The sequence below is a fragment of the Agrobacterium rosae genome, assembly GCF_002915175.1.
Lineage (GTDB): Bacteria > Pseudomonadota > Alphaproteobacteria > Rhizobiales > Rhizobiaceae > Agrobacterium > Agrobacterium rosae.
In genome coordinates this window covers 185,944-235,142 of record NZ_NXEJ01000013.1, presented here as the reverse complement: position 1 = coordinate 235,142, position 49,199 = coordinate 185,944, and the positions used below count along the sequence as shown (strand labels likewise).

Below are 49,199 nucleotides of genomic sequence, written 5' to 3'. Positions count from 1 at the left end.
CGCCGTACCCGCATCTGCGCGGGGGCTTGGACCAGAGACGACACCCTCGCGTGACGACATGCCGCCTGCGCCGAGGAAGCCGAGGGCGGAAGAAGCGAGCGTCGTTGCGAAGGCGGCCACACCCGGTCCACCACCACCCGCGATTTGGGCTGCCTGCGATAACAGTCCGGCGGTGTGACCAGATAGCGCCTGTACACCCGCCATCGCCATCATCGCCATTGGACCGGTGCCACCGACGACCGTGTTTACCGATCCGCCGATCTCATGCTTCTGGTTGCCTGAGACTTCGACGGCACGATTGCCACCGACAGAGGCCACCTCATGGCGGTCGATGCGCTTGGTACGGTCGTTGAGAACGCGTGTCGTCTGGTCCTTCTGCGCGTGGAAGAACTGGTTCTCCTTGCCTGCTTCGTCCTCGAAGGTGATTTCGTTGAAGCCGTCGCCCTTATGCGTATTGGAACGCAGCACCATGCGGGTCTTGTTGGCCGGCAGATCGTAAGGCACCGAATTTTTCGGGTTGTTGACAACGCCTGTCACCAATGGCTTGTCCGGATCACCATCCACAAAAGCGACCATCACCTCCATGCCGATACGAGGAATGACCTGCGCGCCCCACGTGCCTCCACCCCATGCCTGACTGACCCGCACCCAGCACGTATCCGTCCCGTCCTTCTTTGCCTTGCGGTCCCATGGGAACCACAGTTTGATGCGGCCATATTGATCTGGGTGGATTTCTTCACCCTCTGGGCCCGCGACGATGGCGACCTGTGTGCCTTCGATCTTGGGGCGTTTGGTTGTGCGATGTGGGGTGAGGGGTACGCGAGCTGGGATGGCCTCGAAGGCGTTGCGGTATTCCGGCTCGTTGCTGTTGGTCTCATAGGATCGATCCACGATGGTGTGGCTGGCCTTGATGATCACATGCTCTTCATATTCATGTTCGGGATGGGCGACCTCGTATGGTGTAAAGCGACGACCGGCTTCGAGAATGCGGGACGTCGATCCTCCGAAAACACGGTCATGGTCGGCTTCGATGGATTGTGCCCGCAGCTTCTGGGCTCGCTCTGCCTCTTCCACGGTCTTGATGCGTGCAGGGTATTCGTAAAGCTCACGCTTGGTCGCATCCGGCATCTGCACCAGCGACGGCGTCATATTGCTGGGCACCATGCCGGGTGTTTCGAAATTCCAGTCGGCCCCGGCACGCTGGCCGGGCACGTAGGAAAAGCGTCGGGCCCAGTCGTTGATATGGTTGCGGTCCGATGAGCCCTGTGCCAGTCTCACTTTGCCTTCACCCTGCGCTGAGGGTGATGGTCCAAGCCATCCATTGGCGGTATCGGCCACATGCAGCTTGTGAGAGCCGTCTTCGTGGCTGAACCAGTAAAATAGTCCATCCTCCTCGAAACGGCGCAGAAGATAATCAAGGTCCCGTTCGTTAAACTGCACGCTGTAATGCTGCGCAGGCGGGGTTTTGATGATGCCCGACGTATCCGGGGCTGGAATGCCGTGTTCTGAAAACAGGGTTTCAGCAATTTCTACCGAGGTCTTATCCATCCAGATGCGGCAATCGGAACGGCGGGATAGCAGCCACATTTGCGGGCGGATGGTCATTGCGTAGGAGCGCAGGCCACGGGTGATCGGCGGTCCCTCGTGTAGGTCTGTCACGAGACCGTTGAACGGGCGACGAATACCGCCACCTTCTCCATCTCCTTGGCTCACCTCAATCGAGACATCGACCAGCCTGCCGATCAGCTCCTCTGGCTTGACCGATTCCTTTTTGGCGCGGACATTCAACTGTATCTCGAACAGTTGCGACACGCCTTCGTTGATAACCATCCGTTCCGGCAGCAATTGATCCTCGCCCAGCGGCGACCTGACCTTGAGAACACGGCTGGCCTGGATGAACTCGGACGACGATGGCTGGTCGGTCATGGGGAACCCCGGTGATCGGATTGGATAAAATATCAATCAGCTGTCAAAATCTACCGGGAATGCAATCAATCATTGTGGCAAAAGCAAGGATTCGCGACCTTATTTGCAACCGTGACACCATAATATTCGCGTGGCATCCCAAACTCGCCGTAATCTACCGACTAATCTGAGCGAAAGACAGGTGAGGTCACATTCATGGCGCTAGTGAATATGGACGGTGGGGTAGCGAAGAAACGTAGGAAGGCTCAAGCTTACAGACGAAGCAATACGGTTCGAGGGGCGGACCTTGTAAGCTTCAGCTCCTTCGCGCACAGCCGCGCCGTTGCTCAGGGATGCACGGCGTTCTGTTTATGCAGACTGTCTGGTCGAAAAGGCACAGCTTAAGTTCGGTCCCCCCGGCGCTGAGCGCCGGAACCTATTCCTATTTTAGAACCCAAACTCATCACGCTGCACTGAACGGCAAGAACAAAAGTAGTGCTACGGTCGCACCCACGAGCGACAAAACTGAAGCGTCTGAAAATTCAGCATTGTCGTCCTGATATGGTCAAGTTGACTTCTTTGATTTGAGGAATTTTGGCCATTGCCGGATAACTCAACCTCAACCAGATCAGTCAGTATTTTCCTCAATTCAGGCCGAGGGGCATCCTGCCCCTTGGTACCGGGATCTTGTGGTCTCATGAAAAAGTGCAGTTTTGCAGTCGTTTCCACCATCGTTCTTGGTTGTGACTAGGATATATGCTTGACAGAGCTCCCTCCTGATCCGCCAGATCGTGCTCGAAAGGCGAGAGCAGGGCTGTATCCAAGCTTTCTATCTGCGCCATTCCAGTTCTCGCGACACTTTCGCAACAGAGACACAGGCTCAGGGACCGTCAGAATTAAAGCGAAAGCTGGTAACTTCTTCGAAGAACCTGTTGCTGAGAGGGTGGAAACCAGACGTGGTTCTGCGACGATAGCTCTCGATATCGAACCTCATTTTGATCGCCTGATTTTCATGGATCAAAAACAAGCACATTGCGCTGCGCTTGAAACGCGTAAGGAGTTTCATTCTGGTCGAGCTATCCATTGAATGGCAATGCCAAGATAATTCAGCAAAACATCGGCCGCGTTGATTGGTCATCACGACGAGCAATTCTGTTTTTCGGTCCCTACGGCATGGACGTGTCTAGTGAGACGTAGGCGCTCAAGCAAGCTTGACCTGCGGCACTCACAGTATCGCCCGCATTGGGCGTGAGCTGACACGGAAACGTCCCGGCTACGCCATTTAGGTCGACCGGTACGTGCGGCACACTGAATTTTCGATGGGTGATTTGGAGAGCTAGATCCTCCCTATGCCCGCAAGGGTATTCTCTCGATTGTTATCCAGTCGGCTGAATACCCTTGAGGGCAGAGGTCCTGAGTGGCGCTCGACGTAACCTTACATCCCCAGCGCCCCGCATTCCTATCCGTAAGGGGCCAGCAGAAATCATTTTCTCGGCCGCCTTTATTTGACAAGTCTAACAACACCCTTTGCGCTTGTTCCTCCGCCGTCGTACGGCTCCAGCGCCCAGTTTGCCGAGTTGATGATCATGGTGTTGACGACAAGCGAGATTTTGTTCGCCTGATTGGTCGTCGAATTGTACGTGACGTCCCGGTTCGGAAGGTAGATGACGCCGTCGAGCGTTTCGCCCTTCGAACCGTTGAAAATATACTGGCGGGTGTTCGTACCAGGAGAGGCACCACTGGTCTTCTCAAACATCAAGATACCTTTGTAAGTGCCAGACGCAGGTGCGGAAGCGGTGAAGGACAAGCCTCCATTCGCGCGTATCTCACTGTCTACGTCAGGAAAATAGAATGTCACGCCTTCCGCCTTCACCTTGGCATCGCTGTTTATGATCATACGTCCTTTAACGACGTGTAGCCCCGGTTCGAATGTGATGGTCGGACTACCGTTGAAGGTCACATCGCAATGCAGGCCTGGCTTTAAAGATACAGTTGCTCCGTCTTTGGTGCCGCTTGTGGTGCAACTTGATGGAACTTTTGGCTCGATCATCTTCCCAATGTACGGATCAGAAGCTGCATCGCATCCAACCTGGAGATTGGAGAGCGTGCCGCCGTTCTTGATGTACTGCCTTCCCTTAACGCAGAACCGGGCGGTTTCGATAGTGGAGCCACTGTTCATGATAAATGCAGGATTGCTGACCGAACTAACGTCAACGCCGCAGCTCGGTGCTTTGACGGCCGCTCCAGAATTGACCAAGACCGCTTGGTTTGTATTTCCAAGAACGTAAATGCAGGTGCTCGGGGCTTTGGATTTCGGGGCTATGGCTGTTGAGGATACGGAGATCGGTAAAAGATCAATGCCGACGAGGGACAGGAAGGAAGGCACAAACTGCGCGTTAAAAGTTCCCGTTACGCTGCCATCTGTATTGCTGATGACGGAGAGTGTCTTTTGAAAATCAACCGCTTCGCCATCATTGCCCGCTAAGTCGGCTAAAAAGTTCTCTATTTGTAATCTCTGACCAGAAGGGGTCGATTCAACGGCTGCCGCTAAAACACCGGAATCCAGCTTTTCCTGGAGATGGGCCTTCTCGGTGAATGCGCCGTAGATGTCGACAGCGCCCCCTGCTGTCGCAATGAGAATGGGAAACACGAGAGCAGACAGTACGCCGAAATTACCGCTAGAACATTGCATGTTGCGGAAAAAGGAGTTTGATAACTGTTTTGCTATGGGACGCTTAGGACTTGCTGGCACTTTAACCCTCTTTCATTACGAGAATACTTCTATCTCATAATATTTCTGGGCTATTATTAAACGAATCTGAATTTCTAGAAGGATTTTATCTAGTGGTAAATTCCTTGTAACCAAAATCTGGAGAATTTAATGGCAATTCTGCAGTTTAATAGATGTCGAAAGGCCAGAAATTACANTTCTGCAGTTTAATAGCTGTCGAAAGGCCAGAAATTACATCTGAATCAGATAAATTTTGATTTCTATTGAGATATGCCGAGTTTTGACTTCATTAACGGCTTTCCACCCAACGTTGGCGTTCTTGCCAAATGGCATCGGCGACTATTTTTGTAATATCCTTCTCGCCGCGCGTCAGATGCTTTGCAACAATGACCCAAGCCATGAGTTTCAGTTCTTCGGGATATTCGAGTTGATCTTTTGTCACAGCAACCTCAAGCTTCAAAATTATGCTAAATTAGTGGGATTGCGCGAACCTGACCCTCGCGCGGACGGTTGCGGGTAGCTTGCGCATCGCAACAAGTATGTCGGTCGGCTCGTAGTCCAACTCGTCGCCGAACTGGAGAAACGCGGGCTCGGCGCTCGCCGGACTGATCTCATCGTGCATCGCGTCGACAGCACCCTCCAGGCGATCCGTGCAGGGACGGCAAAGCCGGCACGCGACGTCACGTGGCTTACGAAACTATTCAAGGATCGCACCGAGCAGATCGATCCCGGTTTTGGGATCGAGAAACTCGTTCTCGTTGCCGTGTCGGCGGAACCGCTGCAGGAGGAGCAGAAGTCGTCGTCTCTCGTAGAAGAGGAGATAACCGACCTGACACCTTTGATCGACATCTTCAGTAATCGCGGCGGCCAGCGCGTCTACCGCGTGGCACCCGTGGCACCGGATGTGCCCGAGCGCAGCGTGCAGCAGGTCTCAGCAGTTGCCGAAAACGTTGCCGAGAGCTGGGTGGGGCATTGGCGCAGACCCGTGCGGCTGTTCGAACGATCGGAGCAGATCCAAGCAATCGCAATGATGCCAGACTATCCACCAGCGACAATTACGTGGCGTGGAAAGCGCCACCGCGTGAAGCGAGCCGACGGCCCGGAGCGCATCTTCGGTGAGCTACGTCGCCGAGGTTATGCGTCAATCGGTGACGATCACCCGGTCGACGGGCAAGCAAATACTTTTTTACCGGAGACCTTGGCGGGGCGCTGATCCATGCCAACCCTCAGTTCTCCTTTATCCTCTGGACGCGCCAGGCGGGACTGAGGCAGCCGGATGTGGGCTACGATCAATCATGCCGTCGGCTTTCGACCCCTCGTTGACGATTTGACCGGAACAGTCGAGCCATACTCACTCCACCATGCCGCCAACGCCTCCATCGTGGGGCCAAGCCCGCGCGCCTTCTGTGTCATCTCGTACTCGACCCGCGGCGGCACCTCAGCAAATATGGTTCGCGATATTAACCCGTCCGCTTCCAGTTCTCTCAGCTGGGCGGTCAGCATGTGCTGTGTGATGCCAGGTATGGCTTTCCGAAGCTCTCCGAAGCGGTAGACCCGCTCGTTGAGCAGCCACATGATTTCAAGCTTCCATTTCCCAGAAAGCATGCTGAAGGCACGGCGCATCTCGTCTTGCATCGTTGGCGTTTCGTCGGTCACGGTATGTATTTCCATACTAGGGTGTCTTAATTCATCCTACTTGCACAAAACGATCATAGACGACAACTTGCAGTAATGCATCAGAAGAGCGCGAAAAAAGCTCTTTATTCGTCGTTTCAAGAAAGGCGCTGCCTGGCAGCGGCACGGTTTCTGCATGACTGCAACATATACCTATTGGATCAGCACGGCACTGTTGTCGTTACTCTATCTTGGCTCGGCCTTCATGTATCTGACGAAGCGGGATTTCGTCACGAAGGCACTCGTCGATCTTGGATATTCCGCGGGTAATCTTGTGCCGTTCATGATCGTGGTCAAAATCCTCGGCCCACTCACGATTCTGACGCGATTCAATGTGGCACTGAGCGATCTGGCCTATGCCGGCATCTTTTACCACCTCCTGTTGTCTGGGATGGCGCATCTGGGCGCTCGCAAACCTGCAGGTGCAATGCCTGCCGCCATCGGGTTTGTCTTGCTCTTGGCCTCTTTCCTCACCCAGAACGCCGCCCGCGGCGTCCCGTCTGCCTATCTGCAGGCTCTGGGTTTTTGACAAACACATCAACAATCAAACTGAGAAATGGAGAAAATCATGGGTCGTCTTGATGGAAAAGTTGCTTTTGTCACAGGTGCTGGCCGCGGCATAGGCCGGGCCACCGCCAAGCTGTTCGCAGCAGAGGGCGCGAAGGTCGCGGTTGTCTCGATCACGCCAGCCAATATCGAGGCAGTCGTTGCCGACATCGAAGCCGCAGGCGGGACAGCGATCGGCGTGCCGTGTGATCTCGGCGACGCGAACCAGATTACTGCTGCAGTCGATAAGGTCGTAGACACGTGGGGCCGTATCGACATCCTGGTCAACAACGCTTTTGACCCGTCCGCAGTCATGTCTTCCATCATCGATCTGTCCGTCGAACAGTTGCAGCGCAATTTCGACATGGGTCCCATCGCCTATCTGCGAACGATGCAGGCGTGCTACCCGCATCTGAAGGCCAGCGGCCACGGTCGTGTCATCAATTTCGGCTCGGCTGCGGGCGTCGTCACGATTCTGCCCTATGGTCCCTACGGCATGGCCAAGGAAGCGGTGAGGGCACTGACGCGAACCGCCGCGAAGGAATGGGGCCCGGACAACATCACTGTCAACAATGTGCTGCCGGTGGCCGATACCTGGGGCGCGGCAGAGGCCAAGGCACCGCCACCGCCCAATGCACTTTCCCGTTTCGGTTCACCTGAAGACGACATCGCGCCTGCCGTCCTTTTTCTTGCCAGCAGTGATGCGAAGTTCATCACCGGTTACAGCCTCGCTCCCGATGGCGGCATGATCATCGACAGCGCACGATAGGGCCTTGGTTCTCACACAGCAGAAATACGATACGCCACGGCGTGCCGAGCATCACGCCGTGGCGACGGAAATCAATCAACAATCCGGAAGGACACACTCATGAAACTCCACGCCATCACATTCGACTGCGAAAATCCAAAAACACTGGCCACCTGGTGGTCACAGGTTCTGAACATTCCGATCGGCGGCGACTACGGCGACAATGTCGTGCTGTTACGCACGGATTCAACACCGCTTGTCTTGTTCCAGAAGATCGCGGAGCTGCCCACGCAGCGCAACCGCGTCCATGCCGATTTTTCGACCAGAGATCTCGATGATGAGACGGATCGACTGGTTGCCCTCGGGGCAAAGATCGTTGAAAAGTTCGAGCTTCCTCAGGTTCGCTACACCACCATGACGGATCCGGTTGGCAACAGGTTCGATCTTGTTCAGCAATTCGAGCTTCCCAAGCAACAGCCCGACATATTCCCCGCATCCGCATTGACCCGAATTTCGGTTGCAACTATATGATTGAGTAACTACTCACTCAATAAAGTTAGATGTAAAAATGGCGCGTCCCCTCAGTGAAGAAAAACGACAGGCACTGCTCGATGCCGCCGCCGAGTTCGTTGCCAACATGGGCACGGGCGCGCCGACATCCAAGATCGCGAAGGCTGCTGGCGTCTCTGAAGGAACGCTTTTCACCTATTTCCCGACCAAGGACGATCTTCTCAACGAACTTTTTCTGGATATCGAGGCCAGCTTCATCAAGACGATGCTGGCACCCTATCCGATAGATGTCTCTGCCAGGGACCGGCTCTGTATCGTCTGGAACCGACTGATCGACTGGGGTCTTGCTCACGAGGCTTCCCGCAAGGCTCTTCGCCAGTTGAAGGTTTCGGATCGCATCACCGCAGACAGCCGCAACCGCTGCCATGCCATGCTACGGGATGCGCGGACGATGGTAGAGGGATGCCTCTCTGATCATGCTGCGCCAGACAGGATCAACTTCTATATCGATACCATTCTCATCGATCTGGCCGACAGCACCATCAATGCTGTCACAGCCAAGCCGAAAGACAGCGACGCCATCCGCCAGGCGGGGTTCGACCTGTTCTGGAAGGGTTCAGCCGCCTAAACCTTTAACTCATAAATGAGTATGTAATTACTCAATAAAGGATCGCAAATGTCTCACAGTAAAGGTTTTACCGAAGCCGACGTAGCCAACCAGGCAGACAAGAGCTTCATCGTCACGGGTGCCAATGCGGGTGTCGGCTTCGAAATCGCTCGTGTGCTCGCAAGCAGGGGAGCGCGCGTCCTTCTCGGCTGCCGTGAGCAGGGCAGGGCGCAGGATGCCATCGACCGGATCAAGCGGATTACGCCGACCGCCGACCTTGTCTGGCTGCCCCTTGATCTCGGTGATCTCGACAGTGTCCGCGGTGCAGCCGAAATTGCTGCGAAAGAGCAGCGGATCGATGCGCTGATCAACAATGCAGGGATCATGAATCCTCCGCTGACCCGTACGAAGCAAGGCTTTGAGTCTCAGTTCGGCGTCAATCATCTCGGTGTGTTCGCACTCACATCTCTGCTCTTGCCAAAGCTTGCGGAAACGACTGGGTCAAGAGTTGTGGTGACATCGAGCATCGCGCACCTCAAGGGCAAGATCGATTGGGATGACCTCAATGCCGACAGGAGCTACGGCAAGTACGATCGCTACGCCGCGAGTAAGCTGGCGAATGCACTGTTCTTCTTCGAACTGGATCGCCGCCTGCGCGCGGCAGGATCACCTGTCACCGCCATCGGCGTTCATCCTGGCGTCGCCAATACGAGCCTTGGTCGCCATATGGGGATTGTGCAGTATGCAGGCCCGATCGTCGGTTTGCTGCTCAACAGTGCCGACAAGGGTGCGTGGCCAGCGCTCTTGGCCGCAACTGGCAAGGTCAAGCCCGGCGGCTATTACGGTCCAACAGGCTTTGGTGAAATGCGGGGAGCCGTAGGCGAGGCGAAGAGGGCTGCAGACGCAGAAAGCGCTGCGCTCGCAACGCGGCTCTGGGACGTATCGGTGTCAATGACGGGTGTCGAACCCGGCTTGCCGGCCGCCTAACCTTTCCTAGGTCAATGGGATCAATTCAGCTTGAGGGGATAGCCCGCTGCTTCAAAGGCTCGGGCTTCTTTCCGTTTGGTAGCAAATCCTGAAGATGATCGTATACGACATCCGCGCTGAATGGCTTTTTCACAAATCTGGCCTCTTTTGGCATGTCGCCCTCGCTTGGTTCGATCATACCTGAGGCGACGATTATCCCTATGTGCGGCCAGGATGCATAGCATTGCCGGGCTAGGTGGAAGCCGTTCAGCTCGCCGGGCGGCATCTGCACGTCCGTAAACAGAAGCTGGATGTCCTCGCCGTGTTTATGGAGGACCAACAATGCCTCCTCAGCGTTCGCCGCTTCCAGCACCCTGAAGCCAGCGTCTTCTAAGATATCCACCCCGTCCATTCTGATGAGGCCATCATCATCGACCACGAGAGCGTAGGGTGTGTTTTCGTCGGACATGCGGTGGATCCTTTCGACCTCTTCGCAGACACAACGCGACGTCATCAAGTTCGATCCATTCTCGACAGCCGATTGATAAAACACCGAGTCTGTGGAGCACGAGACAGTTGAATTCCGTCTCTTATACCGAAGCAGATTATCCGGTGATTTTAACAGGTCTCACTTGTTTTGCTCAGTCCAGTGGCACTTTCGCTACGAACGACAAGCCGGAAGGATCATATGATACGGTCGCCACACCGCCTGCCTCGCTCGCTAGGAGGCGCTGAATCAGCTGCGTCCCGAAGCTTGTCCGAGCTGGTGCAACGACGGGCGGCCCACCACGTTCTCGCCAACTCAGCGCTAGCTCACGGCCTGTGGCGTTCGTGTCGATCGACCATTCAATTTCGACGACACCACTCTCGTTCGACAGGGCACCGTACTTGGTGGCATTTGTCGCCAGTTCGTGCATCACGAGCGCATAGGCTGCCGTGAGATTGGATGGCAACTCGACCTCTGCTCCAATGATAGAAAACCGCGCCTTGTCCTCAACGCCAAACGGGGCGAGCGTGCGCCTGACGAGCGTCCGCAGTGATGCTTTGCCGAAATCCTCATTGACGAGAAGATCGTTTGCAGTGGCCATCGCATGTATTCTCGCCGCCAAGGTCGCTCCGGCGTCGTCCAGGGAGGCGGCTCGCCTGATCGTCTGCGAAACGATCGCCTGCAGCGACGCGAGCGTGTTCTTCAGACGGTGGCTGAGCTCTCGAGCCAAAAGGGCGCGGTGACCCTGCGCCTGCCGTCTCAAGGTGATATCCTGTGTGATGCCTGTGATGGATAACGGCGTGCCGTCTGGTGCGTAACTCGCCTGGCCCCTGATCTGAACCCATTTGAGCTCCCCGGCAGGCGTGACCAGTCGATACTCGGCTTCAAGGAGGCATCTGTCTTTCACAGCTTGATCGATCGCCTCGATCTGTAGAAGGCGATCCTCGGGATGGATCGTTTCCCGCAGGTCGTCCAGTGTAAGGGATTCGTTGGGTGTTCGACCACATATGGATTTGCATTCTGCCGAGGCGGTCAGTTCTCCTGTATGGAGGTCAATGGTCCAGATGCCGAGTTTTCCCGCCTCAAGTGCCAGGCGTAGACTTTGTTCGCTCGCGTCAAGTTCGGCCGTGCGCTCCGCGACTTCTCGCTCGAGGTCGGCTTTGCGCCGCTCGATCGCTGCCAGTTCCTCAAGCTCGAGTGTCACATCCTGTTGAGAGGCAACGAAGTAAGTGACGCACCCGTCTTCGAAGACAGGAGAGACAAGCAACCTGTTCCAGAAGCTGCTTCCGTCTTTGCGATAGTTGAGAAGATCGACTTCGATTTCTTCGTTTGCGGCGATGGCAGTCCTCAGGCGGTCAACGGATGCCGGGTCTGTCGCCTCACCCTGCAGAAAGCGACAATTCTGGCCAACAATCTCGTTTTCGGCGTATCCGCTCATCGCGATGAATGCGGCGTTGGCGTATACGATGGGGTTGTCCGTAAGCCTTGGATTGGTGACGACCATCGGCGTCCGCGTCGCATTGACCATGGCAACGAACGGACCAGCGGCGGCTAGGGATCGTTTGAGTTCGTCTGCGGTAACTTGGTCTTGCTTGATATCCATACAGACGCCTTCGAGCACAGGTTTTTTTCACCTTTTAAATCGACCCCGAAAGCAAGTCCAGAAGGTAGGGTAGCCGACAACTGTCATCATTTCGTGTTGGGACTTCAAGGATTTCGGGCCTGCTACTACGAGACTCGCCGTTCCTTTGCTGTTAAGTTCGGGCCTTGCGTCCCTCAATAAGCACAGGACTGGACGATGTTTACTCACGTAATGATTGGCAGCAATGATCTGGATAGATCGAAAGCTTTCTACGACGCCACCTTCGCTGCTCTTGGCGGCGTCCCCGGTGAAATCGATGCCAGAGGGAGGATTGTCTACATACATGGCGGAAGCCGCCTAATGATAACAACACCGATTGATGGAAAACCAGCGACGGTCGCCAACGGTGGAACGATCGGTCTTGTCGCTCCAAGCCCGGAGCATGTGAAAGCATGGCACGACGCCGGGACAAGCCACGGAGGAACGTCGATCGAGACACCGCCGTCAGAGCGTCCGAACGGCTCATTTGTCGCCTATCTCCGTGATCCGGATGGAAACAAGCTGACCGCGCGCACGTTACCGTCGGCTTGAGTTGGCCATGCACGGCAAGGTCTCGTCATCGGTGGAAACTGTCTGGAGTAACGGATGCCGAAGCGTCGTGAGAAGTCGGACCTGCCTACTAAGATCTGTCCGGTCTGTAGCAGGCCATTCTCATGGAGAAAGAAGTGGGAGAAGACTTGGGAAAACGTGAAGTTTTGCTCCCAACGATGTCGAGAGACGAAAGTAAGATCGTAAGTGTATTGAGCCGTCGTGAGATCGGGCAGACGTAACTGCTCGATATGTAAGGATTAGAAATGGCCGAAGATGCCGGCGTGATAGCTGTGGACCACACGGGATTCTCGGTCGCCTCGTTGGAGGATGCGATCCAGTTCTGGACTGAGGCGATGGGCTTCGACCTTGCTCGCCGAGGAGAGATGGGTGGAGAGTTTCTACGGGAGGCCACGGGGGTTGACGATCCGCGCTGCCGAATGGCGCTGGTAACAGCTCCAAACGGCTACCCTGTGGAGCTTCTCGAATATTCGACAGGCCGTACGCTGGGCCAGACACCTCGGAGCGCGGGTGCGATCGGCACCGCGCACATCGCCTTCACGGTTAGGGATATCCGTACGGCGATCGCGCGGGTTGAGAGGGCGGGGTGGGCCGTGAAGGGTTCGCCGCAGCCGATACCAGCCGGCCCCCGATGCGGAACAATGGTTGCGTACATCTCTGGCCCGGATGGGATCACCATAGAGCTGATGCAGCCCCCTGTTCAACATTACCGGATCGTGTAATGCCCTTAGGTCCGGAAAAGCTGAACCCTCTGTAGGTCTTCGTAAATTGACCAGGTGCCAAAGGTCGTCTCGAAACTGCGAAGTTCATGGCCGGATTGCGCGAACCGTCGTCTTCCGCATTGCGCCAATAGGAGACATGGCTCCACATATCGGTCACGGTCATGTTTTGGCCCCACCGCGGTAGCGATAGGACCGATGCTTGTCTTCGTGAGGCGTCAGTGTCCCCCCACCTTTGCGTTGGAGGTACGTGCCCCTGGTGTAAATCCGCGCACCCGCCCGGACCAAGTGATCAGAAGGGCGATGACGAGCAGAACGGTCAGTGCCCAGGGAAACGCCGTGGGTCCATGCGCATCCAAAAGAACACCGCCCATGATTCCGCCACCTGCGATGGCACCATTCCAGGCGACGACGTTCATCGACAGTGCAACGTCTGCACCATCACCCGCGGTGTCTGCCAAGGCGGTTTGCAACAGCGTTGCGGCCCCGCCGAATGTCAGGCCCCAGATGGCAACGCCACCATAAATGACCCAAGGTGACATCGAAACAATCCCGAAAAGCAGGGATACCAGCCCGAAGGCGGCTAGACTGGCCAGCACGGTTGCGCGCAGGTGACGGTCGACCAGCTTTCCCGCCATCCAGATGCCGACGAGTGCAGCCAACCCAAAGACCAGGAGAACAAGGTCGACACGGTCCTGCATCCCGGCCGACTGAACGAAGGGTGCGATATAGGTGTAAAGTATGTTGTGAGCGAGCATCCATGCAACGACAACGGCAAGGACCGGTCGAACGCCGGGGGTTGAAAATACCCGAAGCAGGGGCAGTCGATCGCCCTTCTTCTGGCCCGGATAGTCAGGCACTTTCATTACGACCCAGCCGATCAGGACCAATGTCAATATCGACATTATCCAAAAGGCGGTTCGCCAGCCGACCTGCGCACCAAGCCATGTCCCCATCGGCACGCCGAGCGACAGCGCGATCGGCGTGCCTACCATAGCGATCGCCATCGCCTTCCCCTGTTTATGTGAAGGGACCATGCGTCGTGCATAGCCTGCCAAGAGGCTCCAGGCGAGACCAGCGGCAACGCCGGCAAAGAAGCGTGCGACCAAGGTAAGCGTATAGTTGGACGAAATCGCTGTGACAGAGTTGAAGATCAGAAACCCAATGATGGTGGACAGCAGAACTGTCCTGCGCCGCCAACTGCTCGTGGCAATGGTCAAAGGTATCGCCGCTAGCAGCGAACCGAGGGCGTAGACAGTCACCATCTGGCCAGCGAGTGATGGAGAAACGCCCAAACCCTCAGTGATCTGCGGTAGTAGCCCCGCGGGGAGCGTCTCTGTGAGAATGCAGATAAAGCCAGTCATCGCCAGTGCGAGTAAGCCAGCAACTGGCAATCGGTCGGTATCGTTTTCAGGTCCGGTCGTTTTCATTGAGTTCGTGCACCTCTATATATATGGATCAAGCGATCCAGATATTCGGATCAAACGGGCTTGGCAAGAGATTCTGGATCGAATAGTACAGAATAAGTTTACGGAGGCACGATATGGCTCGAACGGGACGTCCAAGGGCGTTTGACAGAGAGAAGGCACTGGATGCCGCGATGATCCTATTCTGGGAGCAGGGCTACGAGCCGACCTCTCTTAATCAACTGAAGGCCGCGATGGGAGACATTTCTCCGGCAAGTTTTTATGCGGCCTTCGGGTCCAAGGAAGCCCTCTTCGACGAGGTCGTTCTGCGCTACCAATCCTCCTACGGGCGCGTAACCGCGAGCCTGAAGGATGAGGCAGTGCCGCCACGCGAGGCTATCGAGACGGCTCTGAGGCTTTCAGCAAGGATGCAAACCGACAAGACGCACCCGCCAGGATGCTTGATGATCCTGGGGGCCAACAACTGTGCGCCCGAAAATCGTCACGTAGATGATGTGCTCGCAGCTGACCGGATGCGAAATCGTGCGGGCATCGAAACCTGCATCAGGCGTGCGGTCGATGCGGGAGAGCTTGTCAGCACTACGAATGTTCGGGGGCTGGCGAACCTCTTTCATACCTTCCTGATGGGAATTGCATTTGAAGCTCGGGACGGTGCTGACGGCGCCGATCTCAACGAAGCCGTCACGGCACTGATGCAGATATGGGATTTGCACATGGCGGCGTGAAGGTTGGCCCTTTGCTTGGCCAAAGTGGGATGCTGAATAACCGCTTTGGGCCGGAATGCGTCTTCCACTTCGCGCCATTAGCAGTCATTGCAATTGACCGACATGTAAGGCTACGATCATCGGCAATTTCAGAAGTAGTTCGCATGCAGATCGCAATCGACCTGTTATCCGCCTGCGATCAAACAACTTGTAGGCCCTTATGATACAAAGCCAGCCAATCTGGTTGCCAGACACAGCAGCGTCTGGCGAGGCTGTTGTGACGGTCGATGAGTATATATGTGCGTACTTGGCGGACCCTGACAACTGGTGGTGGACGACCAGCCTTTCGACTGAACCGGAAGACATGGTCCTGTCGAGAGTGCTGGCCATAATCGACAGGGCAGACGTAGCGGTTCATCAAAAGGCGCTCGGCCAGTTGGGGGCTGGCCCACTGGAAGACATGATGTCGGACCGGCTGCTGGATGAGCTCCAAGCCTTTCAGCCGTTCGGTCCTGCATTGAAGCTCGCGTTGTCATGCGTTCGGATCGAAGCGGAACCTGCCTCGATCCGACATCGACTAGCAGCCATGTCCATGTGACGCCTGAAGACGGGGGTGGACCATTTGTCTTTCGTGACACAGATGCGCCAATGGCCGTCATGGCGCAGAAGCGCCATTAGCGGTCATCGCACAAATTCAAGGAATGCATATTCTAGGGTATATGGCTTACGTCCTCCGAGCAGAAATGCTTAATACCTGGAATGACAGAACCTACGCCCGAACAAATCGAAAAACTTGCTACCGCCTTTGAGCGCTTTACCCGTCGTTTCAAGGTGGCGGAGGCAGCGGCAGTCATGCAAAACTCGCTCAACCCCCTCGACATTCAGGCGCTTCTTTTTATCGAGGAGCATCCCGACTGTAACCTGGGGGATGTTGCCCGGCATCTTCAGGTCGCTCTGACGACAATGTCGTCTTCGGTTGACCGGCTGGTCCGTCGGGAGATGATTGAACGGCAGCGGCCAGAGGCAAACCGCAGGTCAGTGGCTCTCACGATCACAAACAAGGGAAAGGAAGCCGTTGCAGGCTATGTCGACGGATACCGAGCCTCCTGCAAAGCAATGCTTCAAGCCCTCGGTCCCGTTGACCAAACCGAATTTCTGAGGCTTACCCAACAAATCGCAAAATACGAAGGTTGAATAATACGAAATTCGTAGTATGTCTCTGGCGTCGAAATGGTCAGGGACTTTATTATGACTCACACATCGCCCAATGCGCTCGTCACGGGAGCAAACAAGGGAATTGGGTTCGCCATCGCGCGGCAGCTTGGCGCAGCCGGACACACGGTCTGGCTGGGTTGCCGAGATATCTCACGGGGGGAGTTAGCAGCTGGCGAACTGCGAGGAGACGGGATCGACGCCCGTACATTGCAACTCGATGTCACAGACGATGCGAGCGTTTCCAACGCCGCCAAAACCGTCGAGAGGGAGGTGGGGCGTCTCGACGTTTTGGTCAACAATGCCGGGCTCATGTTCGGTCCGCCTCCCTCTCTTGCCGAGGAGTCAATCGATGAGATGCAGCAGATGTTCAACACCAACGTATTCGGGGTAATGCGCGTCACTCAAGCCTTCTTGCCGTTGTTGCGCAAATCGACAGCGGCCCGGATTGTCATGATGAGCAGCGGACTGAGTTCGCTGACAGACGCCCTGGACATGCGCAGCGAAACATGGACGGTCGGTTTTGGCGGATACTGCGCCTCCAAGACTGCGCTGAACATGTTGACCGTAAAGCTCGCGAAGGAGCTGGATCGGGAGGGGATCAAAGTCAATGCGGTGGACCCCGGCCTCACATCGACTGATATGACGGGCAACGGAGCGGGGCACTCACCCGAAGATGGCGCGCGTCCTGCATTCGCTCTAGCAACGAGCCACGCATATGGACCCACAGCAGGTTTCTACGCCTGCGCTCCATCAGGCGAACTTTTGCAAAAGAGTTGGTGATGCGCATTCAGCGATTATGGGATGCGGGCCGACTGGTTTCGCATCTCAATGTCTCCTTCCGCTGCCAAGAGCGGTCGACGGTAGAATGTGGCCATTGCTGCGTCTTGCCCCGTTTCCAGAGGTGTCTCGTTACCTCGTCGGGCTGACAGCATGCACACCGGAGCGCGGTGGGCTGGATGTCCGGTTTTCAGAGTTTTCAGTCGTTCCGGCGATAACGACCGATCTTCACGACCTGACGGCTTAACAAAACCACTGACCGCTTCGCGGACCGGATCGAACGGTTCATAGACGTTCGAAAAAGCAATGGGGTGCCAGTGGCACCCCATAGGTTGTCGGACATTGATTAACCGCGTGAGATCAATAGGTCTTCTTCGTCGTCACGCTGCTTGCCGACAAGTGCTGCCGCGGCCGAAGCAATAAACGCTCCAACCAGCAATGAGATTGCACCGACGAGAGCGGTGGTTGCCGCTGCCTTGCGTGCGGTATCGGCTGCTTCCTGCGCCTTCACCTTGGCCGCTTCGATCTGGCCGAGCACTGTATCGACACGCGCACGAGCGTCCGCCTCATTCAGACCTGTTCTTGCCGAAACGATGCTGGCGACGTATGCACGATCGGGTTCAGCTACTTCACCATTTGCGGCTCCGTGGAGGAGAATACGCGACACCTCGGACACTGCTGCAGCGTTGTCTGTCATCGCTTCTGCCGTTACCCGTTCCGGCCGCAGAAGTGCGTCGGTGAAATACGAAGTCGATAGATCAGCACCGTCGGTCGACGACGCGGCCGATGCGGCTCCCGCCATGGTGGCAGTCGATGCGGCAGAACCTACGGCAGAAGCACCGGCTCCGGCGAGAGACGTCAGCGAAGACGCGAGAAAGCCCATGACCAGAACGGTGGCGAGAGCCCAGCTCAGGAACCCATGCGCGGTGTCGCGAAAGAACACCTCGTCCGTATGGACGGCTGCCCACTTGGTCCGCAGTCGCCCAGTCAGATATCCGCCAAGTGCCGAAGATAGCCATTGAACGACGATCAGCCAGATCGCCGCTGTCACACCCAGAGTAGCAGCCGAACTGCTCTCTCCCGACCATGGAGAGACCATGGTGAGACCAAATCCCGAGCCAAGGAGCAGGAGTATCAGTGTGACACCTGTCGCAGCGACGGCTCCACCGATGATGGGACCCCACGACATCGCAGTCTGGGATGATTCGACGGGCATTGCACCCGTGGCGCTAGATAATGACATCCCCATTCCTATCTTAGAAAAATGGCGAGGAGGATGATGATTGGAAGGGGAATACCCAGCATCCAGAGTAATATGCCACGGCCCATTGGAAAGTCTCCTCATAAAATTTTTAGTTGTAGAGACTGTCTAACTGTATGTGCGTGTATTAGTTCCTTCTGCAAAGCCGAGGAATATGCCGATTGGGTTTCGGAGGCGGACCGCCCTCGATGCCAATCAAATTTGAGTGCGGTGGTGCGCGATTGGCTTGCGAAAGCTCCTACGACGGTTTAGCCACCGCCTGGAGAAACACTTTCATCTTCGCGATCAGCCAGCGCTCTGGTGCCCGGTGTCTTGCTCTCGTCAGTCAAATGTTTCTTCGCATGAGGGCCGGCGGCGGGGTGGTCCTGGCCATCAACTGGCTTTTTGTCAGTCTCTTCGATTGCTCTCTGAGCTTTCGTGTCCTTGTTCATATACGGCCTCCTGTGGGGTGTCTTAAAAAATTCAACACAGGGCGTTTGGTTCCGTTCAAGATTAATGCAGTCCAACTCCAGACCGTCACTATCACAATCCAAGATCAAGCTGCGGAGCTGAGGCACCGTCTTCGGTGCTGAGGGAGGAAACAGTGAACCCTTTGTGTAATCGACCCAAACCCCGCGAAGGTGAAAAATCCACAGGTTCTCGGAACTTTCAAGCTGTTTGCAGAACTCATTGCCTATCATCTCGACACTGAGGAACGGTTGAGAGCGACAGCGGCATTGCTGGAGAGCGAGCGTGAGATTGCCGAACTGCGCGAACAGTTCATCGCCGTTCTCGGACATGATTTGCGTAATCCGATCGCTGCCCTGAATGCAGGGACCAGCCGTCTCATGAAAGAGGGGTGGACCGAACACAGTCCGGATAGCCGCTGCCGCGTTGAATTAGGTCTTTTCGTTGGCTGTCATCGCCAGTGTGAGATCGACGCCCACCAGCGAGATCGACTTTTTAGAGATCGCAGGCAGCCTTGCTTGTATTTCCTCAGGAACGCCTTTCGCCCGAACGGCCGATCCCATTGTTACGGTGGCTGTCAGCGTCCATGTCCTGACCAGTTCGCTCTCATCTTTTTCACACTTCGGCATGTCACACAAATGGTGGCTCATCTCTTCCAAGTCAACGAGCCTGTTGACGGCAGACGAGGAACTGAAACTGATCTTGCTTATCCCTCCCTTTTACCAAAACTCTCCATCAAGATGCTCAGGAAGGCTCTCACAGCGGGGTTGGTCCGGCGGCTTTCCGGCCAGACGGCTGTGATGTTGTGACGTTCGACAGAGAAATCGGATAGGACAGGGACCAGTTGACCACGGTCCACCCATGGCGCGGCCATGAAGCTCGTCGCCATTCCTATTCCCGCTCCCGCTGCGATCGTTGTTATGACAGCCTCGCTCGCATCGACGATGATTGCCGACGACGGCACGATCTCGATGTCTCGCTCGCCGAACTTAAATGGCCAACGGAACAATCGACCACTGCTCTGGTAGCGCAGGTTGACCGTCTGGTGCTGCTGCAGATGATCGGGGTGGGTTGGCGTGCCATAGGCTGCCAGATACTCCGGGGAGGCGTAGCAGCAAAGCAGATGCGGAGAAAGTTTCCGTGATAGAAGCCGGGAGTCGGGAAGGTCGCCGATGCGAACAGCCAGATCTATACCCTCTTCGATAAGGTCCACCCTCTGATCATTCAGTCTGAGATCGATCGAAACCTTTGGATGACGTGCGCGAAACCTAGGCAGCAAAGGTGAAATGACATGCAGGCCAATCGGAAGTGAAGCCGCAATGCGCAAGGTTCCCGCCGGTTCGGAACGCACGGACTTTGCGGCCTGCTCGATGTCCTCGGCATCCCGTAGCAGCCGCAGTGCGCGTTCATGCAGGTCACGGCCTTCAGTGGTGAGAGTGAGAGATCGCGTCGTTCGGGTGAACAGCGAAACGCCCAGGTGGCTTTCCAGTCTCTGGACGCTTTTACTGACCGCTGATGGCGAGATGGCAAGCGACCGCGCTGCCGCCGTATAGCTGCCCAGCGATCCGGCGCGCGCAAAGGCGATCAAGCCGGTCAGCCTTTCGACTCCAATTTGTTCCTTCATGGCACTAGTAAAGCGAAATTGAGCGACATTATCAATCTCGAAGGATGCACGTACATCTGGTCAGCGAAATCTCAATTTGAAAGAGTTTGATATGACCGAGATGATGAAAGCAGTGCGCCTGCACGAATTTGGTGGCCCAGAGGTCCTGCGTTACGAAGAGGCTCCGCGGCCTGTTGCCAAACAGGGCGAGGTCCTTGTCCGGGTGCATGCGGCAAGTCTCAATCCCCCTGATCTTTATTTGCGGGACGGCTACCGTGCGCTTCCGCCGGAGTGGCGACCCAACCCTGTCTTTCCATTGATCTTGGGAACAGACATCTCCGGTGTCGTCAGCGCAGTCGGGGAGGATGTCCAAGCATTCGGCGTCGGTGACGAGGTCTATGGCATGATGCGTTTCCCCCACGACCTCATGACCGGCAGCAATGCCTATGCCGACTATGTAAAAGTCCCGGCCTCGGATCTCGCACTGAAACCTAAAAGTGTCGATCATGTGCATGCCGCCGCCGCTCCAATGTCGCTGCTGACGGCATGGCAGTTTCTCGTAGAGCTTGGCCACGATGAGCCGAACCCGTTCCAGAGCTTCAACCATTCACCAGTAGGGCTCGATGGCAAGACCGTAATCGTGAATGGCGCTGCCGGTGGGGTAGGACACCTGATGGTTCAGTTGGCGAAATGGAAGGGCGCCCAAGTCATTGCTGTTGCTTCCGGAAGGCACGAGACGCTTCTTGCCGATCTCGGAGCAGACGAGTTCATCGACTATACGAAGCAGTCAGCCGAGAGGGTCATGCGGGATGTCGATTTGGTGATCGACGCGGTTGGTGGCTCGAACATGGAGCGCTTCCTGAATGTCATCAAGAAAGGTGGCGCGCTCTATCTGGTCAATCCGCTCGGCTTCTCCGGCCATGAAGAGGCCCAACGACGCGGCATTGTCGTATCAACGGCTCAGGTGCGCTCCAATGGTGCACAATTGGCACAGGCGGGTCGTCTGCTCGATGACGGCACGATCCGGGTGGTGATCGACAGTACGTTCCCAATGGCTGAGGCCTCCGCTGCCCATGACAGGGCAGGGCGGGGAAGCATGCAGGGGAAGGTCGTCCTTATCAATGAATTACGACGTTCCGCTCTGGAAAATGTTTCCGCGATCTGAAGCCTTTTCCGCAACCCTTCTACAGGAACCAGTCGTGCTTGCACGATCGTTCAATACCCAGTTCGATGTCCAGTGTAACTGTTGGGCTGAGCGGTTGCTTTCAAGCCAACAAAGGATAGCAAATGGAATCCATCAATCTCGACGAGAAGCTTAGCCTGTTTTCAGGTCACTGGGATCCGCATGTGATCGCCGATTACAACGAGAACGATGTGATGGTCGTGAAGTTCAAGGGCGAATATCCGTTCCACAAGCATGACACGACTGATGATTTCTTCCTTGTGTTGGAGGGAGAGATGGAGCTCGACATCGAAGGCGAGCCGTCTCGAACCGTGAAAGCCGGCGAGATGATTGTCGTTCCCAAGGGCGTGGTGCATCGACCACGGGCTAGAGACGAGGTGAAGGTTCTCTTGATAGAACCGAGGGGCGAACCGAACTCAGGCGATTCTGGGCGCGCACCAGCGCTTAAACCTCGTCTCTGATAGGCTTGAGGCCGCTTGGAGGCCGTACAGTGTAGACGCTCTACGTCAGCTCAAATAGGCGGCGAGTTCTTCCGGCGTTCCTTGCGGAAAGGCTTCTTTAAGATAATCGAGAAAGGCTGATACACGCGCGCTGAGCAGACGCCGCGAAGGGTAAAGCGCCCAAAGTGCCGTTTCGGCACCCTCGACATCGCCCCAGTGATGGAGACGACCGGAGGCGATGTCTTTGCTGACCAAAGAAAGCGGCAGCCGTGCGACGCCCGCACCCATCAAGACCGCATCCCGCAGCATCGTGTTCGACGACATACCAAGCACCGGCTTGGTCGCAAGCTTGGCAGGCCCTGAACCCGTCACCACATTCCAAGTGTCTGGCCTGCCGACCAAGCTGCGAACCACTGATGGCACTCCCTTATCCGGCTCCGGCCAGGCGAGGCCTGGAGCAGCAACAACGACCTGTCGGTCACGAAGAAAAGCCCGACCAACGAGGTTGACATCGGGTTGAGGATTGACGCGGATGACAAGATCGTAAGCCTCCTCAATCATATCCACGGCGCGATCTTCCACGACGATCTCGACCCGCATCTCGGGATATCTCAGCACAAATCCAGCAGCCAGCTTTCCCAAGGCTGCCTGTGCAAACATGAGCGGGGCGCTGATGCGCAAACGTCCACGTGGCGATTGACCCCCTGATGCGATAGCAGTTGCCGTTTCTTCCAGCTCCGTCAGCAGTTGCGTGGTCCGCTCGAAGAGGGCTCGACCTTCTTCCGTCAATTTGAGGTCTCGTGCGCCGCGCTCGAAGAGCCGAAGACCCAGGCTCGCCTCAAGATCGGCCACGCGTCGGGATAGTGTGGCTTTCGGCCGCCCGGCGTGGCGCGCTGCTTTGCCGAACCCGCCATGCCTAGCAACAAGGTTGAAATCCGCCAGTGCGAGCAAATCCATGTGTTCCACCTGTGAGACGATGCGTCCAGAAATTCTGTCTATTTGAGGAAATTTGGATCATCTAACTTTGGAGATGTCAACAGCGCCCTAGCGGCCTCACAAGGAGCTACATTCATGACCATTCTCGTAATCGGTGCCAGCGGCCGTGTTGGCCGCCACGTCGTAAACCAACTCATTGAACGCAACGCCAAGATTCGTGTTCTGACGCGCGACGCCGCGAAGGCAAACTTTCCGGAGGGCGTCGAGATTGCCCAGAGCGAATTGCTCGACCTCGATGCTCTTCGCGATGCATTCAAAGGTGTCCGCACCTTGTTCCTTCTCAATGCTGTCACGGGCGACGAGTTCACTCAGGCTCTCATCACCCTCAACATTGCCAAAGAGGCGGGTGTCGAACGCGTCGTTTATCTCTCGGTGTTCAACGCCGAAAACTCCGTCAACGTCCCGCATTTTGCGGTGAAGGCGGGTGGCGAACGTATGCTGAGCGAGATGGGATTCAGCGCCACGATCCTGCGCCCGACCTACTTCATCGACAACGAGATAATGATCAAGGATGTCGTTCTCAATCACGGCGTATATCCGATGCCGATCGGCTCCAAGGGCGTTGCAATGGTTGATGCGCGCGATATTGCCGAGGTCGCTGCAATCGAACTGATCCGCCGAGATCAGGCCTCCGAACTCTTGCCAGTCGAAACGATCAATCTTGTCGGTCCCGACACGCTTACGGGACCCAATGTTGCTGCAATCTGGTCCGAGGTCCTGGGTCGCGATATCGTCTATGGCGGTGATGATCCGGGGGGTTTCGAACAGAACATGGCGAGCTTTATGCCGAAGTGGACCGCTTATGAAATGCGTTTGATGGCAGAACGCTACGTCACCGACGGCATGATCCCGAATGAAGGCGATGTCGAACGGCTTGTGGCGATGCTGAAGCGCCCGCTGCACAGCTACCGTGAGTTTGCGGAGAGTCTTGCTTCGGCCAGCTAACAAGACCGACGGACAGCCAAGCCAAATTACTGAACCGCAACTGGCGAGGAGGCTCGCCAGCTACCCCTACACCTTTCACCGGAGAATCTGATGACCGATATCTGGAGCCCATTCACACTTGGCGGGATTACCCTGCCGCATCGTCTGGCCATGGCACCGATGACCCGCAGCCGCGCCAAGCTTGACGGAACACCCGGAGACCTCGCGCCGGAATATTACGCACAGCGAGCATCGCTCGGGCTACTGATTAGCGAAGGAACCCAGCCGTCTGACGATGGCCAAGGATACCTGGCGACCCCTGGTATTTACACTGACGAGCACGTCGCTGGCTGGCGGAAGGTCACTGACGCCGTCCATGCAGCAGATGGGCGCCTTTTCATACAGCTCATGCATGTTGGCAGACGGTCTCACCCTGATAACACGCCGCATCATCGCCAGCCCGTTGCTCCTTCCGCAATCGCGTCCGGAGATTTCATGTTCACGATGGGCGGGATGCAGCCGGTGCCACAACCTCGCGCATTGGAGACGGAGGAAGTCCAGCATACGATTGCGGATTTTGCTTATGCCGCAAAGCGCGCTATCGAAGCCGGTGCAGATGGCGTCGAAATCCACGGTGCGAACGGCTATCTGGTACACCAGTTCCTCGCCCCGGACAGCAACCATCGCACCGATGAGTACGGCGGCACGTTGAAAAACCGGGCGCGCTTTGCAATTGATGTCGTCCGTGCGGTCGTTGATGCCATCGGCCCACAGAAAACCGCCATTCGCCTCTCTCCCGGTGTTCCGACGGGTGGCATCGCCGAAGCTCAGGACAATGACGATCTTTACCGGTATCTCGCTGTTGAATTCGGCAAGATGGGTTTGGCCTATATTCACATCCTCTATGCCCGCACAGATTCGCTTTTAGAAGATATCCGCCGCTCTTTCGATGGCCCTCTGGTCCTCAACCGCCCCGGTCGTTTGCGTGAACAGATCGGTGCCGATGTGGCCGCGGGACTTGCCGATATTGAGGCGCTGGGCGTCATGGCGCTCGCCAACCCCGATCTTGTGCCGCGCCTCAGGACCGGCGCCCGGCTCAATGACGTGAGACCTGCTCTCTTTTATGCAGGCGGCGGCGCTGAAGGTTATACGGACTATCCCGTAATCGATGCAGCATGATGCATAAGCGGGCGGATAGTATTCGCCCGCGACCGTCCTTCAATAAACTTGTATCGCGTCCGGTGGCAGTTCGAACACAATCAAACTTAGCCAGAGCTTGCAGAACGCATTGCCAGCCAGTGACCTGGCGTCATACCGAAAGCTTTGCGGAAATGGCGGGTAAAATGTGCCTGGTCAGCAAAACCCGCATCTGCTGCCGACTGCGCCAACCCGTTCCCACTGACAATAGACCTTTTCGCCAGTTCGAGTTTGCGCATGATGAGGTATCGATGCGGGCTGGTACCCAGCATTCTGCGAAACTGTCTGGCCAGTTCGTAACGGTCCAACCCAGACGCAGCTTCCAGTGCTTCTGAGCGCACGATATCGTTGCAATGCCCTTCGATGAAGTCGCGGGCACGGAGAACAGCCGACCGCGCCGACTTGGTGATGCTTTTGGGCGGCGCACCTGCTTTGCGAGAAAGACCCGATGCCAGCCGCATCACGACGTCGTCCATGATCAGGTCACTTGGTTCCTCGCTCAGATCGGAAAGAATCTCTGCCAGTGCCTGCCAGAGTCCGATGTCGGCAACGACCGGATCGGGAACGAATGGAAGGGCGCGACTGTAACCATTGACTGCGCCAATCAGGTCGGGAGGCAGATAGATCATCCGATAGATCAACCCATCCTCGGTACCTGCAGCGCCATCATGCAGCTCATCGGGATGCAGCACGATCACGTTTCCGGGGCTGCTGAAACGCTCGGTCCCGCGATAGCGGAATGTCTGTACGCCGTGGAGCGTCAGCCCTAACGCGTAGGTGTCGTGACGATGCGGCGAAAATGCGTTGCCATGAAACCGGGCTTCAATCCGCTCAACACCATGAGAGGGCGCAGCGATACGCATGCCGTCGGCAAATCCGACTTTGCACGAACGTTCAAGACCGCCCGCCTTGCTCGGAGCTAGGTCTTCTTTTCCCTCGATACCCTGAATGGAGTTCAACCGCATGTTCGACACCAAGATCGCAATCGTTATCCGCAATGACCTCGCAACCTGGCAGAAGTTGAACGTCACCGCCTTCCTGACCAGCGGCATCGTTGCCCAGACACCAGCCATCATCGGCGAACCATATCGGGATGCGGTTGGTCATGTCTACAATCCCATGACGATCCAGCCAATCGTGGTCCTCGCCGCGGATCAGGATACGCTGCGCACGATTCATAGGCGGGTTCTCGACCGCGACGTTACAGCCTCGGCTTATATCGAGGAGATGTTTTCAACAGGGCACGACGCCGCCAACAGGGAGGTGTTCGCCCAGTTCGGCCCAGACAATTCGAAACTGGTAGGACTGGCACTTAGAGCCGAAAAGAAGGTGGTCGATAAGATCGTAAAGGGAGCAAAAATGCATCCTTGACGTATCGGAATTTAGGTTTGGGCACCGCGACACCCCTGAAATAGCTTTACGCGGAAGCTAATTCACGCGGCCGAATTCCAGTTTAAGTCTGACTTTTGCAAAAGTCGGTAAGCGTCTGATCATCCATCGTTTTTCAACGCTGAAAGCGTGGCTTGATCGCCTTCACCTCCATAAAAAACGTGAAGGGCGGTCTCGAATGACGAACCACTCTGGGCAGCGATGCCAAATAACGTCATGCTGGAATGAAACTTGAGGTCATCGGGAGAGCCAAGAATGTCGTGTGCACTGAGGCGGGGATGGCTGAGCATGGCGCACGTACACTCCTCCAAACGGGCTCCTAAAACAGGATGGTTGAGGTAGGCTTCGGCTTCAGAACGTCCAGAGATCGCGTAAAAGCGGGCAGTTTCCGATCGACCAAGTCCGTGGATTTGCGGAAAGATGAACCACATCCAGTGAGACTTCTTCTGTCCGTCGCTTAACTCCTGCAAGGCTTTTTCGTACGTGTCTTGTTGCGCTTTGATGAACCGCGCCAGATCAAATTCCATCTCTTTGTCCTTCGCTCAGCGGGTTAGATTTTCGTATTCTAGGTGCCATGACATCTCAGTCCATTTCCGACTGTTTGAACCAGGCTGCGTATGGAGTGTTCCTGGCCAAATGGCGATTGAAATCCGGTGCGCCGTCATTCCACCAGACAGGGCCGCGTTCACCAAGCGCGACCTTGGCTGCATCCACTTTCTCGCGGGCTTCTTTCATCTCTGGCGATCCTGCCGATGCGTCGCGAACCGCCCGGCGTGCAGCCATCAAATCCTTGACCAGTGCCGCACGAGTTAATTCATCAAGTGCAGGATTGCTGCGACGCCACAGCCGTTCTTTTACGACGAAGTATCGACCATCGGGCGTGTCCGGATACCTCTTGCTCATTCGAATCCAAGCGTCCGTTGCGCTGGTTCCGCATCCTGAGATGGCTTGTCGTCATTCCGACGGGCCAGTTCAGTCTGTGCGCTGAGGCGCACGTCCACATCCCTATCTGCGATAAACGCATTAAGAGCTTCGAGGCTAATGCGATCCAGGGTTTTCCTCGATCTGGTCCGGCAGGTACGCGTGGCAGAAGGCCGGGTTCGCTGCTCCATGCCAGGCAATCCTCAAGCGAGGTTTGGTTCAACATGTCGCGGAGATGATGAGCCGTAACGTAGGCGTCAGGCATCGCCCGATGCGCTGGCAGGCCGATTTCGTGTACCAGTCCTGTTGGCATTCGTTGATAACGCAGCATCTGGTTGGAAAACCGCGGAAGCTCCGGCCAGACGCGCGTCGATCTTTTCCCTGTCGACAGAAGGTTCCTTGGCCAACACCAATGCGGCCTTGAACTCTGACACGAGATCAACGGCACCCTCCATTCCCGTATAAGCCACATCGACATTTGCAGCGGTGAGACCGAAGGCGTCGTGTACAGCGGAGAGCGCTTTGCTGTCCGAGCGCATGGTGGTCGCGATCGACCGATAAGCAACGCCGTCTGATGCAGCCTCAACGCGGAAGCCTGAAGAGGTCTCGGCACGGGTCTTCTCCAGTGCGCCGGAGACTGTCCGCAACGTTTGCAGCGCCGTTGCTGCGGAGGTGTTTGTGAGAATGCTTGTCATTGACCATGTCGGATACAAAAATAGGGTTTGTCGGCGTCGTCGTGAGCCCACGCGCAAAAAAAGACGAGGTTTTTCTCAGTAACGGCCTGCTAGGGAGCGAACCATTGATGCTTCGTCAGTCAAGTCGATGCAAGCGAGTTAGAAGAAGCAAATTGCGGTGTTTTGACTGACCCAACCGCAAGCCTTGTAACCTGTGTGTGTCGGAAGATTTTTAGGTTTTCCAGAGAGAGGTGGGAACCATGGCCTCGACAAGATTGCGGGTTGCCATTGCTGTCTCGGTCCGCAAGTCTGGTCTATCCAGGAGCGAGATAATTGCCTCAACCCATGCCTTAGGATCGTTTGGCAAAAGGATTTCGTCACCTCCATCTGGGAACCCATAGGCCTCACAGGCGGAAAAAACGCCAGCCGCTCCAGTTCTCGCAACATCGATCCTTTTTGTTGGTGCCCGGCAATCGTTAACAAGAGAGGGTGTCAATGGAACGAGCATGATGTCGATCCGTCGTTCTATCGTTTCTTCAACATATTCGCTCCAAGATGTTGGCGTCCGCACAACAGTCCTTTCCATACCCTCCCAGATACGCGCAGCCATTTTGCCTGCAAATACTTCGAATTTCGCCTGGGGTCGTCGTGCCAGAACATCGGCAATCACGGGACGCAGGAAAAGATGCTCTGAATAGTGGACAGAGGTGGCGTGGTAAGCAATCAGAATGTCTTGTCCGGCATCACTGGAACGCGTCGTCCTCCAAAGGTTTTCTGGAGGTGAGGGGGGCAGAATTACCGCTTCGACATCAGCAAGGCACGCGGCAAGCTTGGGTGTAGAGACCCAAACAGTGTCAAGATGCCGGTTTAACCGCCGGAGCGGCAAAAGTGCCCGGTAAAACAGGAAGAGGCGATAGGCTATGCTCGCATCCTCTCCGGTGATAATGGCAGGGATATTGTCGTCCAAAAACAAACCGACGCCGGCCAATTTCTCTTGATGCTCTGATATCCAGTCGAGGACCCGGGACGAAGCGTATCTGCAGACAATGACAAAAGCGCCGTCTGGATCAATTTTTTTGAAATCCACGTTTCTGATATCGGCAAGATGAAAGTCCGACCCATAGGCTGACGACAGACGGGCCGAGAAATAATAATCGGCTGTTGGATTGGGGTGGCGGCCAAAGAGGATGACCCTCTTGATCTCCTTGCGCGGAGCATTGTTGCCACCGGCGCGCAGGCGCGGTTGCGGCAGAAGATTTGCGAAATAAGACCGCATTGGTTCAGTGTGAGTCATCAGTTTGCTTGCCTGGCAGCATCTGCCAGACGGGGAGACAAGTCCCTTGGCAACGCATCCAACACAAAATCTCCCGCAGAAAGTGACAGGTTCGGATTATAATAGGGGTCGTTCAACAACACCTTTCCCCAGCGCTCATGCATGTATTTTTCTTCTTTTGCGAAGCGCCTCAGTTTCTCAGGTGTATCATCGGCTTTTCGAGACACCGATTCAAGGTGAGTAAGCCGGGCGTGCGGCGTCCAGATGATCTTGTTTCCACTTTCACGAACTTTCAGGCAGTAGTCGACGTCGTTGAATGCTACCGCCAGATTTTCTTCATTCATGCCGCCGACGTCACTCCACAGAATTTTTCGCGTCAAAAGACATGCCGCGGTCACGGCGCTGATCTCACGTCTTTGAGATATCAGTTGCTCGTCCTCGTTGGCTGAGGGATGACGGAAGTGGAAGCTATGACGTGCCACTGAACCAGCGCCTATGGTAACGCCGGCATGCTGGGTAAAACCATCTGGAAAGAGAAGGAGAGGGCCGCAGGCCCCGACACAATCGTCTTCCAGCTCGACCGCCATGCGTTGCAGCCACTCGCGATGCAGCGGGGTAACGTCATTGTTCAACAACAGGATCAACTCGTGCCGGGCTTGAGCGACGCCGAGATTGCATGCCTTCGCGAAATTGAAGGCACCAGGCATCGTAATCTTGCGTATTCGTGATCCATACCCAGAAAACAGGTCAAGTGTCGCTTGTTCCCGGCTGTCATTGTCGATCACGATCACATCCAATTCATCACAGGTCGTTTTGGCAAAGAGACCCTCGAGGCAGACCGAGAGTAGGTCGGCCCGGTCGCGTGTCGGAATGACGACGCTTACTCGCAAGGGGCCTTTGTTCAAACCCGGCTTTTCAACGCTAGCGGGCAGTCTTTTCGCCGGTCGATGCAACAGTGGGACAGGCACATGCGCAATGTCGCCATGACGGGCCGCGGCGAGCAAAAGATCACCCGCTGACGTAGTGCCCAGGCTTCCGATGTCCGACAGGCTGGAAAGCCGAATGGCAGCCCCATCCGGTGCCAGCCAACCTGACTTCGCAAGAGGTGCGTTCCACGCGGGTTTGAAAAACGGCTCAACCAGCCGCCCATTCCCGTCTATTCTGTCCTCGTCGCAGTAAGCACCGACGATGTCGGAGTTATCGATCAAGGGACGCGTGAGGCTTTCCACGGCATCCTCGTCAAGCGTGAAACCGGCAGGCAGACAGATCCATATTTTACCCGACGCGCGCATATCCCGATCGGACGTCAGCTGTGAGACGGCGACCTCCGTCAGATGTCGATAGCTTTGCAAACTGAGCGAATGTCTGGTTGCTGTCGCAAGCGTAGGATCGCCGACGATCGAAACAAGGACCTCTGGCACAACCAGACTGGTATCTTGGTGTGGCACAGAGGGGCGCGCATACCTGTGAACGCTCCTCCAATCTGCGTAGCTCGGTTCATTCAAGCCGTCACACAGTCGCACCACTCGAAACTGAAAACCCCTTATATTCCCAACTGCCAGCAGGCGAAGCAGTTGAACCGTCGCCTTCGGGTCATGAACGACGATCCGCGCGACCATCTCCAAGAGCGTTAAACCACGGACCGTGAATTGCACAGGCTCCGTCTCACCCCGCTCGTTTTTCAAATCGAGCGAAATCGCCTCCAAGCCGACCGGCATCCATCCGTAGAACATGCCCTTTCCCGCCTTATCCATTAGCAACGATCGGACGAGAATTCCAGGAACACGGTCAGTTCTGTGGAGGTGAATAATGCAGACTCGTCTGGTCGGGTGTGGTTTTGCGATGATGCGTATTGCAACAGGGCGGTCAGAAAATGCATGGAGGGCTGCGCTCTTCGCTCTCTGCCACTTGTTTTCGGCTGCTGCCATGTCGTCAGTCATCCCACCTCAACCCTATGCCTGTCGTCATTCTGCGACAATATGCTGCTGCACGGGATTGGCAGCCTGTGGTTCTTTAAGAGAAAACAACTGCGAAGCACAGGATTTCACTCGCAGAACACGGAAACGATGTCACTTCGTAAGATACGAACATTCGGCTTTCACTCAACGTTCAGTTTCTGTACCCTGTCGCAGTGGGTGAAGATCTGAAAGATGTTTTGATGCGACTGTTTGAGGCCGGTGCGGAGGACGTACCTGCCGGGGATATCTCATGGGAATCCACAATGACACCTGCCATCGTGGTCGCCCTCAACATGGGATACATGCGCTATCGGGAACGAGAAGGGATAAAGCACTTCTACCTAACGTCGGCCGGTTACAGCAAAATTGGCGTACAACCTTTTTCAATACGTCGATACATCATTCAGACCATCCGCAGTTGGTTTGGCCTTCGTGGCTGATTAAGAGCCCAGACGCCCTTGCGCTGCCAAACTCAATTGTTGAAGTTGTTGTAGACGCCAGCACCGCCTGAAACAATGCTGATAGGTTGCCCGATGATGGTAACGAATCGGGTAAAATCAACGGATGGATGACGTGACGCATAAATAACGTCTCGCGCCTTGATATCGAAGTTTTGACCAGTGAGCATACTGCCCGCTCTTGTCATGTCGAAACGATAGACGATTGGATAGCGCCCGAGTTTATCAGTGCGCATACCTTTCTTTGTCAGCTCATTGAAACGCTGCGAGCCGAGGAGATCCATCACGATGTCAGGCTCCTCGTAACGGAATACAAAATAGCCCTTCATATCACTGGTTTCAGAGGAGCCACCGCCCGCCAGCGCTACTGCTTCAAGCAGATTCAAGTCATTAGCGCCAAACTCGATGCGGCTATTGCTTTTGACAGAACCAAGGACGGTGAAGGTTCGTGGTTCACGCGTCACGAAAATCTGATCGCCTGGCTGGAGGTAGACATTTTCACGCGGGTTCTGAAGGAGGGTTTTGAGTAGAACCGTTCCAGTCTTTCCCTGTCGTGTTAAAGTGACGTAGCTCTCATAGGGTTGAGCGCTCGGGCCACCCGCCTTGGCGATAACTTCCATAATAGTCTCTGCGACGAGATTGAGTGGGACGACAGCTGGACTATTGACAGCACCAGAAACAGTAACATTTCGGGATGCAGTTGCGGCACTGTTGATTATCACGTCCGGTTCAACGGCCTTGCTTTTCAAGGCACCGAGGATTGTTTGGCGGGCCTGTTCTAGTGTCTTTCCGGCAAAAGAAACGAGACCGACATAGGGTATCGCGGCTTTTCCATCTGGTTGAACCACGATGTCCAATGTCGTTTGCTTGGAGTCACCTGTGGAAAACAATCCATCCGATCCCGCCTCGAATATGGTGATTTTGAGCTGGTCGCCGATACCAATGACAGGACGCTTGACGGAACCGCCTATCCCAAACCTGCTTTGCAGCAATTTTCCATCAAAGGCAGAAATGAGAGTTGCCGAATTCACGTCGATATCAACGATATCGAACACAACATTCTGTCGTGACCCAGGTTGATTGATCGACTGCCTGGATTGCTCCAAAACGTCAGATGCAAGGGGGCCGTCACCAGGTAGATTGTTGCAGGAGGTTAAGCCAAGCCCAATCAATAAAAATCCAGCCTTCTTCACAGTCACCCCGTCACGCAAAATTCGCACGCACCCACCCATTAGCAACAAAGTGTTAAAGATGGCTAGCGTGCTCTCCGATAGTCCATAAAAAAGCTTTTCTGCAACCAGAAAGTTTGGCATGGAACTATCCTGGTTCGAAGGAGTATGTGATGTGCAGGAAATTTGCTAACCTTTTTTGTTTCCGGGTCTAAGGGGCTAAACTTAAACGGAGCCTGTGGTGGCGTTTAAGATACACATGTGGATGGCTAACCCGTTCTTGGAGAAATACGGGCATGCCTTTAGAGATTAAGTGATATGTATGACGTATGAGATTCTTGGCCGTTCTTGCATGGTGCCGTCAGCAGGCGATGCTGATCAGCTCTTCGAGCTTTTGCGGCAGGGCATTTGTGCCGTCAGTACCATTCCGGACGAGCGCTGGTCGAAAGCCCGCTTCTGGCATCCAGCGCGTGGGATGCCTGGCAAGGCCTACACGTTCGCTGCAGGAATTTTGGCGGGCGTTTACGATTTCGATCCGGCTGTATTCGGAATTTCCGCGCGTGAAGCATCCTACATGGATCCTCAGCAACGTATTCTGCTACAGGCAGTTTGGCGCGCGCTTGAAGATGCGTCCATTTCGCAGGCCGAGCTGCAAAGAGAACGAGTCGGCGTGTACATTGGTGCGTCTTCCTTGGACAATGGCAATCTTCAGATAGAGGACCCAGCCTCTGGTGGTCCTCATTTCATGACGGGCAACACGCTCTCTATTATTTCAAACCGAATCTCGCATAGCCTTGGCCTGAACGGACCAAGCATGACGATTGATACCGCGTGTTCGTCTTCGCTGGTGGCGCTACATCAAGCTGAACGCGCTTTGCGTGACGATGAAATTGACACCGCTATCGTCGGTGGCGTGAATCTGCTGTTGCATCCTTTCTCATTTATCGGCTTTTCGCAGGCCCGTATGCTTTCTCCAGAAGGACTATGTCGGGCGTATAGCGACAATGGTGAGGGTTACGTCCGTGCGGAAGGTGCGGGTGCCGTCGTCTTGCGACGTACTGATCGCGCCCTGAGGGATGGAAGCCGAAGTCGTGCAACGCTGGTGGCCTCAGGAATGAACTCGGCTGGGCGCACGAATGGTATATCTTTGCCGTCACGTGAGGCTCAGGCGCAACTCCTGCGCTCTGTGTACAGCGACAACGGGATCGATCCGGGCCAGCTTGCTTTCATCGAGGGTCATGGAACCGGTACAAAGGTCGGCGATCCCGCCGAGCTCTGGGCCATCGGTTCCGTTCTGGGACAAGTACGGTCGCAACCGCTGCTTATCGGTTCTATCAAGTCCAACATTGGACACGCGGAACCCGCTTCAGGCATTCTTGGGCTGATAAAAGCGGTGTTGTCGTTGGAAAACGACTATTTACCAGCGTCTCTCCATGCAGAACTTCTTAATCAGAACATTGATTTCAATGACCTAAATGTCGAAGTTAACCGCGCTGGGCGAGCCCTTGAGCGAGGGGCTGAGCGTCGTATGGTTGGCGTCAACTCATTCGGGTTCGGTGGCACAAACGTGCACGTGGTCATCTCGGACCCACCATCTGTTGCTGAGGCAAGTGTTGCAGACGAGGCGGGAACGTTCATCCTTTCCGCGCATACGCAATCAGCTCTTCATACATTGCTGGAAGAATATGACGCACGATTTGCGGCATCATCCACCGCACAAAAAGCCAACATTATTTCTGCGACCCGTAATCGCTCTTTGTTGAAACACCGGTTTGTAACAGCAGGTAACAGCGCCGAGGATATTTCCAGTGCTGTTTCATCCTATTTCGATAAGGGTCACGATACCGACTTTCAGGTTGGCGAAGTTCCAGGCAAAGCGGTCAAGACGGCATTTGTGTACGCCGGTAATGGCTCGCAATGGGCCGGAATGGGCATCGACGCTTATCGTGAGAGTGGAGAATTCAAAACAAGGTTTGATCATATCAGCCAGCTTTTCTCTGCGCGCGCTGGCATCGACATTGCTGCGCTTCTCTTTGCAGACGACCTCGATCAACAACTACGGGATACACGCATTGCCCAACCGTTGCTGTTTGCAGTGCAGGCGGCGCTGACCGATTGCCTGGTCAGTTATGGCGTGAAACCGGATATCGTCTTTGGTCACTCTGTCGGCGAAGTCGCCGCCGCCTACGCAGCGGGTATCCTAAGCGCTGAAGACGCGACGACCATCGTATCAATTCGATCCAAGCATCAGCACGCTTTGGCGGGCATGGGTACGATGGCTGCGGTGGTAATGTCGGAGCCATCAGCTGTTGCCTTTGCGCAGCGTCACGGCCTCGACAATATCAAGGTCGCGGCAACGAATGCCCATAATTCGGTGACGATTTCCGGCCCGGTCGATGAGATAAGAGGCTTCAAGGCTGCCGCGCAGGCAACGCGCAACTCCGTCCACATTCTCGATATCAATTACCCCTTCCACCATCCAGTGATCGACGGGGAGAGAGCTGCTTTCCTTGAAGAGGTTCCGTTGCTTACGCCTCAGAGCGGACATGTTACATTCATTTCCACTGTCACCGGGGCTGAAATCGATGGAGAGGAACTGGATGCCAACTATTGGTGGCGGAACGTCCGTGAACCCATTGCCTTCGAAACCGCAGTCAATGTCGCACTTGAGGCAGGTTGCAATCTTTTCTTGGAAATTTCTCCACGTCCGATCCTGTCGACCTATGTCGCAGAAACTGCTAAAAAACGTTCCGCTTCGGCCGTGGTTCTCCCGACGCTCGCCCGTCCGGGGCTAGCAAATGGTGTCGATCCAGTAAAACGGTCAGCACTGCGCGGTATTTCCCATGGGGCAAAGGTCGCCGACACTTCCGGGCGATCACGGGGAATGAGCGGCATCGATTTACCACCATTGCCTTTCGAGAACGCAACCTATCGACCAAATATGACATCGGACGCTATCAATGTGTTCGGTCGTGATGGAGCGGATGGACCATACACTTTGCTTGGTTGGCGCACCGATCCAAACGCGTCTGTCTGGAAAAACCATATCGACGCGCTGCTGTTTCCTGATCTGGCCGGTCACGTTGTGGATGGAAAATCCATCATGCCGGGCAGTGCCTTTATCGAAATCGCGGTACAGGCGGCACGGGCCTATTATGGCACCCCGGAAGTGGAAATCACCAACTTGGAGATTTTCCGGCCACTTGAGCTGCGTGACAACCGGATGGCAGAGCTTTCGACGCGCATATCCCCGGAGACGGGGGTGATCGAGATCGCATCTCGCGAATATATGAGCGACGACGGCTGGACGATCCATGTGACAGCGCGCAGTCGTCGTTCTGTGGGGCTTTCCCGCAAGACGGAACTCAACGTTGTGCCTCTCGGCAAGCCGCAGGCGATTTCTGCGGTGCAAGCTTATGAAACCGCGCGAAGCTTCGGGCTGGACTATGCGCCATGCTTCCAACTTCTTGAGCGTGCCGAAGTTTTTGGTGATCGGCACATTGTCGTCAACCTGAGACGGGCCGCGTCCCCGGTGCATCCATATCTCAGCTACGGCATGGACCCGGTATCGACCGACGCTGCTTTCCACGGACTTGTCGCACTTTTTGGTACATTGACGGGCGAAATCGATGGCGCACCTTATATTCCAGTGAGGTTCGGAGCCGTCCGAACAGCGTCTTCCGGTCAACCAATCGTCAGTGCAGTCATTCAGATTCAGCGGTTCAGCGCAAACAGCCTGAAGGCCCGTATAGAACTCTTGGCTGAAGACGGCACCCTTGTTGCCGCACTGGACGATTGCCGCTTCCGTCGTACCTGGCTGCGGCAGCACAGCACGCTTGATACGGTCGCTTTCCATTACGAGGCTGTCGCAAGACAGCAGATTTTGTCCCACACGCCGTCCCAAGCGGTCGCTGCCTTGCCTGCTAGCCTTTTCGCTAAAGCTACCAAGGCGCAGGCGGATGAAGCGACGCTGCTTCTGGACGCGGCTGTTCAGCGGGCCTGTCACGATATCGCGCTGCTCATAGCGGGCAAAGACCAGACAGTGTTCTTGTCGTCGCTGCCTGGCGATACCGAATTCCAATGTTTCCTTTCCAGCGGCTTGTACACTCTAGAAGATGCTGGGATCGCGCAATTCGTCGATACGGGTTGGACCATCCAGCCTGACAGCGGCCTGCCACCACTCAGCGATCTGTTGAACGAAATCTACCGTCTCTTCCCGGAACGCGTTGCAGAAACAGTGTTGATCAACAACGCTTATCGGGAAACGCTTAAACGTCTGGCGAAAGGCTCGCATAGCGAGCCGGACCAGTCGTCGTCCTTCCTCAGTGACGCGACCCTTGACCATGTGCGCCACCATACGGCACTTGGACGGCGTCGTGAACAGCTTGTCATTGATGCGGTGAATGCTGCGTTGATGGATGTTTTTCCCGGTGATGGCGTCACGATTGTCGAAGCCGGTGCCGTCTCCATGGCGTTCAGCAATCGCCTTGCGGATGTTTGTGCCTCGAAGGGTGCCCGTCTCGTCATCGTCGAACCTTCCGACCATCTCCGCCGCACGCTTGAAATCGGGTTTGAACGCAATCCGTCTGTCGACTGCCTTGCCCCCGATGACGTGTCGCAACTGGATCGCGCCGATGTTGTCGTGAGCGCCAGCGGTTCTCTTTATGGACATTTCCGCCAGCATAGCGGATTAAAAGACGTTTTGCGGGCGGCTGCATCCAGTGCTGGTCGCGTCGCAATCGCAGAAACCTCATCTTCGGCTCTATCCGATTTTGTTTTCGGCCTCACGGAAAACTGGTTTTCCGTGAGCACGACTGCGGAATTCCCGACCGGCCTGTTTGCGTCCACCACCCAGTGGGAAGACCTTCTCAAAGAGTGCGGTTTTGGCACGCCTGCTGTTGAGCAATCTGACTTCGCTGAGGGTGGATTGTTGCTGGTACAGGCTGCGACATTCACCAAAGCTACCACAGGCCATGTCGGCGCGTCGTCTTTCGCATCGGTGTTCGAGGTAACGCAAAAAGAAGGCGATAACCCTGTCCTGTCTGGTGATTTCTCAAAAACGCTGCTGTGCCCGCCCGACGAGGCGCGCGCTGCATTCGATCAGGTGTTTGCAGAACGCCTATCCTATCCGCTCGCTGTCATATTTGCGCTTTCCGCGGGAAGCGCTCACTCGGTCGGCCTTCAGGATGCTATTCTGACACTGAGTGCCTTTGCTGAAGCGGCACGAGACCATTTACGAGCACACGGCAGTGCGCGGGTCCGCCTGGTGGTCATTGCGACCGGTGGATCGCCTGCGGCATCCAATCTGGCCGATCCCAATTCAAGCGGCTTGTGGACATTCGCCAGAGTGCTGCAGAACGAATATGAAGAACTCGATATCTTCCTGTTGGATGCGGCACTTTCTCAGGTGCAGACGTCGAACGCTGTCATGTCTCTACTGGCTTACAGTGGTCCTGAGCGGGAGTGGGTATGCAGCGCAAGGACCGGTCTGTTGTCGGTGGTCCGTGCTGTTCCAAGCTATGTCTCCGATGCTGCTAGAAAAACGACAACGTTTGAAGCGGCGACCATTCAGCAACAAACGAGCGGTCGCGTCGATAGTATCGTCTGGACGCAGGATAAGGTTCCTGTTCCCGGCGCAGACGAAATTGTCGTCAAAGTCGCCGCAACCGGTCTCAATTTCCGCGACGTCATGTGGTCGATGGGTCTCTTGCCCGAAGAGGCGCTGGAGGATGGTTTTGCCGGTGCGACGATCGGAATGGAGATGGCTGGCACAGTCGTCGCTGTTGGCTTGGCTGTGACCGATCTTTCCATAGGCGATAACGTGATGGGCATTGGTCCCAAGGCGTTTTCGACACATATGGTCGTTGCCCGCGATGGAGTCACCAAGGTGCCGCACGGCATCGATCTTGCCGCAGCGGCCACGGTTCCCGTTGCCTTTCTGACGGCATATTACGCGATGGTGGAACTGGGCCGCATCCGTGAGGGAGAAACGATCCTCATTCACGGCGCTGCTGGCGGCGTCGGTCTTGCCGCCTTGCAGATTGCCAAGCTCAAGGGCGCCAAGGTCATCGCAACGGCGGGTACCGTCGAGAAGCGCCGGTTCCTGACACTGCTTGGTGCTGACCACGTCTTCGATTCCCGTTCGCTTGCCTTCGTCGGCAATGTTCTGCGCGTGACGGACGGGGAGGGTGTTGAGCTTGTGCTGAACTCGCTCTTTGCCGAAGCAATGGAGCGCAGTTTCGAACTCGTGAAGCCGTTCGGTCGGTTCCTGGAGCTTGGCAAGCGCGATTATTATTCGGATCGCAAGCTTGCGCTGCGTCCGTTCCGCCGTAACATCTCCTATTTCGGCATTGATGCGGACCAGTTGCTCGTCAAAGCCCCTGACCTAACGCGACGTATATTTGCGGACATCGGAACATTGTTCTCGGAGCGCAAACTCACGCCGTTGCCATATCGTGCCTTCAATTACGATGAAACGAGTGCCGCATTCCGCCTAATGCAGAATGCAGGCCACATCGGCAAGATCGTCGTGCGCCCTCCCATTAGGGGCCAGGATCAAGTGCAGGTGTTCTCTCACGAAGCGCTCAAACTGTCGTCCGGAGTCTATCTTGTCGTCGGCGGTATTGGCGGGTTTGGTCTTGAGACTGCAAAGTGGCTCGTCAGCCGAGGTGCCACCCATATCGCACTTTCCACACGCGGTGGCGTGGCCGATTCTGAAACGCTGGACGCCATAGCGGCCTGGAAAGCATCTGGCATCAAGGCCACCGTTCACGCCTGCGACGTCACTGTCGAAGCGTCACTCGAGTCATTGTTGACGGAACTTCGGTCATACGGGCCTGTGAAAGGCGTCGTCCACGCTGCCATGGTGTTGAATGATGGCCTGATTTCCAATCTTGACCGTGAGAAAAATCGCGCCGTGATCGATGTTAAGGCCTTGGGCGCAAGCAACCTCGATCGCCTGACACGGTCCGACAAGCTGGAACTCTTCCTCCTGTTTTCTTCGGCAACAACGATGATCGGCAATCCCGGTCAGGGTAATTACGTCGCCGCGAACGGTTATCTCGAGGGACTGGCACGTGAACGTCGAGGTGCCGGTCTGCCAGGACTTGCCATCGGCTTCGGTGCCATCGGCGATACGGGCTTCCTGGCGCGCAACTCCAATGTCAGCGATATTCTGTCTCGTCGTCTCGGGAAAACCGCGCTAAAGGCGCGCGGTGCTCTCGGTTTCGTCGAACGCGTCATCGTGAACGATACGGGCGCGGTCGATCAGGCTGCCGTCATGATCGCGGAACTGGATTGGTCAAGCGCTGCGGCACTGCCAATCACATCGCAGCCGCTCTTTTCCGCCATTCCCCGCAACGCTGTAGGCGGTTCTCCAGGTGTTGACGGTGAACAGATCGACCTAGCCGCGTTGGTGGCCGGCAAGTCGAATGATGAGGCACACGCCATTCTGCATGGCTTCCTCGCGGGTGAAATCGCTGCGATCCTGAAGGTGGCAGAAGACAGCGTCAAGGCTGACAAGGTTTTGAAGGACATCGGTCTGGACAGTCTCATGGCAATGGAGCTGGGCGTCGGTTTCCAGCAGAAAACCGGCATCGATATTCCACTGTCGGGTATGGGAGATGGCGCGACTGTTGGTGATATTGTACAAAAGCTGTATGAAAAAGTGACCGCCAATGATAATTCTGACGACACAGACGATGCAGTGAACGGCACATCGCTGGTGGAACAGCTCACCGATAAACATACAGCGACAGTTTCGGAAAGAAAAATCGGTCATAATGGTTGACGACACGGATCAGAATGACCGGCGCGACGCGACGTCCGAGTCCGCCTTAGTTGGCATTCTTCGCGAGCGTCAGGGTGCCAGTGGCCAGAACCGGATGGCGCGCATCAACCGGCGCGCGCCCGATCTCTTAAAGCTGCCAAAACGCTTTGATGAGCTGCCGGAATACAAGAAGATCATCGCGCAAAAGGCCATCAGCGATCTTGCGGGTGTCGATAACCCGTTTTACCGGTCACATCAGGGTGCCGCCGGTGCGACCACCCGTATCGATGGTCGCGAGCTCATCAATTTTGCATCCTACGACTATATCGGTGCCAATACGCACCCGAACGTTCTGAAAGCTGCGTCAGAGGCGATCAGCCACTATGGCATTTCCGCATCCGCCAGCCGCCTTGTTGCGGGTGAACGGCCCTTGCACGCCATCCTCGAGCAGAAGCTTGCCTCCGTCTATGGCACCGAGGCAGCCGTGTGTTTTGTGAGCGGATATCTCACAAATTCGACTATCATCAGCTGCGTCGTCGGTCCCAAGGATCTCGTCATCCATGATGAGCTGATACACAACAGCGTTCTGTCCGGCGTCAAACTCTCTGGCGCGTCGCGTCGTTTTTTCCGGCATAACGACCCTGCCGATCTCGAGAAAATTCTATCCAGCATCGAAGGGGATTTCGACCGCATTCTCGTGATCGTCGAGGGTGTGTATTCGATGGATGGCGATATCGCCAATCTTCCTGAGCTGGTCAGGCTTCGGTCGAAATACGGCTTCTGGCTGATGGTGGATGAAGCCCATGCTCTCGGCGTTCTGGGTGAAACCGGTAGAGGCTCGTTTGAACATTTCGGCCTCGACTCGTCTAGCGTGGATATCTGGATGGGTACTCTGTCCAAAACCGCATCCAGCTGCGGTGGCTATGTTGCCGGAAGTCTGCCCCTCATCGAGATATTGAAGGCGCAGGCGGGTGGCTTCGTCTATAGCGTCGGGCTTGCCCCGGCTCTGGCAAGTGCAGCGCACGCAAGTCTTCTGGTTCTGGAGCAAGAACCGGAGCGCGTGGCCTCACTTCGTCGAAACGGACAACTGTTTCTCCAGCTTGCACAGCAGGCGGGCCTCGATACGGGGCCGAGCGACGGTTATTCCGTCGTGCCGGTTATCGTGGGCGATTCTCTCCGCGCCGTTCAGCTGTCGAATGAGCTGCTAAAAGCGGGGATCAATGCGCTGCCCATCATCTATCCTGCCGTGCAGGAAGGGATGGCGCGTCTGCGGTTCTTCTTGACTAGCGACCATACGCCAGAACAAATTGCGCAGGCCGTCAAGCTGACGGACGAAATATTGCAGGATCTGACGCAGCGAAATGTCGGTCTTGGCTCTCTCGATATGCAGCAGGTCGCAAAACTGTTCACGTGATATTGCGATTGCTCTGGAAACGACTTTATGGCTCACCTTATCATAACAGGCGGATCAAGCGGGATCGGGCTTGAAGTCGCTCGCATCTATCTTGCAAAAGGGTACCGCGTTTCCTTGATGGCACGCAGAGCCGATATTCTGCAAGGCGCGCGCGAGGAACTTCTCAAAGCCAATCCCGCCAAGCCAGATGCCATCTTCCTTGTCACCGTTGATGTTTGCAACGAGACTGAAATGCGCGCAGCTGTCACAGCTGCTGAAGCCGAACACGGTCCATGCGATGTGCTGGTGACGTCCGCCGGCCGGGTCGATCCACAGTTTTTCGATACGCAGCCTTCCGACATTTTCGACGCGCAACTGGCCGTCAACATCTTCGGCACTGTCTATGCCGTTCGCGCCGTGCTCGCCGGAATGAAACAAAGACGAAGCGGCCGTATAATGCTGGTATCGTCAGGGGCAGCCCTCATTGGCATCCCGGCTTACAGCGCTTATTGCGCATCGAAATCTGCTCTCACGGGTTTTGCCGAAGCGCTTCGGCTGGAAGCGCAGGGCTACGGTGTGTCGGTGTCGATCTGCTATCCGCCGGATACATTGACCCCGCAATATGAACGCGAAATCGGTCTTCGTCCCCATGCAGCGCAAGTCATGATGGGTGCGGTGCGACCCTGGAAGCCCGAGAAGGTGGCACGATTGCTTGTCGAGGGCACCGAACGAGGAAAGCGGCATGTTCATTTTGGCCTCACCTTGAAACTTTTATCGTGTTTTTCGGCCTTCATAAAGCCAGTAATGTTCTGGCGACTTGCGCGCGCGACATCTTAGTTTAACAGGACTTCATGGATATGTTTGTACATGATGATCATCCGATCGCGCTGACAGCCGCTTCATTCATCGTCGCTGCGCTCGTCGTCTATCTGACAGATCCATTTGCAATGCCACAATCAGTTCGGCGGCAAAGCCGCCTGCCGCATGGCTTGGGGAGGGTTCTCGTCGAGCATATCATGCGGCTGCCGATCATCCTTTTCGTGTTCTCCATTTTCTTCGCAATCTCGTGGCGCCCGTTTTATTGTTGCCTGGGAACGATCAGCTTTTTCGTGATTTTCACGGGTATCTCGCGCGCGAAATACATCTTCATTCGCGAACCTCTCGTGTTTTCGGATATTGCGTTGGTGATCGACGTTTTTAAATACAAATCAATCTTTTATGCGACCAATCTCAACGTCATCTTCTGGATCATCGCACTCGGTTATGTCTTTGGTGTAACGGCGCTTTTCATGGTTTATGAACCAGCGATCATTCCAGATAGCTACACCCCACTTTGGATCATCGTCGGCATCCTTGTTCCAACTTCGTCTGTTCTGCTTTTGTTTGTAAAACCTGTCGGCCATCTGGCGGCCACGGTTTCGCAGCGGCTCTTGACGACGCTCAACGTGAAATCCAATACGACCCGCTTCGGGACCTTCGCCTCCGTCAGTTATCATTTCATGATGTGGCTCGGGATGAAACGTGATGCTATCATCGAGGAGATCGCTCAAGGCTTGCAAAGCGTCATCCACGACATGCTCGGTCAGCCGAACCACGATGCGCCGTTGTTGATTGTCTGGCAATCCGAGTCCTTCATGGACCTCAGAAATTCGGGCGATAAAGATCTTGAGTTGCCGACCATCGATTTATTGAAGGAGCGTGCGGCGCAGTGGGGGCGTATGACCACGGTGTTTGAGGGTGGTTACACACTTCGTACCGAATTCGCCGTCCTGAGCGGTCTTCAGCCTGACGACGTACACGCCGATGCCAGTTACCCCTATCTTAGGGCGTCCCATTATGCCGACGTCGTCTGGCCAAACAAATTGCGCAAGGCTGGTTGGCTCACCCATTTCATCCACCCCTATGACCGGACATTTTTTCTGCGGCACAAAGCCATGCCGATACTCGGCTTCAGCGAAATGACGATGCTGGATGATTTCGATCATGTCCTGGAGAGAGATGGCACCTATGTTTCCGATATGCGTCTAACCCAGAAAGTTTTGCATATCGCAGACAAGGTCGACAAACGGCAATCCGCGTTGCTTTTCGTAGCCTCCATGGCAAATCACGGACCGTGGGAGCCAGGTCGATGCGAGGGTCTGACCGACCCGGTCGATATCTATAAAGAGCTTCTGCAAAAAGCGGACGAGGCCTTGGCTTATCTGATAGATGAACTGGACAAGTACGACCGTCCTGTCTGGCTTGCGTTCTATGGTGATCATGCTCCGCTGCTGAAACGCTACGCCGACCCATTTCCAGATCCAAGAACGGATTATTTTATCGTTCCATTGGCAAAAGCCAGGCAGGAACAGCACAAGTCTACGCCCTCCCGCATTGAAGCGCCATGGACCCTGTTCGAAACACTCCTGTGGCACGCCCACCTCTATAAGGAGCGGTTTAAGTGAGCGGCGCAAGGGCATTTCTGTTTCTACAAGGCCCTTCCTCGTCTCTCTTTGCCAAGATCGCAGATCATCTCACTCGCGCCGGCCGTGCATGCTATCGCATCAATCTCAATGTCGGTGACCAGATTTTCTGGCGACGTGGCGGAGCATCCAATTACCGCGGCAGCCTCGAAAAATGGGGTGTCTATATCCGCTCGTTCTTGGACGATCGCAACATTGGCACCATCATCCTGCTCGGCGAAGAGCGCCCCTATCATAAGGAGGCAGTACGCGTAGCCAAGGAACGCGGTATCGAAGTCGTCGTTATCGAGATGGGCTATCTGAGGCCTGACTGGGTGACGGTTGAACTCGACGGCATGTCATCCAATTCCAGGTTTCCGAACGATCCGGACGTGATCCTCAAAGCCGCAGCTGATTTGCCCGAGCCGGACTGGACACGGAGATACTCTCAGACATTTCTGGCAGAAGCACTCGATGATCTCGCCTATTACCTGCCATCGGTGTTTCTGGGATTTCTTTATCCGCGATATAGGTTCCACGGCCTATTCCACCCGCTGGCGGAATATACGGGTTGGATCGGACGGCTCGCGACCGAGCGGCGTCGCCAGAAAACAGCTCGCTTGTTAACAGATCAATTGCTGAACAGTGGCTGTCCATGGTTCGTGTACCCTTTACAGCTGGAGACAGACTATCAGCTACGAGCCCATTCCCCATACCACAGCCAGCGTGACGCGATTGCCCATGTTATCTCCTCTTTCGCAAAGTCCGCGGATGGATCTGCAAGATTGGCAATTAAGGTCCATCCTTTGGACAACGGACTGATTTCCTGGAGTCGGGTTATCAAGAACGCGGCTGAGAAATTTGGGGTTACCGAAAGAGTTTTGTATTTCGACGGCGGAGATTTCAACGCCCTCACGACAGGCTCTCGCGGCGTCGTAACCGTAAACTCCACAGCTGCGCTTTCTGCGCTTAGCCAGTCCATTCCGACAAAAACATTGGGAACGGCTCTTTTCGATATCGCAGGACTGACTGAGCAGGGACCGCTCGAAGAGTTTTGGCGATCACCGACCGTCCCTGACCCCGAATTGAGAGTGGCTTTCTTTCGTCTGGTTGCGGCGTCCATCCAGGAGCGTGGAAACTTCTATTCGATGGAGGGCGTTGCCGCTGCTGCGTGGGGGATTTCGAAAAGGATACTGAGCAATACGCTCAATGTACCTGGCGGCGACGCCGGTTGCATTCCTCGTTCTAGGCCAAGTAAGTTAGCTGGTGACAAGCTTTAGTGCGCACATGGCTGATATTGTGAGGGTGCTAAAGTGCGCGTAAGGGTTAGCCAATCAAATTCGGTTCGATTGGTAACTCTTCGCTGCGCCGGACAATAATTTTGGAGTAGGCACACGTGTTTCTTTCGGCCGCAATGCGGCGTTTCAGCAATGTATTTCTGACTCGCAAAAGAAAAAAATCGCAAATTGAACGACAGGTTGCTCACCTTAAAAAGTTTGTGAGTTACCAGCCATCCGGTGGGTCCCCGCCCGCGCGTCCTGCGGATATGAACCGTCTGGATATCACTTGGGTCATCCCGGACTTCATGCCCGGCGCCGGGGGGCATATGACGATTTTCCGGATTGCCAGCTACCTTGAAAAATTCGGCCACAATGTTCGGTTTCTTGTTCAAAATCCAAGCGTGCACAAGACAGGTGCTGCCGCTCTCGAAACGATCAACAAGCACTTCCAACCCTTCTCAGGCTCTGTCGATTTGTTTCAGGGACGAACGCCCGAGGCGGAAGGTGATGCCGTAATCGCAACGGATCGGTTTACCTGCTATCCAGTGAACGCGATGAACCGGTTTAACAGAAAGTTCTATTTCGTGCAGGACTTCGAGCCTTCTTTCTACCCTGCCGGTACGGAAGCGCTTCTCAGCGAAGCGACATATCATTATGATTTTGATTGCCTTTGCGCGGGCGAATGGCTGCACAGGAAAATGTCCGATCAATTCGGGCGTTGGTCAATATCTTGGCCGTTGGCATTTGACGGCAGCGTATATAACCTTGGAGCGGGCGATAGCATTCGTAATAAAAACAGGATTGCCCTGTACGCTCGCTACGTTACCCCTCGTCGTGCTGTCGAACTGGCATTCATGGCTCTTGAAATTCTGAAGAGTCGTAACATTGACTTCGAGGTCGATTTTTTTGGTTGGAAACTCGGCAAACTCGATGTTGATTATCAGTACAGAGATCATGGAATATTGAAGAGCACCGAGCTTGCGAAGCTATACAGGGAGAGCACTATCGGTGTTGTCTTCTCCGCAACCAATCACTCACTGGTCAACAGGGAAATGATGGCGTGTGGCTTGCCGGTGATCGACCTCAACCTAGATACGGTCAGATCTATTTTCCCCGCCGGAACGATAGCTCTGGCAAATCCGACACCTGAAGGCATTGCGGATGTGATGGAGCGATTGCTTTATAACGAAGAAGAGAGAACTCTTCTTCGTTCGCGCGGCCGCGAACATGTGAAGGATTTGTCCTGGGAGAAATCTGCGAGACTGGTTGAAGCCGCCATTCAAGAGAGGGTATCTTATGCCGCCGGCGGGGCGGCGGCATGATGCACACATACAGATGCGCGGTGGTCATACCCGCGAAAAACGCAATCAGCATATTGCCACGTGTTCTGTCTCAAGTGGTATCTCAGCAGACCGAATGGCCTTATGAGGTCATTGTCATCGATTCTGGATCAACGGACGGCACAGTCGAGTATTTACGCAAGCTGGACACTATACGACTTATTGAAATTCCATCCGGTGAGTTTGGTCACGGCAAAACAAGAAACCTCGGCGTACAGGCGGCAGACGCCGAGTTTGTTGCGTTTCTGACGCATGATGCTGTCCCTCTCGACGGGCACTGGCTGGCCAATCTGGTGGAGATTGCGACCGAGGATGCCTCGATAGCGGGGGTCTTCGGCCGACATATCGCGCATGAACATGCGTCGCCCTTTATCAAAAGCGATCTGGATCAGCATTTTGAAGGCTTTCGCGCTCATCCAAAAATTCTCGGACGTGATACCGACCCAACCCGCTATGATATCGACCAAGGCTGGCGCCAGCTTTTACACTTTTATTCAGACAACAATTCCCTATTGAGAAAATCAGTATGGGAAAAAATACCTTACCCGGATGTTGAGTTTGCAGAAGATCAACTCTGGGCACGCGCGATTATCGAGGCAGGATACCGAAAGGGCTACGCGGAAAATGCTGTCGTGTATCATTCACATGACTATGGCGTGAGAGAGCAGTTTCAACGGGCATTTGATGAATCCCGCAATTTTAAAAAGCACTTTGGCTACAAATTGACGCCTAGTTTTCTCCACATGTGTGAGGCGGTTGTGAGGTTGAGCATCCAGGCCTTCAGGCAAAAGGTGGATAACCGATACGGTAAGGTTGGTTTTGGTGATCGTCTCGCGAGAGCACTCAGGCGATCTGCCTTGGTGGCGGGCCATTGCGCGGGTGCAAACCACGAAGTTTTACCTGTGTGGCTGTCTGCCAGAATGTCACTTGATCAGAAGCTGTTTAAAGCCTAGCACCAGCCAATGGTAAAGATCGGAATGGACAATATGAGATCGTGTTTGCAGCATTTTTTTATAAACGCTTATAAACGCGTCAAAAAAATGAATGCGCGGCCAGTACATCAGCGCGAAATGACGCCGGAGGATGAAGAGTTTCTTCGAAACAATCTAAACCTCTCCTTCATGGCCGATGCCCGTAACATCAAGATGATGTCTCGCTTTACACCTCGAAGCCGAGAGGAGTTCGCACGCAAAACCGGCTCGCTTGTGTTGTACCCACCAGATGAAGCCGCCGTCATCAAACACCTCGAGGAGAAGGCTGCTCTACGTGCCGCTCCTCCGGGCTACGAGTTGAAGCAATTAAATGGCATCAATGTGGGATGCGGTGACCGTCGGATTAGCGAGTATCTGACACCTGTCGATATTATGCGCGAAGGTCAGGATTCGAGTGGAGCGCATCACGCGTTTCTCAAGGATGCAATACTTGCAAATCCGGAGGATCTCCCATTCAAAGCCGAGAGTATCGATTATATAGTGGCTCTTCACATGCTCGAGCACGTCGCCAGTCCTGTAGACGTTCTCCTTCATTGGGAAACCGTCTTGAAGCCAGGCGGCGGTATCGGTCTCGTGCTTCCTGATTACGAATACACATGGAATGCTGCCGGAGACCAAAGCCAGTTTGGACATAAATGGAATGCGAGCGCCGAAATCTTCCAAAGACTTTACGAAATGCATCTTCACGAAAAATTCGAACTGGAAGTCATCAACACGCTGGAGCATAAGATCAGCTTTGACGTCGTGTTGAGAAAGCGGGGTGCTTTCCAGCCGTTCACAATATCCAATGCGACAAGCGCAAATTCTGGTGCAGAGCTTGCTAAAATGGGCCTGATGGTCAGTCAGTGAACGAGGTCAACTGAAACTAGACGGACACCGGTTCGT

Annotated in this window: 46 protein-coding genes and 2 pseudogenes; 29 read left to right on the top strand and 19 right to left on the bottom strand. The window is 55.2% G+C overall.

All coding sequences use genetic code 11. From position 1 onward, the window contains the following. The coding region (gene tssI / locus CPJ18_RS25615; RefSeq protein ID WP_103660384.1) for a type VI secretion system tip protein TssI/VgrG at window positions 1-1,926 on the bottom strand (1,926 nt) is incomplete at its 3' end. Window positions 1,927-2,665: 739 nt separating this feature from the next. Between tssI and CPJ18_RS26675 the strand changes: the two genes are divergently transcribed. Beyond that, window positions 2,666-2,992: a hypothetical protein gene (locus tag CPJ18_RS26675; RefSeq protein ID WP_143240078.1), complete on the top strand. Its 327-nt coding sequence runs from the start codon at window positions 2,666-2,668 to the stop codon at window positions 2,990-2,992. 414 nt (window positions 2,993-3,406) lie between these two features. Here the strand turns inward: CPJ18_RS26675 and CPJ18_RS25605 are convergent, their stop codons facing one another. Both CPJ18_RS25605 and CPJ18_RS26955 read right to left on the bottom strand, forming a co-directional pair. After that, complete coding sequence (locus CPJ18_RS25605) at window positions 3,407-4,657, bottom strand: TadE/TadG family type IV pilus assembly protein (RefSeq protein ID WP_245445501.1); 1,251 nt, start codon at window positions 4,655-4,657, stop codon at window positions 3,407-3,409. Window positions 4,658-4,925: 268 nt separating this feature from the next. Then, window positions 4,926-5,078, bottom strand: a complete 153-nt coding sequence (locus CPJ18_RS26955; RefSeq protein WP_153367041.1) for a hypothetical protein — start codon at window positions 5,076-5,078, stop codon at window positions 4,926-4,928. 90 nt (window positions 5,079-5,168) lie between these two features. Here CPJ18_RS26955 and CPJ18_RS25600 point away from each other — a divergent pair. After that, a pseudogene (locus CPJ18_RS25600) lies at window positions 5,169-5,849 on the top strand (DNA polymerase Y family protein); the annotation flags it as partial. Window positions 5,850-5,929: 80 nt separating this feature from the next. Here the strand turns inward: CPJ18_RS25600 and CPJ18_RS25590 are convergent. After that, entirely contained in the window at window positions 5,930-6,307 is a 378-nt protein-coding gene (locus CPJ18_RS25590) for a winged helix-turn-helix transcriptional regulator (protein WP_103660382.1), read from the bottom strand. A gap of 139 nt (window positions 6,308-6,446) precedes the next feature. On the opposite strand from CPJ18_RS25590, the gene CPJ18_RS25585 reads away from it, so the two are divergent. The 5 genes from CPJ18_RS25585 (at window position 6,447) to CPJ18_RS25565 (ending at window position 9,708) form a co-directional block, all read left to right on the top strand. Then, window positions 6,447-6,839: a DoxX family protein gene (locus CPJ18_RS25585; protein ID WP_077104733.1), complete on the top strand. Its 393-nt coding sequence runs from the start codon at window positions 6,447-6,449 to the stop codon at window positions 6,837-6,839. Window positions 6,840-6,878: 39 nt separating this feature from the next. Further along, window positions 6,879-7,625, top strand: a complete 747-nt coding sequence (locus CPJ18_RS25580) for an SDR family NAD(P)-dependent oxidoreductase (RefSeq protein ID WP_103660390.1) — start codon at window positions 6,879-6,881, stop codon at window positions 7,623-7,625. Window positions 7,626-7,724: 99 nt separating this feature from the next. Continuing rightward, window positions 7,725-8,135 (top strand): VOC family protein, encoded by a 411-nt coding sequence (locus CPJ18_RS25575; RefSeq protein WP_167397983.1) that lies wholly within the window; start codon window positions 7,725-7,727, stop codon window positions 8,133-8,135. A gap of 37 nt (window positions 8,136-8,172) precedes the next feature. Then, the gene (locus CPJ18_RS25570; RefSeq protein ID WP_077104739.1) at window positions 8,173-8,742 is read left to right on the top strand and encodes a TetR/AcrR family transcriptional regulator; all 570 of its coding nucleotides are present in this window, start codon (window positions 8,173-8,175) and stop codon (window positions 8,740-8,742) included. Between the two features lie 48 nt (window positions 8,743-8,790). After that, window positions 8,791-9,708 carry an oxidoreductase gene (locus CPJ18_RS25565; protein ID WP_077104741.1) on the top strand — a complete coding sequence of 306 codons (918 nt, stop codon included), beginning with the start codon at window positions 8,791-8,793 and terminating at the stop codon, window positions 9,706-9,708. A 25-nt stretch (window positions 9,709-9,733) separates the two neighbouring features. On the opposite strand, the gene CPJ18_RS25560 is transcribed toward CPJ18_RS25565, so the two are convergent. Next, window positions 9,734-10,156 carry a response regulator gene (locus CPJ18_RS25560; protein WP_103660389.1) on the bottom strand — a complete coding sequence of 141 codons (423 nt, stop codon included), beginning with the start codon at window positions 10,154-10,156 and terminating at the stop codon, window positions 9,734-9,736. A 172-nt stretch (window positions 10,157-10,328) separates the two neighbouring features. Continuing rightward, window positions 10,329-11,777, bottom strand: coding sequence for a PAS domain-containing protein (locus CPJ18_RS25555; RefSeq protein ID WP_077104743.1), 1,449 nt, complete (start codon window positions 11,775-11,777; stop codon window positions 10,329-10,331). Between the two features lie 195 nt (window positions 11,778-11,972). On the opposite strand from CPJ18_RS25555, the gene CPJ18_RS25550 reads away from it, so the two are divergent. Genes CPJ18_RS25550 through CPJ18_RS25540 form a run of 3 tightly spaced genes read left to right on the top strand, consistent with a single transcriptional unit; the run spans window position 11,973 to window position 13,087 of the window. Continuing rightward, window positions 11,973-12,347 carry a VOC family protein gene (locus CPJ18_RS25550; protein ID WP_077104745.1) on the top strand — a complete coding sequence of 125 codons (375 nt, stop codon included), beginning with the start codon at window positions 11,973-11,975 and terminating at the stop codon, window positions 12,345-12,347. 54 nt (window positions 12,348-12,401) lie between these two features. Next, a complete protein-coding gene (locus CPJ18_RS25545) occupies window positions 12,402-12,551 on the top strand; it encodes a DUF2256 domain-containing protein (protein WP_077104747.1) in 150 nt (49 codons plus the stop codon). A 59-nt stretch (window positions 12,552-12,610) separates the two neighbouring features. Then, entirely contained in the window at window positions 12,611-13,087 is a 477-nt protein-coding gene (locus tag CPJ18_RS25540; RefSeq protein WP_077104748.1) for a VOC family protein, read from the top strand. Window positions 13,088-13,302: 215 nt separating this feature from the next. On the opposite strand, the gene CPJ18_RS25535 is transcribed toward CPJ18_RS25540, so the two are convergent. After that, complete coding sequence (locus tag CPJ18_RS25535; protein WP_077104795.1) at window positions 13,303-14,514, bottom strand: MFS transporter; 1,212 nt, start codon at window positions 14,512-14,514, stop codon at window positions 13,303-13,305. Window positions 14,515-14,627: 113 nt separating this feature from the next. On the opposite strand from CPJ18_RS25535, the gene CPJ18_RS25530 reads away from it, so the two are divergent. From CPJ18_RS25530 to CPJ18_RS25510, 5 genes and pseudogenes are all read left to right on the top strand, one after another. Beyond that, window positions 14,628-15,236: a TetR/AcrR family transcriptional regulator gene (locus CPJ18_RS25530; protein ID WP_077104797.1), complete on the top strand. Its 609-nt coding sequence runs from the start codon at window positions 14,628-14,630 to the stop codon at window positions 15,234-15,236. A 286-nt stretch (window positions 15,237-15,522) separates the two neighbouring features. Then, window positions 15,523-15,813 (top strand): hypothetical protein, encoded by a 291-nt coding sequence (locus tag CPJ18_RS25525; RefSeq protein WP_245445500.1) that lies wholly within the window; start codon window positions 15,523-15,525, stop codon window positions 15,811-15,813. Window positions 15,814-15,974: 161 nt separating this feature from the next. After that, a complete protein-coding gene (locus tag CPJ18_RS25520; protein WP_077106608.1) occupies window positions 15,975-16,409 on the top strand; it encodes a MarR family winged helix-turn-helix transcriptional regulator in 435 nt (144 codons plus the stop codon). 54 nt (window positions 16,410-16,463) lie between these two features. Further along, entirely contained in the window at window positions 16,464-17,210 is a 747-nt protein-coding gene (locus CPJ18_RS25515; RefSeq protein ID WP_103660388.1) for an SDR family oxidoreductase, read from the top strand. A 76-nt stretch (window positions 17,211-17,286) separates the two neighbouring features. Further along, window positions 17,287-17,454 (top strand): annotated as a pseudogene (locus tag CPJ18_RS25510) (DUF1349 domain-containing protein); the annotation flags it as partial. Between the two features lie 99 nt (window positions 17,455-17,553). Here the strand turns inward: CPJ18_RS25510 and CPJ18_RS25505 are convergent. From CPJ18_RS25505 to CPJ18_RS25485, 4 genes are all read right to left on the bottom strand, one after another. Then, window positions 17,554-18,450 (bottom strand): hypothetical protein, encoded by an 897-nt coding sequence (locus CPJ18_RS25505; RefSeq protein ID WP_103660380.1) that lies wholly within the window; start codon window positions 18,448-18,450, stop codon window positions 17,554-17,556. A gap of 266 nt (window positions 18,451-18,716) precedes the next feature. Continuing rightward, window positions 18,717-19,247, bottom strand: coding sequence for a hypothetical protein (locus tag CPJ18_RS27725; protein ID WP_425353166.1), 531 nt, complete (start codon window positions 19,245-19,247; stop codon window positions 18,717-18,719). Window positions 19,248-19,346: 99 nt separating this feature from the next. Beyond that, on the bottom strand, window positions 19,347-19,565 hold the full coding sequence (locus tag CPJ18_RS25490) for a hypothetical protein (RefSeq protein WP_245445499.1): 219 nt from the start codon (window positions 19,563-19,565) through the stop codon (window positions 19,347-19,349). A gap of 56 nt (window positions 19,566-19,621) precedes the next feature. After that, window positions 19,622-20,539 carry a LysR family transcriptional regulator gene (locus CPJ18_RS25485; RefSeq protein WP_103660379.1) on the bottom strand — a complete coding sequence of 306 codons (918 nt, stop codon included), beginning with the start codon at window positions 20,537-20,539 and terminating at the stop codon, window positions 19,622-19,624. A gap of 91 nt (window positions 20,540-20,630) precedes the next feature. On the opposite strand from CPJ18_RS25485, the gene CPJ18_RS25480 reads away from it, so the two are divergent. Both CPJ18_RS25480 and CPJ18_RS25475 read left to right on the top strand, forming a co-directional pair. Further along, window positions 20,631-21,683 (top strand): NADP-dependent oxidoreductase, encoded by a 1,053-nt coding sequence (locus tag CPJ18_RS25480; protein ID WP_103660378.1) that lies wholly within the window; start codon window positions 20,631-20,633, stop codon window positions 21,681-21,683. Between the two features lie 122 nt (window positions 21,684-21,805). Continuing rightward, entirely contained in the window at window positions 21,806-22,162 is a 357-nt protein-coding gene (locus tag CPJ18_RS25475; protein WP_077106603.1) for a cupin domain-containing protein, read from the top strand. Between the two features lie 45 nt (window positions 22,163-22,207). Here the strand turns inward: CPJ18_RS25475 and CPJ18_RS25470 are convergent, their stop codons facing one another. Continuing rightward, a complete protein-coding gene (locus CPJ18_RS25470) occupies window positions 22,208-23,098 on the bottom strand; it encodes a LysR family transcriptional regulator (RefSeq protein WP_077106602.1) in 891 nt (296 codons plus the stop codon). 114 nt (window positions 23,099-23,212) lie between these two features. On the opposite strand from CPJ18_RS25470, the gene CPJ18_RS25465 reads away from it, so the two are divergent. Together CPJ18_RS25465 and CPJ18_RS25460 are read left to right on the top strand one after the other, a co-directional pair. Further along, the gene (locus tag CPJ18_RS25465; protein WP_103660377.1) at window positions 23,213-24,082 is read left to right on the top strand and encodes an SDR family oxidoreductase; all 870 of its coding nucleotides are present in this window, start codon (window positions 23,213-23,215) and stop codon (window positions 24,080-24,082) included. A gap of 90 nt (window positions 24,083-24,172) precedes the next feature. Further along, window positions 24,173-25,240 carry an alkene reductase gene (locus CPJ18_RS25460; RefSeq protein WP_103660376.1) on the top strand — a complete coding sequence of 356 codons (1,068 nt, stop codon included), beginning with the start codon at window positions 24,173-24,175 and terminating at the stop codon, window positions 25,238-25,240. A gap of 86 nt (window positions 25,241-25,326) precedes the next feature. On the opposite strand, the gene CPJ18_RS25455 is transcribed toward CPJ18_RS25460, so the two are convergent. Beyond that, entirely contained in the window at window positions 25,327-26,223 is an 897-nt protein-coding gene (locus tag CPJ18_RS25455; protein WP_103660375.1) for an AraC family transcriptional regulator, read from the bottom strand. Between CPJ18_RS25455 and CPJ18_RS25450 the strand changes: the two genes are divergently transcribed. Next, on the top strand, window positions 26,222-26,629 hold the full coding sequence (locus CPJ18_RS25450; protein ID WP_062588850.1) for a DUF2000 family protein: 408 nt from the start codon (window positions 26,222-26,224) through the stop codon (window positions 26,627-26,629). The two genes, CPJ18_RS25455 and CPJ18_RS25450, sit on opposite strands and share 2 nt — an antisense overlap. 119 nt (window positions 26,630-26,748) lie before the next feature. Here the strand turns inward: CPJ18_RS25450 and CPJ18_RS25445 are convergent, their stop codons facing one another. The 5 genes from CPJ18_RS25445 to CPJ18_RS25420 all read right to left on the bottom strand — a co-directional run bounded on the left by CPJ18_RS25445 (window position 26,749) and on the right by CPJ18_RS25420 (window position 31,443). Next, window positions 26,749-27,174, bottom strand: coding sequence for a DUF1810 domain-containing protein (locus tag CPJ18_RS25445; protein WP_077122384.1), 426 nt, complete (start codon window positions 27,172-27,174; stop codon window positions 26,749-26,751). 55 nt (window positions 27,175-27,229) lie between these two features. Continuing rightward, window positions 27,230-27,550, bottom strand: coding sequence for a hypothetical protein (locus tag CPJ18_RS25440; protein WP_077122385.1), 321 nt, complete (start codon window positions 27,548-27,550; stop codon window positions 27,230-27,232). Window positions 27,551-27,825: 275 nt separating this feature from the next. Further along, window positions 27,826-28,263, bottom strand: coding sequence for a flagellin N-terminal helical domain-containing protein (locus CPJ18_RS25430; RefSeq protein ID WP_103660374.1), 438 nt, complete (start codon window positions 28,261-28,263; stop codon window positions 27,826-27,828). Between the two features lie 211 nt (window positions 28,264-28,474). Next, a complete protein-coding gene (locus CPJ18_RS25425) occupies window positions 28,475-29,536 on the bottom strand; it encodes a glycosyltransferase family 4 protein (RefSeq protein ID WP_146258728.1) in 1,062 nt (353 codons plus the stop codon). Then, complete coding sequence (locus CPJ18_RS25420; RefSeq protein WP_167397982.1) at window positions 29,536-31,443, bottom strand: glycosyltransferase family 2 protein; 1,908 nt, start codon at window positions 31,441-31,443, stop codon at window positions 29,536-29,538. Before CPJ18_RS25420 ends, CPJ18_RS25425 begins: the two co-directional genes overlap by 1 nt. 293 nt (window positions 31,444-31,736) lie before the next feature. Here CPJ18_RS25420 and CPJ18_RS26950 point away from each other — a divergent pair, with 293 nt between their 5' ends. After that, on the top strand, window positions 31,737-31,913 hold the full coding sequence (locus CPJ18_RS26950) for a hypothetical protein (protein ID WP_159442803.1): 177 nt from the start codon (window positions 31,737-31,739) through the stop codon (window positions 31,911-31,913). A gap of 32 nt (window positions 31,914-31,945) precedes the next feature. Here CPJ18_RS26950 and CPJ18_RS25410 read toward each other — a convergent pair whose 3' ends face one another. Continuing rightward, on the bottom strand, window positions 31,946-33,124 hold the full coding sequence (locus CPJ18_RS25410; protein ID WP_425353167.1) for a polysaccharide biosynthesis/export family protein: 1,179 nt from the start codon (window positions 33,122-33,124) through the stop codon (window positions 31,946-31,948). Window positions 33,125-33,422: 298 nt separating this feature from the next. Here CPJ18_RS25410 and CPJ18_RS25405 point away from each other — a divergent pair, with 298 nt between their 5' ends. From CPJ18_RS25405 to CPJ18_RS25370, 8 genes are all read left to right on the top strand, one after another. Continuing rightward, entirely contained in the window at window positions 33,423-40,889 is a 7,467-nt protein-coding gene (locus CPJ18_RS25405) for a type I polyketide synthase (RefSeq protein ID WP_103660370.1), read from the top strand. After that, window positions 40,882-42,282, top strand: coding sequence for an aminotransferase class I/II-fold pyridoxal phosphate-dependent enzyme (locus CPJ18_RS25400; protein ID WP_103660369.1), 1,401 nt, complete (start codon window positions 40,882-40,884; stop codon window positions 42,280-42,282). Before CPJ18_RS25405 ends, CPJ18_RS25400 begins: the two co-directional genes overlap by 8 nt. A gap of 27 nt (window positions 42,283-42,309) precedes the next feature. Continuing rightward, window positions 42,310-43,098: an SDR family NAD(P)-dependent oxidoreductase gene (locus tag CPJ18_RS25395; RefSeq protein ID WP_103660368.1), complete on the top strand. Its 789-nt coding sequence runs from the start codon at window positions 42,310-42,312 to the stop codon at window positions 43,096-43,098. 20 nt (window positions 43,099-43,118) lie between these two features. Next, window positions 43,119-44,705 (top strand): LTA synthase family protein, encoded by a 1,587-nt coding sequence (locus CPJ18_RS25390; protein WP_103660385.1) that lies wholly within the window; start codon window positions 43,119-43,121, stop codon window positions 44,703-44,705. Further along, complete coding sequence (locus CPJ18_RS25385; RefSeq protein WP_103660367.1) at window positions 44,702-45,982, top strand: capsule biosynthesis protein; 1,281 nt, start codon at window positions 44,702-44,704, stop codon at window positions 45,980-45,982. Before CPJ18_RS25390 ends, CPJ18_RS25385 begins: the two co-directional genes overlap by 4 nt. 116 nt (window positions 45,983-46,098) lie before the next feature. After that, window positions 46,099-47,304 carry a glycosyltransferase family 4 protein gene (locus tag CPJ18_RS25380; protein ID WP_146258727.1) on the top strand — a complete coding sequence of 402 codons (1,206 nt, stop codon included), beginning with the start codon at window positions 46,099-46,101 and terminating at the stop codon, window positions 47,302-47,304. Continuing rightward, window positions 47,301-48,275, top strand: a complete 975-nt coding sequence (locus CPJ18_RS25375) for a glycosyltransferase family 2 protein (protein ID WP_103660365.1) — start codon at window positions 47,301-47,303, stop codon at window positions 48,273-48,275. Before CPJ18_RS25380 ends, CPJ18_RS25375 begins: the two co-directional genes overlap by 4 nt. A gap of 45 nt (window positions 48,276-48,320) precedes the next feature. After that, window positions 48,321-49,163 (top strand): methyltransferase domain-containing protein, encoded by an 843-nt coding sequence (locus CPJ18_RS25370; protein WP_167397981.1) that lies wholly within the window; start codon window positions 48,321-48,323, stop codon window positions 49,161-49,163. Window positions 49,164-49,199: the final 36 nt, after the last annotated feature.

Excerpts from the sequence above, each read along its gene's own strand:
- CPJ18_RS25575 (WP_167397983.1), top strand. The coding sequence starts at position 7,725 with ATGAAACTCCACGCCATCACATTCGACTGCGAAAATCCAAAAACACTG.
- CPJ18_RS25465 (WP_103660377.1), top strand. The coding sequence starts at position 23,213 with ATGACCATTCTCGTAATCGGTGCCAGCGGCCGTGTTGGCCGCCACGTC.
- CPJ18_RS25560 (WP_103660389.1), bottom strand. The coding sequence starts at position 10,156 with ATGTCCGACGAAAACACACCCTACGCTCTCGTGGTCGATGATGATGGC.
- CPJ18_RS25470 (WP_077106602.1), bottom strand. The coding sequence starts at position 23,098 with ATGGATTTGCTCGCACTGGCGGATTTCAACCTTGTTGCTAGGCATGGC.
- CPJ18_RS25545 (WP_077104747.1), top strand. The coding sequence starts at position 12,402 with ATGCCGAAGCGTCGTGAGAAGTCGGACCTGCCTACTAAGATCTGTCCG.
- CPJ18_RS25565 (WP_077104741.1), top strand. The coding sequence starts at position 8,791 with ATGTCTCACAGTAAAGGTTTTACCGAAGCCGACGTAGCCAACCAGGCA.
- CPJ18_RS25485 (WP_103660379.1), bottom strand. The coding sequence starts at position 20,539 with ATGAAGGAACAAATTGGAGTCGAAAGGCTGACCGGCTTGATCGCCTTT.
- CPJ18_RS25430 (WP_103660374.1), bottom strand. The coding sequence starts at position 28,263 with ATGACAAGCATTCTCACAAACACCTCCGCAGCAACGGCGCTGCAAACG.
- CPJ18_RS25395 (WP_103660368.1), top strand. The coding sequence starts at position 42,310 with ATGGCTCACCTTATCATAACAGGCGGATCAAGCGGGATCGGGCTTGAA.
- CPJ18_RS25400 (WP_103660369.1), top strand. The coding sequence starts at position 40,882 with ATGGTTGACGACACGGATCAGAATGACCGGCGCGACGCGACGTCCGAG.
- CPJ18_RS25540 (WP_077104748.1), top strand. The coding sequence starts at position 12,611 with ATGGCCGAAGATGCCGGCGTGATAGCTGTGGACCACACGGGATTCTCG.
- CPJ18_RS25580 (WP_103660390.1), top strand. The coding sequence starts at position 6,879 with ATGGGTCGTCTTGATGGAAAAGTTGCTTTTGTCACAGGTGCTGGCCGC.
- CPJ18_RS25555 (WP_077104743.1), bottom strand. The coding sequence starts at position 11,777 with ATGGATATCAAGCAAGACCAAGTTACCGCAGACGAACTCAAACGATCC.
- CPJ18_RS25520 (WP_077106608.1), top strand. The coding sequence starts at position 15,975 with ATGACAGAACCTACGCCCGAACAAATCGAAAAACTTGCTACCGCCTTT.
- CPJ18_RS25425 (WP_146258728.1), bottom strand. The coding sequence starts at position 29,536 with ATGACTCACACTGAACCAATGCGGTCTTATTTCGCAAATCTTCTGCCG.
- CPJ18_RS25585 (WP_077104733.1), top strand. The coding sequence starts at position 6,447 with ATGACTGCAACATATACCTATTGGATCAGCACGGCACTGTTGTCGTTA.
- CPJ18_RS26950 (WP_159442803.1), top strand. The coding sequence starts at position 31,737 with ATGACACCTGCCATCGTGGTCGCCCTCAACATGGGATACATGCGCTAT.
- CPJ18_RS27725 (WP_425353166.1), bottom strand. The coding sequence starts at position 19,247 with ATGTCCGAGAACGGCGATGAACTGTTCGCGCAGTTCGGCAATCTCACG.
- CPJ18_RS25450 (WP_062588850.1), top strand. The coding sequence starts at position 26,222 with ATGTTCGACACCAAGATCGCAATCGTTATCCGCAATGACCTCGCAACC.
- CPJ18_RS25515 (WP_103660388.1), top strand. The coding sequence starts at position 16,464 with ATGACTCACACATCGCCCAATGCGCTCGTCACGGGAGCAAACAAGGGA.
- CPJ18_RS25590 (WP_103660382.1), bottom strand. The coding sequence starts at position 6,307 with ATGGAAATACATACCGTGACCGACGAAACGCCAACGATGCAAGACGAG.
- CPJ18_RS25375 (WP_103660365.1), top strand. The coding sequence starts at position 47,301 with ATGATGCACACATACAGATGCGCGGTGGTCATACCCGCGAAAAACGCA.
- CPJ18_RS25440 (WP_077122385.1), bottom strand. The coding sequence starts at position 27,550 with ATGAGCAAGAGGTATCCGGACACGCCCGATGGTCGATACTTCGTCGTA.
- CPJ18_RS25570 (WP_077104739.1), top strand. The coding sequence starts at position 8,173 with ATGGCGCGTCCCCTCAGTGAAGAAAAACGACAGGCACTGCTCGATGCC.
- CPJ18_RS25505 (WP_103660380.1), bottom strand. The coding sequence starts at position 18,450 with ATGTCATTATCTAGCGCCACGGGTGCAATGCCCGTCGAATCATCCCAG.
- CPJ18_RS25460 (WP_103660376.1), top strand. The coding sequence starts at position 24,173 with ATGACCGATATCTGGAGCCCATTCACACTTGGCGGGATTACCCTGCCG.
- CPJ18_RS25390 (WP_103660385.1), top strand. The coding sequence starts at position 43,119 with ATGTTTGTACATGATGATCATCCGATCGCGCTGACAGCCGCTTCATTC.
- CPJ18_RS25420 (WP_167397982.1), bottom strand. The coding sequence starts at position 31,443 with ATGGCAGCAGCCGAAAACAAGTGGCAGAGAGCGAAGAGCGCAGCCCTC.
- CPJ18_RS25405 (WP_103660370.1), top strand. The coding sequence starts at position 33,423 with ATGACGTATGAGATTCTTGGCCGTTCTTGCATGGTGCCGTCAGCAGGC.
- CPJ18_RS25475 (WP_077106603.1), top strand. The coding sequence starts at position 21,806 with ATGGAATCCATCAATCTCGACGAGAAGCTTAGCCTGTTTTCAGGTCAC.
- CPJ18_RS25480 (WP_103660378.1), top strand. The coding sequence starts at position 20,631 with ATGACCGAGATGATGAAAGCAGTGCGCCTGCACGAATTTGGTGGCCCA.
- CPJ18_RS25490 (WP_245445499.1), bottom strand. The coding sequence starts at position 19,565 with ATGAGCCACCATTTGTGTGACATGCCGAAGTGTGAAAAAGATGAGAGC.
- CPJ18_RS25550 (WP_077104745.1), top strand. The coding sequence starts at position 11,973 with ATGTTTACTCACGTAATGATTGGCAGCAATGATCTGGATAGATCGAAA.
- CPJ18_RS25530 (WP_077104797.1), top strand. The coding sequence starts at position 14,628 with ATGGCTCGAACGGGACGTCCAAGGGCGTTTGACAGAGAGAAGGCACTG.
- CPJ18_RS25455 (WP_103660375.1), bottom strand. The coding sequence starts at position 26,223 with ATGCGGTTGAACTCCATTCAGGGTATCGAGGGAAAAGAAGACCTAGCT.
- CPJ18_RS25445 (WP_077122384.1), bottom strand. The coding sequence starts at position 27,174 with ATGGAATTTGATCTGGCGCGGTTCATCAAAGCGCAACAAGACACGTAC.
- CPJ18_RS25535 (WP_077104795.1), bottom strand. The coding sequence starts at position 14,514 with ATGAAAACGACCGGACCTGAAAACGATACCGACCGATTGCCAGTTGCT.